The 56254-nt window shown below is 72.4% G+C and carries 56 protein-coding genes (1 of these 56 cut by a window edge); 39 read left to right on the forward strand and 17 right to left on the reverse strand.

The features are described 5' to 3' along the window. Positions 1–1347, forward strand: a 1347-nt coding sequence (locus VLJ82_RS15595; protein WP_408664283.1) for an NAD-glutamate dehydrogenase domain-containing protein, incomplete at its 5' end; no start/stop codon positions are given. 64 nt (positions 1348–1411) lie between these two features. On the opposite strand, the gene VLJ82_RS15600 is transcribed toward VLJ82_RS15595, so the two are convergent. From VLJ82_RS15600 to VLJ82_RS15610, 3 genes are all read right to left on the reverse strand, one after another. Further along, positions 1412–1819, reverse strand: a complete 408-nt coding sequence (locus VLJ82_RS15600; RefSeq protein WP_408664284.1) for an ATP-binding protein — start codon at positions 1817–1819, stop codon at positions 1412–1414. Positions 1820–1959: 140 nt separating this feature from the next. After that, positions 1960–2910 (reverse strand): glycerophosphodiester phosphodiesterase, encoded by a 951-nt coding sequence (locus VLJ82_RS15605; protein WP_408664285.1) that lies wholly within the window; start codon positions 2908–2910, stop codon positions 1960–1962. Between the two features lie 140 nt (positions 2911–3050). Then, on the reverse strand, positions 3051–3932 hold the full coding sequence (locus tag VLJ82_RS15610) for a DNA-formamidopyrimidine glycosylase family protein (RefSeq protein WP_408664286.1): 882 nt from the start codon (positions 3930–3932) through the stop codon (positions 3051–3053). 34 nt (positions 3933–3966) lie between these two features. On the opposite strand from VLJ82_RS15610, the gene VLJ82_RS15615 reads away from it, so the two are divergent. Further along, positions 3967–4671, forward strand: coding sequence for an ankyrin repeat domain-containing protein (locus tag VLJ82_RS15615; protein ID WP_408664287.1), 705 nt, complete (start codon positions 3967–3969; stop codon positions 4669–4671). A gap of 33 nt (positions 4672–4704) precedes the next feature. Next, positions 4705–5304 (forward strand): YdcF family protein, encoded by a 600-nt coding sequence (locus VLJ82_RS15620; protein ID WP_408664288.1) that lies wholly within the window; start codon positions 4705–4707, stop codon positions 5302–5304. Positions 5305–5314: 10 nt separating this feature from the next. Here the strand turns inward: VLJ82_RS15620 and VLJ82_RS15625 are convergent, their stop codons facing one another. Both VLJ82_RS15625 and VLJ82_RS15630 read right to left on the reverse strand, forming a co-directional pair. Then, the gene (locus VLJ82_RS15625) at positions 5315–5986 is read right to left on the reverse strand and encodes a hypothetical protein (protein ID WP_408664289.1); all 672 of its coding nucleotides are present in this window, start codon (positions 5984–5986) and stop codon (positions 5315–5317) included. An 87-nt stretch (positions 5987–6073) separates the two neighbouring features. Continuing rightward, positions 6074–7198, reverse strand: a complete 1125-nt coding sequence (locus VLJ82_RS15630) for a class I SAM-dependent methyltransferase (RefSeq protein ID WP_408664290.1) — start codon at positions 7196–7198, stop codon at positions 6074–6076. A 122-nt stretch (positions 7199–7320) separates the two neighbouring features. On the opposite strand from VLJ82_RS15630, the gene VLJ82_RS15635 reads away from it, so the two are divergent. From VLJ82_RS15635 to VLJ82_RS15645, 3 genes are read left to right on the forward strand one after another with little or no spacing between them, the layout of a single operon-like run. After that, on the forward strand, positions 7321–7947 hold the full coding sequence (locus VLJ82_RS15635) for an AIM24 family protein (RefSeq protein WP_408664291.1): 627 nt from the start codon (positions 7321–7323) through the stop codon (positions 7945–7947). Further along, entirely contained in the window at positions 7944–8624 is a 681-nt protein-coding gene (locus VLJ82_RS15640) for an AIM24 family protein (protein ID WP_408664292.1), read from the forward strand. Before VLJ82_RS15635 ends, VLJ82_RS15640 begins: the two co-directional genes overlap by 4 nt. Next, complete coding sequence (locus VLJ82_RS15645; RefSeq protein ID WP_408664293.1) at positions 8621–9379, forward strand: AIM24 family protein; 759 nt, start codon at positions 8621–8623, stop codon at positions 9377–9379. Before VLJ82_RS15640 ends, VLJ82_RS15645 begins: the two co-directional genes overlap by 4 nt. 42 nt (positions 9380–9421) lie before the next feature. Here VLJ82_RS15645 and VLJ82_RS15650 read toward each other — a convergent pair whose 3' ends face one another. Next, the gene (locus VLJ82_RS15650; RefSeq protein WP_408664294.1) at positions 9422–10021 is read right to left on the reverse strand and encodes a short chain dehydrogenase; all 600 of its coding nucleotides are present in this window, start codon (positions 10019–10021) and stop codon (positions 9422–9424) included. 42 nt (positions 10022–10063) lie between these two features. Next, positions 10064–10726: a peptide-methionine (S)-S-oxide reductase MsrA gene (gene msrA, locus VLJ82_RS15655; protein WP_408664295.1), complete on the reverse strand. Its 663-nt coding sequence runs from the start codon at positions 10724–10726 to the stop codon at positions 10064–10066. Positions 10727–10807: 81 nt separating this feature from the next. Between msrA and VLJ82_RS15660 the strand changes: the two genes are divergently transcribed. Continuing rightward, positions 10808–11065: a DUF6191 domain-containing protein gene (locus VLJ82_RS15660; protein WP_408664296.1), complete on the forward strand. Its 258-nt coding sequence runs from the start codon at positions 10808–10810 to the stop codon at positions 11063–11065. A gap of 216 nt (positions 11066–11281) precedes the next feature. Here the strand turns inward: VLJ82_RS15660 and VLJ82_RS15665 are convergent, their stop codons facing one another. The 3 genes from VLJ82_RS15665 to VLJ82_RS15675 all read right to left on the reverse strand — a co-directional run bounded on the left by VLJ82_RS15665 (position 11282) and on the right by VLJ82_RS15675 (position 16056). Next, complete coding sequence (locus tag VLJ82_RS15665; protein WP_408664297.1) at positions 11282–12952, reverse strand: acyl-CoA dehydrogenase family protein; 1671 nt, start codon at positions 12950–12952, stop codon at positions 11282–11284. Positions 12953–13146: 194 nt separating this feature from the next. Beyond that, positions 13147–14655 carry a trypsin-like peptidase domain-containing protein gene (locus VLJ82_RS15670; RefSeq protein WP_408664298.1) on the reverse strand — a complete coding sequence of 503 codons (1509 nt, stop codon included), beginning with the start codon at positions 14653–14655 and terminating at the stop codon, positions 13147–13149. A gap of 72 nt (positions 14656–14727) precedes the next feature. Next, positions 14728–16056, reverse strand: a complete 1329-nt coding sequence (locus tag VLJ82_RS15675; RefSeq protein WP_408664299.1) for a GGDEF domain-containing protein — start codon at positions 16054–16056, stop codon at positions 14728–14730. Between the two features lie 379 nt (positions 16057–16435). Here VLJ82_RS15675 and VLJ82_RS15680 point away from each other — a divergent pair, with 379 nt between their 5' ends. Both VLJ82_RS15680 and VLJ82_RS15685 read left to right on the forward strand, forming a co-directional pair. Continuing rightward, complete coding sequence (locus VLJ82_RS15680) at positions 16436–17296, forward strand: alpha/beta fold hydrolase (protein ID WP_408664300.1); 861 nt, start codon at positions 16436–16438, stop codon at positions 17294–17296. Positions 17297–17450: 154 nt separating this feature from the next. Continuing rightward, entirely contained in the window at positions 17451–17720 is a 270-nt protein-coding gene (locus VLJ82_RS15685) for a hypothetical protein (RefSeq protein WP_408664301.1), read from the forward strand. Positions 17721–17789: 69 nt separating this feature from the next. Here the strand turns inward: VLJ82_RS15685 and dnaN are convergent, their stop codons facing one another. Both dnaN and VLJ82_RS15695 read right to left on the reverse strand, forming a co-directional pair. Next, entirely contained in the window at positions 17790–18923 is a 1134-nt protein-coding gene (gene dnaN / locus VLJ82_RS15690; protein ID WP_408664302.1) for a DNA polymerase III subunit beta, read from the reverse strand. A 145-nt stretch (positions 18924–19068) separates the two neighbouring features. After that, positions 19069–20475, reverse strand: a complete 1407-nt coding sequence (locus tag VLJ82_RS15695; protein ID WP_408664303.1) for an APC family permease — start codon at positions 20473–20475, stop codon at positions 19069–19071. Positions 20476–20765: 290 nt separating this feature from the next. Here VLJ82_RS15695 and VLJ82_RS15700 point away from each other — a divergent pair, with 290 nt between their 5' ends. After that, positions 20766–22226 carry a cation:proton antiporter gene (locus VLJ82_RS15700; protein WP_408664304.1) on the forward strand — a complete coding sequence of 487 codons (1461 nt, stop codon included), beginning with the start codon at positions 20766–20768 and terminating at the stop codon, positions 22224–22226. 35 nt (positions 22227–22261) lie between these two features. On the opposite strand, the gene VLJ82_RS15705 is transcribed toward VLJ82_RS15700, so the two are convergent. Continuing rightward, positions 22262–22651 carry a DUF805 domain-containing protein gene (locus tag VLJ82_RS15705; RefSeq protein WP_408664305.1) on the reverse strand — a complete coding sequence of 130 codons (390 nt, stop codon included), beginning with the start codon at positions 22649–22651 and terminating at the stop codon, positions 22262–22264. Between the two features lie 322 nt (positions 22652–22973). Between VLJ82_RS15705 and VLJ82_RS15710 the strand changes: the two genes are divergently transcribed. The 13 genes from VLJ82_RS15710 (at position 22974) to VLJ82_RS15770 (ending at position 35920) form a co-directional block, all read left to right on the forward strand. Then, positions 22974–23759 carry a TauD/TfdA family dioxygenase gene (locus VLJ82_RS15710; RefSeq protein ID WP_408664306.1) on the forward strand — a complete coding sequence of 262 codons (786 nt, stop codon included), beginning with the start codon at positions 22974–22976 and terminating at the stop codon, positions 23757–23759. A 41-nt stretch (positions 23760–23800) separates the two neighbouring features. Further along, positions 23801–24727: an LLM class flavin-dependent oxidoreductase gene (locus VLJ82_RS15715; RefSeq protein WP_408664307.1), complete on the forward strand. Its 927-nt coding sequence runs from the start codon at positions 23801–23803 to the stop codon at positions 24725–24727. Beyond that, a complete protein-coding gene (locus tag VLJ82_RS15720) occupies positions 24721–25560 on the forward strand; it encodes a TauD/TfdA dioxygenase family protein (RefSeq protein ID WP_408664308.1) in 840 nt (279 codons plus the stop codon). Before VLJ82_RS15715 ends, VLJ82_RS15720 begins: the two co-directional genes overlap by 7 nt. Further along, positions 25557–26174: a VOC family protein gene (locus VLJ82_RS15725; RefSeq protein ID WP_408664309.1), complete on the forward strand. Its 618-nt coding sequence runs from the start codon at positions 25557–25559 to the stop codon at positions 26172–26174. The genes VLJ82_RS15720 and VLJ82_RS15725 overlap by 4 nt, the downstream gene beginning before the upstream one ends. Beyond that, a complete protein-coding gene (locus tag VLJ82_RS15730) occupies positions 26171–26848 on the forward strand; it encodes a histidine phosphatase family protein (protein ID WP_408664310.1) in 678 nt (225 codons plus the stop codon). The genes VLJ82_RS15725 and VLJ82_RS15730 overlap by 4 nt, the downstream gene beginning before the upstream one ends. Beyond that, on the forward strand, positions 26845–28167 hold the full coding sequence (locus tag VLJ82_RS15735; RefSeq protein ID WP_408664311.1) for a condensation domain-containing protein: 1323 nt from the start codon (positions 26845–26847) through the stop codon (positions 28165–28167). The genes VLJ82_RS15730 and VLJ82_RS15735 overlap by 4 nt, the downstream gene beginning before the upstream one ends. Continuing rightward, positions 28157–28417 (forward strand): acyl carrier protein, encoded by a 261-nt coding sequence (locus VLJ82_RS15740; RefSeq protein WP_408664312.1) that lies wholly within the window; start codon positions 28157–28159, stop codon positions 28415–28417. The genes VLJ82_RS15735 and VLJ82_RS15740 overlap by 11 nt, the downstream gene beginning before the upstream one ends. Then, on the forward strand, positions 28414–29985 hold the full coding sequence (locus VLJ82_RS15745; protein ID WP_408664313.1) for an AMP-binding protein: 1572 nt from the start codon (positions 28414–28416) through the stop codon (positions 29983–29985). The genes VLJ82_RS15740 and VLJ82_RS15745 overlap by 4 nt, the downstream gene beginning before the upstream one ends. Beyond that, positions 29973–31253 (forward strand): MFS transporter, encoded by a 1281-nt coding sequence (locus VLJ82_RS15750; protein ID WP_408664314.1) that lies wholly within the window; start codon positions 29973–29975, stop codon positions 31251–31253. Before VLJ82_RS15745 ends, VLJ82_RS15750 begins: the two co-directional genes overlap by 13 nt. Further along, positions 31250–32575, forward strand: coding sequence for an ATP-grasp domain-containing protein (locus VLJ82_RS15755; protein ID WP_408664315.1), 1326 nt, complete (start codon positions 31250–31252; stop codon positions 32573–32575). The genes VLJ82_RS15750 and VLJ82_RS15755 overlap by 4 nt, the downstream gene beginning before the upstream one ends. Before the next feature lie 235 nt (positions 32576–32810). After that, positions 32811–33971, forward strand: a complete 1161-nt coding sequence (locus VLJ82_RS15760; RefSeq protein WP_408664316.1) for an LLM class flavin-dependent oxidoreductase — start codon at positions 32811–32813, stop codon at positions 33969–33971. A 60-nt stretch (positions 33972–34031) separates the two neighbouring features. After that, a complete protein-coding gene (locus VLJ82_RS15765; RefSeq protein WP_408664317.1) occupies positions 34032–35237 on the forward strand; it encodes an amidohydrolase family protein in 1206 nt (401 codons plus the stop codon). Then, on the forward strand, positions 35234–35920 hold the full coding sequence (locus tag VLJ82_RS15770) for a class II aldolase/adducin family protein (RefSeq protein ID WP_408664318.1): 687 nt from the start codon (positions 35234–35236) through the stop codon (positions 35918–35920). Before VLJ82_RS15765 ends, VLJ82_RS15770 begins: the two co-directional genes overlap by 4 nt. 41 nt (positions 35921–35961) lie before the next feature. On the opposite strand, the gene VLJ82_RS15775 is transcribed toward VLJ82_RS15770, so the two are convergent. Beyond that, on the reverse strand, positions 35962–36834 hold the full coding sequence (locus tag VLJ82_RS15775; protein ID WP_408664319.1) for an SMP-30/gluconolactonase/LRE family protein: 873 nt from the start codon (positions 36832–36834) through the stop codon (positions 35962–35964). Between the two features lie 89 nt (positions 36835–36923). Here VLJ82_RS15775 and VLJ82_RS15780 point away from each other — a divergent pair, with 89 nt between their 5' ends. Genes VLJ82_RS15780 through VLJ82_RS15850 form a run of 15 tightly spaced genes read left to right on the forward strand, consistent with a single transcriptional unit; the run spans position 36924 to position 50679 of the window. Then, a complete protein-coding gene (locus VLJ82_RS15780) occupies positions 36924–37193 on the forward strand; it encodes an acyl carrier protein (protein ID WP_408664320.1) in 270 nt (89 codons plus the stop codon). Continuing rightward, a complete protein-coding gene (locus VLJ82_RS15785; protein ID WP_408664321.1) occupies positions 37190–37432 on the forward strand; it encodes an acyl carrier protein in 243 nt (80 codons plus the stop codon). The genes VLJ82_RS15780 and VLJ82_RS15785 overlap by 4 nt, the downstream gene beginning before the upstream one ends. After that, positions 37429–38574, forward strand: coding sequence for a beta-ketoacyl-[acyl-carrier-protein] synthase family protein (locus VLJ82_RS15790; RefSeq protein WP_408664322.1), 1146 nt, complete (start codon positions 37429–37431; stop codon positions 38572–38574). The genes VLJ82_RS15785 and VLJ82_RS15790 overlap by 4 nt, the downstream gene beginning before the upstream one ends. A 5-nt stretch (positions 38575–38579) precedes the next feature. Further along, positions 38580–39293 carry a hypothetical protein gene (locus VLJ82_RS15795; RefSeq protein WP_408664323.1) on the forward strand — a complete coding sequence of 238 codons (714 nt, stop codon included), beginning with the start codon at positions 38580–38582 and terminating at the stop codon, positions 39291–39293. Beyond that, positions 39290–40084: a 2-amino-3,7-dideoxy-D-threo-hept-6-ulosonate synthase gene (locus VLJ82_RS15800; RefSeq protein WP_408664324.1), complete on the forward strand. Its 795-nt coding sequence runs from the start codon at positions 39290–39292 to the stop codon at positions 40082–40084. Before VLJ82_RS15795 ends, VLJ82_RS15800 begins: the two co-directional genes overlap by 4 nt. A gap of 40 nt (positions 40085–40124) precedes the next feature. After that, positions 40125–41261 (forward strand): 3-dehydroquinate synthase II family protein, encoded by a 1137-nt coding sequence (locus VLJ82_RS15805; protein ID WP_408664325.1) that lies wholly within the window; start codon positions 40125–40127, stop codon positions 41259–41261. Continuing rightward, the gene (locus VLJ82_RS15810) at positions 41258–42622 is read left to right on the forward strand and encodes a class I adenylate-forming enzyme family protein (RefSeq protein ID WP_408664326.1); all 1365 of its coding nucleotides are present in this window, start codon (positions 41258–41260) and stop codon (positions 42620–42622) included. Before VLJ82_RS15805 ends, VLJ82_RS15810 begins: the two co-directional genes overlap by 4 nt. After that, on the forward strand, positions 42619–43809 hold the full coding sequence (locus tag VLJ82_RS15815; RefSeq protein ID WP_408664327.1) for a bifunctional NADH-specific enoyl-ACP reductase/trans-2-enoyl-CoA reductase: 1191 nt from the start codon (positions 42619–42621) through the stop codon (positions 43807–43809). Before VLJ82_RS15810 ends, VLJ82_RS15815 begins: the two co-directional genes overlap by 4 nt. Next, positions 43803–45251, forward strand: coding sequence for an FAD-binding oxidoreductase (locus tag VLJ82_RS15820; protein WP_408664328.1), 1449 nt, complete (start codon positions 43803–43805; stop codon positions 45249–45251). The genes VLJ82_RS15815 and VLJ82_RS15820 overlap by 7 nt, the downstream gene beginning before the upstream one ends. Continuing rightward, the gene (locus VLJ82_RS15825) at positions 45248–46078 is read left to right on the forward strand and encodes a PhzF family phenazine biosynthesis protein (RefSeq protein WP_408664329.1); all 831 of its coding nucleotides are present in this window, start codon (positions 45248–45250) and stop codon (positions 46076–46078) included. The genes VLJ82_RS15820 and VLJ82_RS15825 overlap by 4 nt, the downstream gene beginning before the upstream one ends. After that, positions 46075–47196: an acyl-CoA dehydrogenase family protein gene (locus tag VLJ82_RS15830; protein ID WP_408664330.1), complete on the forward strand. Its 1122-nt coding sequence runs from the start codon at positions 46075–46077 to the stop codon at positions 47194–47196. Before VLJ82_RS15825 ends, VLJ82_RS15830 begins: the two co-directional genes overlap by 4 nt. A 37-nt stretch (positions 47197–47233) precedes the next feature. Further along, positions 47234–48007, forward strand: a complete 774-nt coding sequence (locus VLJ82_RS15835; RefSeq protein WP_408664331.1) for a PIG-L deacetylase family protein — start codon at positions 47234–47236, stop codon at positions 48005–48007. Between the two features lie 37 nt (positions 48008–48044). Then, entirely contained in the window at positions 48045–48248 is a 204-nt protein-coding gene (locus tag VLJ82_RS15840) for a hypothetical protein (protein ID WP_408664347.1), read from the forward strand. After that, positions 48245–49507: a DNA cytosine methyltransferase gene (locus VLJ82_RS15845; protein ID WP_408664332.1), complete on the forward strand. Its 1263-nt coding sequence runs from the start codon at positions 48245–48247 to the stop codon at positions 49505–49507. Before VLJ82_RS15840 ends, VLJ82_RS15845 begins: the two co-directional genes overlap by 4 nt. After that, complete coding sequence (locus VLJ82_RS15850) at positions 49504–50679, forward strand: DNA cytosine methyltransferase (protein ID WP_408664333.1); 1176 nt, start codon at positions 49504–49506, stop codon at positions 50677–50679. The genes VLJ82_RS15845 and VLJ82_RS15850 overlap by 4 nt, the downstream gene beginning before the upstream one ends. Here VLJ82_RS15850 and VLJ82_RS15855 read toward each other — a convergent pair. The 3 genes from VLJ82_RS15855 to VLJ82_RS15865 form a co-directional block, all read right to left on the reverse strand. After that, a complete protein-coding gene (locus VLJ82_RS15855; RefSeq protein ID WP_408664334.1) occupies positions 50676–51149 on the reverse strand; it encodes a hypothetical protein in 474 nt (157 codons plus the stop codon). The genes VLJ82_RS15850 and VLJ82_RS15855 overlap by 4 nt on opposite strands. A gap of 964 nt (positions 51150–52113) precedes the next feature. Further along, positions 52114–53799 carry a hypothetical protein gene (locus tag VLJ82_RS15860; RefSeq protein WP_408664335.1) on the reverse strand — a complete coding sequence of 562 codons (1686 nt, stop codon included), beginning with the start codon at positions 53797–53799 and terminating at the stop codon, positions 52114–52116. Between the two features lie 197 nt (positions 53800–53996). After that, complete coding sequence (locus VLJ82_RS15865; RefSeq protein ID WP_408664336.1) at positions 53997–54455, reverse strand: very short patch repair endonuclease; 459 nt, start codon at positions 54453–54455, stop codon at positions 53997–53999. A gap of 350 nt (positions 54456–54805) precedes the next feature. On the opposite strand from VLJ82_RS15865, the gene uvrA reads away from it, so the two are divergent. After that, positions 54806–56254 carry the 5' portion of an excinuclease ABC subunit UvrA gene (gene uvrA, locus VLJ82_RS15870; protein WP_408664337.1) on the forward strand. The gene runs 993 nt beyond the window's last position, so only the first 1449 of its 2442 coding nucleotides appear in the window; the start codon lies at positions 54806–54808; its stop codon lies beyond the right edge, outside the window.

Genomic DNA, 56254 nt, shown 5'->3' on the forward strand with positions numbered 1-56254 from the left:
GTGGACACCTCCGACCACGAGGTGAACATCAAGATCCTGCTCGACCACGCCGTCCAGGCCGGCGAGCTGGACATGGCGCACCGCAACCAGCTGCTCGCCTCGGTCACCGACGAGGTGGCGGCACTCGTGCTGCGCGACAACTACGAGCAGAACGTGCTGCTGGGCGTCGCCCGGCACGGTGCCCGGGCGTTGCTGTCGGTGCACCGGCGGCTGATCCGCGAGCTGGAGAAGGCCGGCAAGCTGCACCGGGACCTGGAGTTCCTGCCCACCGACAAGGAGCTGGCCGCCCGGGAGGCCGAGGGCAGCGGGCTGAGCTCGCCGGAGCTGGCGGTGCTGGCCGCCTACGTCAAGATCGTGCTGGCCGAGCGGCTGGGCTCCTCGACGCTGCCGGACGAGCCGTGGTTCGGCCGGGTGCTGAGCAGCTACTTCCCGCGCCCGATCGCCGAGCGGTTCGCCGACAAGCTGGCCGAGCACCCGCTGCACCGCCAGATCATCACCACCTTCGTGGTCAACGACCTGGTCAACCGGGGCGGCACCACGTTCGTGTACCGGGCCATGGAGGAGACCTCGGCCGACCCGGCGCAGATCGCCCGGGCCTACACGGTGGTGCGCAAGGTGTTCGGCCTGGAGGAGATCTGGGCCGACCTGGAGGCGCTGGACAACCAGGTGCCGGCCAACGCCCAGCACATCGGCTACCGCGAGGTGCGCCGGACGATGGACCGCGCGGTGCGCTGGCTGGTCGACGTCCGGTTCCCGATCAGCGACGTGACCGCCGAGATCGAGCGGTTCGGCCCGACCGTGGCGGAGCTGCGGCCCAAGGTGCCCCAGCTGCTGCGCGGCCGGGAACGGGAGAGCCTCTACGCCGAGGTGGACCGGCTGGTCGGGCACGGCCTGCCGCGCGAGCTGGCGCTGGAGATCACCTGCCTGCTGCGGGCGTTCCTGCTGCTGGACGTGGTCGAGATCGCGGTCGCCAACGACCGGCCGGCCGCCGAGGTGGCCGACCTGCACTTCGCGCTGTCGGAGCGCCTGAGCGTCGACGACATCCTCACCGCGGTCACCCGGCTGCCCCGCGACGACCGGTGGTCGGCGCTGGCCCGGGCGGCGATCCGGCACGACGTCTACGCCGCGTTGGCCGCGATCACCGCCTCGGTGCTCAAGGACACCGACTCCTCGCTGCTGGCCACCGAGCGGCTGGACGCCTGGGCCGAGCAGAACCCGGAGCGGGTGGAACGGGCCCGGACCACCTTTGCCGAGGCGCTGTCGCGGGACCCGGTGGACCTGGCGACCCTGTCGGTGGCGCTGCGGGTGATGCGCGGCCTGCCGACCACGGCCGCCCGGTCGTCCTGACGCTGCTGGTTGTTAGCTGGCGCGGTTCAGCCGGGGCTGTTCGGCTGGTCTGTCAGCCCTGTGGTCAGCTGGCCTGGGGCATCCGGGTGCGTGCCCACACGGTGGTGGCGCCGTCCTCGGCGGCCACTCCCCAGGTGTCGGCGAGGGCGGCCACGATCCTCAAGCCGCGACCGGACGGGTCCTGGGCGCCGGCCGAGCGGGCGGCGATCCGGCGGCCGGTGGCCGGCGTGCTCGAACCGCCGTCGGTCACCGAGACCGAGTAGCCGTCCCGGTCCACCACCCAGCGCACCGCCAGCTGCCCGGACGGCAGCGGCGCGGCGTGCCGGACGGCGTTGCCGACCAGTTCGCTGACGATCAGGGCTGCGTCGTGGGCCGGCTCACCGGCCACCCCGGCCGCTCCGAAGGCGACCAGCACGCTGCGCCGGGCGAGGGCGGCGCTGCTTGGGGTGTGCCGGAGCCACAGCGTGGTCATCGGTTCCTCCCCGGCGCCGGGCAGCGTGCTGGGTGCTGCTGCGATGCCAGGTATGTACCCGTCCGTGACTGGTGTTAAACCTTGCTTGCGCAATTACTTTGTGCGCAGGCCCGGTTACCCGCCGCGATTGGCGGGGTTTGTCAGCCGCCGGTCCGGGACTCCCGCAGCTGGGTCAGCACCGCAGCCGGCCGGTTGGTGATGATCGCGTCCACCCCCAGGTCGCGGACCAGCCCGACGTCGTCCGGGGAGTCCACCGTCCAGCAGAACACCCGGTTGCCGGCGTGGTGGGCCCGCTTGACGTAGTCCGGGTCGGTGCGCAGCAGCCGGATGCCGGGGCCGCCGATCCGCACCCCGGTGGGCAGCCCGCCGTCGCGGCGCAGCGGCGTCCAGCGCTCCATCAGCAGGGTCAGCGGCACCGACGGGGCCAGCTGCCGGATCCGGCGCAGCGCCGTGGGGGCGAAGCTCATGATGGTCACCGGGTGCCCGGCGTCCCAGCCGTCGCCGCCCGGGCCGGGCCGGCCGCCGACCACCGTCCCCTCAGGGTCAGCCCAGCCGAACCGGCGCAGCAGCTGGACCAGCTCCTTCTCCACCAGCCCGCCGTACCGGGTCGGGTGCTTGGTCTCGACCAGCAGCCGGATCGGCCGGCCGGCGTCGGCGACCACGCCGAGCAGCGTCTCCAGGGTCAGCACGGTGGTGCCGCCCGGGGTCTCGCGGTCCGGCGCGACACCGGCCAGGTATGGCGAGGGCGAGTAGGGCGAGTCGGTGACCAGCTCGTCGGCCGAGTGCGGCAGCTCGGTGTGCCAGGAGGCGAAGTCCAGCTCCTGCAGGCCGGCCAGGTCCAGCTCGCTGACGATGCCGCTGCCGTTGGAGGTGCGGTTGACGGTGCGGTCGTGCACGCACACCAGGTGGCCGTCGCGGGTCAGCCGGACGTCGCACTCCAGCCCGTCGGCGCCGGTGGCGATGGCGGCGAGGTAGGCGGGCAGGGTGTGTTCGGCGACCTCGCCGGAGGCGCCGCGATGGGCGATCACCAGCGGGTCGGGGTTGGGCTCCAGCACCGGACGGGTCCGGTTCCGCGAGAGCGGTCGTGCCATCGGCGGTCTACCGGGACCCGGGTTTCGTCACGGGCTCCAGTGTGCCCCGTCGGACCCTTTGTCGGTATTCCGCAGCGCCGCATCGCGTGCTCACTCGAGCGACGTACTCACCCGGCCGAGGGCTCATCCGGCCGGGGTGCTCACTTGACCAGCCGGGACAGCCGGCGGTCGGCCAGGTTCTTGCCGCCGGTCTGGCAGGTCGGGCAGTACTGCAGCGACTTGTCGGCGAAGGACACCTCGCGCACGGTGTCCCCGCACACCGGGCAGGGCAGGCCGGTACGGGCGTGCACCGCCAGCCCGCTGCGCTTCTCCGACTTCAGGGTGGCGGCCCGCTGGCCCACCGACCGGGTCACCGCGTCGGTCAGGGTCTGGCGCATCGCGGTGTAAAGGGTGCTGACCTGGGGTTCGGTGAGCCGGGCAGCGATCGCGAACGGAGACAGCTTGGCGGCGTGCAGGATCTCGTCGGAGTAGGCGTTGCCGATGCCGGCCAGGATCGACTGGCTGGTCAGCACGCCCTTGATCTGGGCCCGCTCACCAGCCAGCAGGGCGGCGAAGGTGTCCAGGTCGACCTGCAGCGCGTCCGGGCCGAGCCGGGCGATGCCGGGCACGTCGAGCGGGTCGCGGACCAGGTAGACCGCCAGCCGCTTCTGGGTGCCGGCCTCGGTCAGGTCGAAGCCGGCCGCGTCATCGGAGTCCTCGGCCTCCAGGGGCGGGGCCAGGTGCAGCCGGAAGGCCAGCGGCCCGCGGCCGGGCTTGGGCGGCACCGGGGAGAGCCGCTCGCGCCACTGCAGCCAGCCGCCACGGGACAGGTGGGTCACCAGGTGCAGGCCGTCCACCTCGAGGTCGAGGAACTTGCCGTACCGGTTGGCGCCGGTGACGGTGAGGCCGTTGAGCGCGGTCAGCGGCGGGTCGAAGGTCTTGACGGCGCTGAAGGCGGCCACGTCGGAACGGATCACGGTCCGTCCGAACGCGTTCTCGCGCAGGAACGCGGCGAGCGCCTCTACTTCCGGTAGCTCTGGCACGCGGTCAGACTACTGCCGTGCCGGGCGGGGCATCATGGACCGCGTGACCGACGACGGCTCCGAACATGCCGTGATCACCGCGATCCGGGCCGGTGACCTGCCCGGGCTGCGGCAGCTTCTCACCGACCAGCCCGGCCTGGCCACCGCCCGCTTCCGCGGCCGCAGCCTGCTGCACATCGCCACCGACTGGCCCGGGCACCGGCCCGACGTGGCCGCCACCATCGCGATCCTGGTGGCAGCGGGAGCGGATCCGAACAGTCGCTTCGACGGGGAGCACTCCGAGACTCCGCTGCACTGGGCGGCCAGCAACGACGACACCGAGGCCGTCGACGCCCTGCTGGACGCCGGCGCCGACATCGACGCTCCCGGTGCGGTCATCGCGGGCGGTACTCCGATGGCCGACGCCACCGCATTCGGGCAATGGAACGCCGCCCGCCGGCTGGTCGAGCGGGGCGCAGCCACCAACCTCTTCGAAGCAGCCGCCCTCGGCCTGCTGGACCGGGTCGAACACCACCTCGCCGGCCGGCCCACCGCCGAGGACGTCACCAGCAGCTTCTGGGGCGCCTGCCACGGCGGGCAGGTCGGCACCGCGGCCGTGCTCCTGGAATCCGGCGCCGACCTCGACTGGGTCGGCTACGACGGGCTCACCCCGCTCGACGCGGCCCGCCGCGCCGGAGCCGACGACGTCGTCGGATGGCTCCTCCGGCACGGCGCGCGCTCGGCTTCCTCGCAGACCTGAAGCCGGCGGCGTCCCGCTGGTTAGGCTGTGCCGGTGACGGGGGTGGCACGGCGGCGTTCCGGCCGGCGCGGCGGGGGTGCAGCCGTCCGGCGATTCTCGTGGTTGCGCCGGCTGGTGGTGGCGGCGCTCGTCCTGCTGCTGTTCTGGCTGACGGCGTGCTTCCTGCTGGTGGTCCGGCCCAGGATGGACCGGCCGGTGCACAGCGACGCGATCCTGGTGCTCGGCTCACCGACCGTGGACGGCCGGGCGGAAGAGGGGATCCGGCTGGCCGACGCGGGCTACGCCGGCACCCTGGTGATCTCGATCGGCTGGGCCAAGGGCCGGCAGCGGGTGCCGGCCTGCGCCGATGACAACCCGCGCTACCGGGTGATCTGCTTCCAGCCCGACCCGACCACCACCCGCGGCGAGGCCGAGGAGTTCGGCCGGCTGGCCCGGCAGCACAACTGGCACTCGGTGCTGGTGGTCACCTCGGTCTACCACGTGTCCCGGGCCCGGCTGATCGTCGACCGCTGCATGCCGGGCACGGTGCGGATGGTGGCCACCTCCGCCCGGCCGTCGTTGCGGGGCTGGGGCTACCAGTTCTTCTACCAGACCGGCGGCTTCGCCAAGGCCCTGCTGCACCGCTCCTGCTGACCGCCGGCGGTCAGCGCGGCCCGCGGAAGAAGCCCAGGAGGGAGCGGAGCCGACCGCCCCGCCGGTTCCGTCGCCGCCATACCTCGCGCAGCCCGAAGATGCGGTCCTCGATCAGGGCCTCGTCCTTGCCCCTGACCCAGTAGAAGTCCTGAGCAGCCAGGGCGACCTTCAGACCCTCGTCGTCGACGATGCCCCAGTCCTCCTGGTGGGGGGACTCGTGGCGCATGGTCTGCGGGTCTTCGCAGACGTAGACGATCCACCGTCCCTCAGTTTCGGGAGCGACCAGCATGTACATCCCCTCCAGGTCGCCGGAGGTGATGCGGGCCAGCCTGCCGTCCGGCCACCGGCCCCGGTCGGGAACGATCGGTTCGTCACCAGCCATCGACCCGTCCCGTCGGCACGGAGAAGTCGAAGTGTCGAGGCCCAGGACGACCGCCACCCGATCGAGGATGCCCTGCAGCGCCGCGGATTCGGGTTCCGAGGAAAGGACCGATTCGAACTCGGCCAAGCCGTCGCCGCCTACTCGGCCGGCGCTGCTGACCACACCTGCCAAGAGCGCGTCGAGGCTTGCCACGATTGTCTGGTCGTGCGTCATCGGCGGGCCATTGAAGGGAAAGAGTTGTGCCAGCTGATCCCACAGCCGGCCCAACTCATCGAGTTCGTCCTTCCCGAGCTGTCTCATCGCGCTCCTCTCTCCCGCAGGGACGGCACCAGAAATTCGCGGAGTGCGGGAGGGCCCGCGGTCCGGGTGGTCGCCGGCGGCGGTTCCTCAGCGCCGGCTCGACACCGTCACGGTGAACTTCGGGTCGCGCTGCACCGTCCGGGTCGGCCCAACCAGCCGGCCCAGCACGGACGAGTAGCCCAGGTGGCTGTTGAACACCGTCCACAGCTGGCCGCCGGGTGCCAGGGCCCGGGCAGCCGCGGAGAACAGCCGGACGGCCGCACCCGCGTGCACCGCCCCGCCGAGGTGGAACGGCGGGTTGCACACGATCAGCGAAACGCTGCCGGCCGGCACCGCGGCCAGCGCGTCGTCCCGCCGGACGGTGACCAGCCCGGCCACCCCGTTCGCCTCGGCGGTCGCCCGGCAGGACCGGACGGCCGCCGCCGAGGTGTCGCTGGCCAGCACCCGGACGCCCCGCCTGGCCAGCGCCACCGCCAGCACCCCGGTGCCGCAGCCGAGGTCGATCGCGGCGGGAACGGCGGGCAGCTGGTCCAGCACCCCGAGCAGCCGCCGGGTGCCGATGTCGATCCGGGTACCCGCGAACGCCCCGCCGTGCGCGCACACCGTCATGCCGAGGTCGGCATGCCACTCCCGCTTCGGGAACTCCGGCAACGACGCGCCACCCCGCAGCCCGGACGCGGTGATCACCCGGGACTTCTGCCGGGCCAGCCCTGCGGTCACCGTGCCGAACGCCAGCCCCAGCACCTCGTTCACCGCCGGCGTCAGGTACTTCACCCGGCCACCGAGGAACACCTGGACCGCCGGGTCGGCGTGCGCGGCGATCAGGCCCACCCACTCGGCCAGCTCGTCCAGGCCCTTCGGCGCCTGGGCCAGCACCACCCGGGCGCCGGCGACCAGCTCGGCGGCCAGGGCGCAGTCGGCGTAGCTGCCGGCCAGCCCCAGCCGGTCGGCGTTCGCGGCCCGCGCCAGCTCGCCGGTCAGCGCGTCGGTGTGGCAGCGCAGGCCGATGCAGCCGAACCGGCCGGCCGCGCCCAGCGTCAGCGCGCCGTACCGGTCACCGAGCACCACCACCTCGCCCGGGCCGGCGCCTGCCAGCGACCCGGCGGCGGTGTCGAGCAGCAGCCGGTCGGTGGCGTCGACGGCGTGCAGGTTCGGCGCCTCGACGTCCGGGTGCCGGCGCAGCCGGCCGAAGTCGAAGTCGAAGCCGGTCACCCGGCGAGCATGCCAGGTACCGGCCGCCGGCCATTCGCCAGACGGCGGGACTCGCTCGCTGCTAGCCTCCCCGTCCAGGCTGGCCCGCCAACGGGCCCGTCGACAGGCCCGGGGGAGGGTCGATGAGCCAGCTGCGAACCAACGGCCGGCGGGTGCTGGAAGCCGAGTTGCACAACACCAGCGTCCGCGCGATCAGCGGTTCGATGGTGGCCTACGAGGGCCAGGTGCAGTTCAAGAGCGCCGGCTTCGGCGGCGGTGAGGGCGCGCTGGCCGGCCTCAAGCGCCGGGCCACCGGTGAGTCGCTGTCCCTGATGGAGTGCACCGGCTCGGGAGTGGTCTACTTCGCCCTCGACGCCCAGGACGTCACGCTCGTCGAGCTGAACGACGAGACGTTGCAGGTCGAGTCGCGCCAGCTGCTCGCCCTGGTCGGCCAGCTGCGGATGAACGTGAAGTTCGCCGGCGTCCGCGGCGCGGCCACCGGCCAGGGACTGTTCACCACCACGGTGACCGGGACCGGCCAGGTGGCGATCCTGTCCGCCGGCGGCCCGCTGATCGGCCTGGAGGTGTCGCCCCAGTACCCGCTGGTAGTCGACCCGGACGCGTTCGTCGCCGCCCGCGGCCAGCTCAGCCAGTCCTTCGTCACCGACGTCTCCTGGGCCGCGGCCATCGGCGAGGGCAGCGGCGAACCGTTCTCGCTGCGCTGGGACGGCCAGGGCGCGGTCTACATCCAGCCGGCGGAGCGGGTATGACGTTCGAGAAGGTCAACTCCAAGGTGGTCAAGGCCGACCTGGCCACCGGTGGCGACGTGCTGGCCCGCAAGGGCGCGATGCTCTTCTACACCGGCGACGTCCGGTTCGTGCCGCACAGCCCGGGCGGCGCCGGTGGCATGGGGGGCATGGGCGGGGTGGTCGGCATGGCCGGACGCGCCATGGCCGGCGAGCACGAGGTGATGATGGCCGCCACCGGCAACGGCGAGGTGCACTACGGCCGGGCCGGGCTGCACGTCACCGTGGTGGCGCTGCAGGGCGACCGGCTGGTGGTCGAGGCCAGCCGGCTGCTGGCCCACACGGCGAACCTGCAGTCGGCGGTGGTGCCGCTGGCCTCGGGCGGTTCCGGCGGCGGCGGGCTGCGCGGGATGGTCCGTGGCGCGGTCACCGGCCAGGGCATGTTCACCACCCAGCTGTCCGGCCACGGCGCGGCGGTGCTGCTCAGCCACGGCGGCACCATCGAGCTGCCGGTACGTCCCGGCGGCGGCACCTTCGTCGACCCGCAGGCCTACGTCGGGCACCGGGGCAACGTCGAGGTCAAGCTGGCGGCCAAGGTGGGCTGGCGCGACGCGGTGGGACGGGGCGGCGGCGAGGCCATGCAACTCGAGCTGCGCGGCGACGGCGTGGTCTACGTCCAGGCATCGGAGCAGAAGCTGTGACGATCACGGTGCACAACCCGGCCTCGCTGCCCGACAACGACAACGTGCCGGACAACCCCTACGCGTACTCGCTGGAGATCACCAAGCCCTGGTTCCTGACCAAGGGCGCCATGATCGCCTTCTACGGCTCGCTGCAGTTCGTCGCCGTGCGTGGCCGCGGCCTGAGCGGGATCGCCTACCAGATGGTCACCGCGCAGTTCTCCTCACCGCTGTATGCGCAGGACTGGGTGGTGGCCGAGGGGCACGGCAAGCTGGTGCTGGGCGACCGGGGGTATGAGATCAACTCCTACGACCTGGACGAGGGCAACCTCACCATCCGCGCGTCGAACCTGCTGGCGTTCGAGGGCAGCCTGGCGCTGCAGCAGTCGATCGTGCCGGGCTTTTTGACCCTGATCGGGACCGGGAAGTTCCTCGCCTCCTCCTCCGGCGCGGTGATGTTCGCCGAGCCGCCGCTGCGGGTCGATCCCGAGGCGCTGCTGGGCTGGGCGGACTGCCCGAGCCCGAGCCACCGCTACGACGCGGGCTGGATGGTGGGCTTCCTCGGCTCGGCGATGGCGGTGCTGGGCGCCTCGTCCGGCGAGGAGCGCCAGTTCGACTTCACCGGTAGCGGGACGGTGCTCATCCAGTCCAGCGAGGCGGTGCGCTCCGATCGCGACGTCCTGCAGCTGATCGAGAGCCAGCTTCCGCTGGTGGGCCTGCCGGGCCTGCAGCGGCTGCAGCAGTCCATCCAGCAGCGGCTGGCGCAGAACCGGTAGCCCGGCCCGCCCGCAGCTGGCCGGCCGGGGGACTACGGCGGCTCAGTAGCCGACGCGGTAGATCTGGCCGGTCTGCCGGCCGAAGACCGACTTGACGTAGGCGCGGGCCGCCTCGGCGGTCGGGACCGGTTTGTAGCCCGGGAAGTAGTCGCCGTAGGCCTCCCAGGCCTCTTCGAACACGGTGGCGCTGACCGCGTTGATGCGCAGGCCGCGCGGCAGTTCGATGGCGGCGGCGCGGACGAAGGAGTCCAGCGCTCCGTTGACCGTCGCGGCGACTGCGCCGGTGACGATCGGGTCGTAGGCGAGCACCCCGCTGACCAGGGTGAAGCTGCCGCCGTCGGCGAGCCGTCCCAGTCCCTGCTGCACCAGCTCGACCTGGCCGAGCAGCTTGTCGGTCAGGCCTGCCGAGTAGTCGGCCCGGGTGAGCTCGGCCAGCGGTTTGAACGGCGTCACCCCGGCGCTGACCGCGACCGCGTCGATGCTGCCGACCCGGTCGTACAGGGCGGTGATGCTGGCCGGGTCGGTCAGGTCCACCGGGTACTCACCGGAGCGTGAGGCGGTGAGCACCTCGGCCCTGTCCGACAATGCCGCCAGCACCGCGCTGCCCAACGTCCCGGTCGCGCCGATCAGCAAGATCCTCATGATCGGAAAGCCTAACGGCGGCCGGCCGGAGCCGGCGGGCCGTCAGCTGCTCGGGGCGAACAGCCCGACCGGGCAGCTCACGCCGGTGGCCAGCATCGGGCAGTAGCCGTACGGGTTCTTGGCCAGGTACTGCTGGTGGTAGTCCTCGGCGTAGTAGAACTCGCGCAGCGGGGCGATCTCGGTGGTGATCGCGCCGTAGCCGGCCTCGGCCAGCCGCTTGCCGAACGCCACGGCGGCCGCCTCGGCCTGCTCGCGCTGCGCCTCGCTCGTGTAGAGGATCGCCGAGCGGTACTGGCTGCCGACGTCGTTGCCCTGCCGCATGCCCTGGGTCGGGTCGTGGTTTTCGAAGAAGACGCTGAGCAGCTCGGCGTAGCTGATGTCGGCCGGGTCGAAGATCACCCGGACCGCCTCGGCATGCCCAGTCCGTCCGGTGCAGGTCTCCTCGTAGGTCGGGTACGGGGTGAACCCGCCGGCGTAGCCGACCGCGGTCGAGAAGACGTTGTCGTGCTGCCAGAAGTCCTTCTCCGCACCCCAGAAGCAGCCCATCCCGAACACCGCGGTTTCGAGGCCGTCCCGCTCGAACGGCTCGCGAATCCGGCGGCCGGTCACGTAGTGCGTCTCGGGGATGCTGAACAGGTAGTCCGCGCGGCCGGGCAGGGCGTTCTCGGCGGTCACCAGCTGGGGCTTCGGGCGCAGGATGCTCATGCCTAAAGGCTACGTCGGGTCCGCAACCTGCGGGCAGTCCCGATCGGGGCACAGTGCCCATTCGGCGCGTAGGCTGGCGGCATGACCGAGTGGGGAATCGACACGCTCTTCAATCCGGGCAAGCGCCACATGGATGAGGAGAAGCGCCGGCTGCAGTCCACCCGCGAGGAGGTGGGCGACGCCTCCGGCGGCCGCCGGGTCGACTTCGACGCGGGCACCGTGCGGATCTCCCGGCCTGCTACCAAGACACCCGCCGCCGACGAGACGGCTGACGACGAGCTGCCCGAGGACGAGACCGCCGAGGAGCCGGAGAAGGCCTCAGGACCCGCTGACGACTGAGGCAGCCGGACGCGCTGCCGGCCCCGGGTCGGCCGACGCCGGGTCGGTGGGCAGGCACAACGCGGCCAGCACGAGCAGGATCAGCACGAGGCACAAACGCTGTGCGGTGCTCTGAAAACCGAACATTCCGTGTTACTCCCTGTCATCCGTGACGTCACGCACCGTAATCAATAGCTCACGCGAACTTCACGGATTCGGCCAACCGTAACCGATCCGTTATGTCGAGTTACGGGCTGATTGAGCGGTGTAGTCCAGCACCGCCACACAGCCGGCGCGGCCCAGCCCGGCACCGGCATGCCCGCCGTACCCGCCCTCGGCCGCCAGCCGGCTGGCCAGGAACGCCTCCGCCACCGCGCTGCTGCCGGGATCGGCACCGGGCCGGTTCGCGGCCCGGACCAGCAGCCCGGCCTGCAGGGTGCGGGCCAGCAGGCCGGCCAGCTCCCGGGCGGACCGGGCATCGGCGTCCGGGTCGGCGCCCAGCGCCGCCAGTTGCCTGGCCAGCCGGTCGGTGGCGGCGTCCAGTCGGGGGTCGGCGCCGGCGGTCAGCGCCAGCTCGTCCTGCAGGGCCTGCACCGCCTCCGGCTCCCGGGTGGCGGTCCGCACCACGTCCAGCGCGAGAACGTTGCCCGACCCCTCCCAGATGGAGTTCAGCGGCGACTCCCGGAAGTAGCGCGGCAGCGGCGACTCCTCCACGTAGCCGGCACCGCCCAGGCACTCCAGCGCCTCGCCCACCACCGTCGGGGTGCGCTTGCACACCCAATACTTGGCCGCGGCCACCGCCAGCCGCAGCAGCGGCAGCTCGGCGGAGTCCACCGCCGAGGCCAGCCGGAGGAACAGCGCCGTGGCGGCCTGCACCTCCACGGCGAGGTCGGCCGTCACCTCCTGCATCAGCGGCTGGTCGGCCAGCCGGGCGCCGAAGGCGTCCCGGCCGCCGACGTGGTGCAGCGCCTGGGTCAGCGCGGCCCGCTGCAGCGCCGCCGAACCGATTACGCAGTCCAGCCGGGTCATGGTCACCATCTTCAGGATGGTGTGCACCCCGCGGCCCTCGTCCCCTACCAGCCAGCCGGTGGTGCCGTCGAACTCCACCTCGGACGAGGCGTTGGACCGGTTGCCCAGCTTGCTCTTCAACCGCTGCAGCGCGAACGGGTTGCGGCTGCCGTCCGGCAGCACCCGCGGCACCAGGAAGCAGCTCAGGCCCGCCTCGGCCTGGGCCAGCACCAGGAACAGATCGCACATCGGCGCCGAGCAGAACCACTTGTGCCCGGTGATCGCGTAGCTGCCGTCAGAGGTGCGGACCGCCCGGGTGGTGTTGGCCCGCACGTCGGAGCCGCCCTGCTTCTCGGTCATCGCCATGCCGGCCAGCAGCCCGGCCTTGTCGGCCGGGGCGCGCAGGCCGGGGTCGTAGTCCAGGCTGGTCAGACCGTCTCTGTAGACGGCCGACAGCTCCCGGCTGTGCCGCAGCGTCGGCAGCGCCGCGTAGGTCATCGAGATCGGGCAGCCGTGCCCCTGCTCCAGCTGCGCCCAGACGTAGAAGCCGGCGGCCCGGGCCAGGTGGGGGTTCGGGCCGGCGGTGACCCACGGGGCGGCATGCAGCCCGGCGCCGACCGCGACCCGCATCAGCTCGTGCCAGGCCGGGTGGAACTCCACCTCGTCGATCCGGTGGCCGTACCGGTCGTGGCTGCGCAGCACCGGCGGGTACTCGTTCGCCAGCCGGGCCCACTCCTGCGCCTCGGCGGTGCCCGCCAGCCGGCCGAGCTCGCTGAGCCCGGCCAGCCGGCCGGCGTTCACACCGGCCGCGGCCAGCGCGGCGGTCAGCGCCCGGTCGGAGTCGAAGAGGTTGACCCCGGCCCAGGGCTCGGGGACGTTGAAGACCTGATGGGTGGCCACGGCCGCGATGTTACCGGCCGGTAGCCCCGCGGTCACGGTGGTCCTTGCTCCCAGGCCAGCCCTGGGCTGCCCCCGAATTGGTCGCAGCCGGGTCGCGACCTACCTGCCGCGACCCGGCTGCTGGGGATCGGTGCCCGGGCCCGGCCGGCCTGGGTTCTGATCAGGCGGACCGGGGGCGGGTACCGGTGCTGGCTCTAACTGCTGGAGGAACCCAGCGTCACGTTCACCTCGCTGGACTTGCCCCCGCGCAGGTAGGTGAGGGAGGCCTGCTGGCCGGGGGCGTGGTTGCGGATCGCCGCGATCAACGAGTCGGACGTGGTCACCCGCTGGCCGTCGATCGAGGTGACGACGTCGCCCACCTTCAGCCCGGCCTTGGCCGCCGCCCCGCCGGCGGTGATCGAGCGCAGCGCCACCCCGGCCTGGGAGGAGGTGCTGCTCTGGTTGCCGCCCACCTCGACGCCGAGCACCGCGTGGGTGGCCTTGCCGGTGGCGATCAGCTCGCTGGCGATCCGGCTGGCCTCGTCGGCCGGGATCGCGAAGCCGATGCCGATGTTGCCGGACTGCTGCGGCTGGCCCGGGATCTGCAGGCCGCCGCCGGAGTTGTCGGTGGCGATGGCGGCGTTGATGCCGACCACCGAGCCGTTCAGGTCGACCAGCGGGCCGCCGGAGTTGCCGGGGTTGATCGCGGCGTCGGTCTGGACCGCTTCGAACACCGCCTGGTCCTGGTCGCCGGCGCGCACCGGCCGGGCCAGGTTGCTGACGATGCCGCTGGTCACGGTGTCCGACAGTCCCAGCGGAGCGCCTACCGCGACCACTGCCTGCCCGACGCTCAGCGAGCTGGACTTGGCGAAGGTGGCCGCGGTCAGGCCGGTCAGGTCCACCTTGATCACTGCCAGGTCGTCGGAGGTGTCCCGGCCGACGATCTTGGCCGCGGCGGTCCGCCCGTCGGCCAGCGTCACCCGCAGTTGTCCGCTGCCGCTGCCGATCGAGACCACGTGGTCGTTGGTGAGGATGTAGCCGTCCTGCCGGATCACCACGCCCGAGCCGGTGCCCGACTCCTGCGCCCCGCTCACCTCGATGGTCACCACGCTGGGGCGGATCTTGGCCGCCGCCGCGGCGATGGTGCCGTCCAGCTTGGCGGCCGGTGCCCCGGTGTCGTTGGTGATCCGCAGGCCGGTGTTGACCGCCCGGTCGTCATGCTCGCTCACCGCGACCAGCCCGCCGCCGACGCCGCCGCCGAGCAGGGCGGCCAGCAGCGCGGTGGCCAGCAGCGTCCGGCCGCGCGGGCGGGAGCCGCGGCCCCCGGAACCGGCCCGGTCATCGGCCGGCGGCACCTGGTCGTCGGTCGGCGGCAGCTGCTGGGTGTGCTGGTAGCCCGGGTAGCCCGCGCCCTGGTAACCGGATTGGGCCGGGTAGCCCTGGGTGGCCGGGTAGCCCTGCGACGCCGGGTAGCCCTGCGGCGCCGGGTAGGCCTGCCCCGGGTACGCCTGCTGACCCGGGTAGCTCTGCTGGCCCGGGTACGTCCCGCGCGGCTCGTCGCCGGTGCCGTAGGAGCTGCCGGCACCGTAGGAGCCGTACGAAGCCGGGTGCGGTGCGGCCCCCGGCGCCGGCGGGTAGTAGCCGCCGTAGTTCCCGGTGTCGGAGCCGGCCCGCGTCGAATCCTCGCCGGGCTGGGACGGCGGCGGGTATTCGTTCGAGGTCATGCGAACACTGTGCGTGGCAACGCTGTGCGGTAGCTGTGAGGGGTTGCAGGTTGCGATGTGGACTGCCGCCGGTCAGCGCGGGTGCTTGATCTCGGCAGCGATCTCGGCGACCACGCCGGCCGGGCCCGGCAGCCCGACCCGGTCGCGGCCGGACCGCTTGGCGGTGTAGAGCGCGCCGTCGGCCTGCTCCATCAGCTCGGTGAGGGTTTGCCCGTGCTGCGGGTAGGCGGCCATGCCGATCGAGGCGGTCAGCGAGATCCTGGTGTCGCCGCCACCGACCACCAGGCCCCGGATCCGGGCCAGCACCCGCTCGGCCACCTGGCCGGCCGCCTCGGCTCCGAGGTCGTCGAGGAACACCACGAACTCCTCGCCGCCGAACCGGGCGACGGCGTCGTAGCCGCGCAGCTCGCGTTTGAGCGCGTCCCCGATGGCCCGCAGCGCCGCGTCGCCGGCCAGGTGCCCGGCGGTGTCGTTGACCCGCTTGAAGTGGTCGAGGTCGATCAGCAGCACCGCGCACAGCGAACCGTCCCGCTGGGCACGCACCAGCTCGCGCTGGGACAGCTCCTGCCAGGCCGCGGCGTTGAGCAGCCCGGTCTTGGAGTCGGTGGTGGCGGCGACCTCCAGCTGGGACACCAGCGAGCTGCGCTGCAGCAGCACCAGCAGGATCAGCACGGTCGGGGTGAACCAGACCAGCCGCAGGCTGGTCTCGGCGATCATCACCCCGAGCACCAGGGTGGCGGCCTCCAGCCCGAGCTCCTGCTTGGCCGGCGTCAGGTCGGCGAGCGGCGCCCCGGTGGCGAGGTGGACGGCCGCCACCACCAGCGAGGTGTTGACCAGGAAGAAGGCCAGCGCGGCCGCCGTGATCGCCATCGCGGTCCGGCCCCCGGAGGGCAGCGCGATGATGTCCGGCTGGAGGTCGGTGATCACCAGCTTGGCCGCCAGGGTGGCCAGCACCACGGTCGCGCCGGTGTAGGTGAGCCGGTAGGCGACCGCCTTCTGCTGCCGGCGGCGCATGGCCGCGACCAGGAACAGCCCGCACACCAGGGTGGCGCTGTAGCCGATCGGCAGGATCAGCACGCCGGCGAACGCCCACACCGAGTGCAGGCCGATCAGCACCGCGTTGCCGACCAGGAAGCGGCGCATCCGCTGCATCCGGTACGTGATCTCGGAGTAGGCGACGGCCAGCACCAGCAGCAACAGCAGCCGGGACGTCGCCACCGCCGTCAGGCACTCGCGGTAGCTGACCACGAGGCTGACCAGCACGGCGAGCACGGTGACCAGCTCCACGCAGACGATCACCGCCACCGCCTTGGGCGGAATCGTCCACAACCGCCAGCCGCGCACCGCACGCAGCCGCTCGCGTGCCAGGCCGGGGGCCGGGTCGAGGCTGTGGGCGGTCATGACGTCGATCGAACTCCGAACGTTCCCGGGCGAATGCCGGGGTCAGAGGGGGGATGGCGGGTGAGTTGTCGATACGCGCGGCTCAGTGCTGGAAGTATGCCGCAAGACTGCGGCTCAGTGTTACCGCACTGTCACTATCGGCTACCCATGACATAGCCGTTCCGTCTAGCCCTCGACCACAATGGCTGGCGAGTTCCAGCACTCGCGGTGGGCGGCGCTGCGCCTACGAGCGCGCGGCGCGACATGGCCCGGGTGACCCGCGTGATCCCAGCTGAACCAACAGCTGACAAGGAGGTGGCTTCATGCTGCACATTGAATGGCCGTAGTCCCACCCCAACGCTCTGCCCCCGCTCCGTCCCCGACCTCCGGAAAGGCACCGATGACCGATCTGCTCCAGGTGAGCGCCAGCGACGGTATACAACTCGCCGTGTACCGGGCCGGCGACCCGGCCGCGCCTCCCGTCGTGGCGATCCACGGCTACCCCGACAACGCCGGAGTCTGGGAGCCGGTGGTGGCCCTGCTGCGGGAGAGGTTCTACGTGGTCAGCTACGACGTGCGCGGCGCCGGCCGGTCCGGGACCCCGGCCGGCCGCGCCGGCTACCGGCTCGACCAGCTGGAGGCCGACCTCGACGCGGTGCTGCAGGCGGTCAGCCCGGACCGCCCGGTGCACCTGCTGGCCCACGACTGGGGCTCCATCCAGGGCTGGCAGTGCGTCACCGGCAGCCGGCTGCGTGGCCGGATCGCCAGCTACACCTCGATCTCCGGCCCGGGGCTGGGGATGTCGGCCCGCTGGCTGCGTTCCAAGCTGCGCCCGTCCGGCCGGGACCTGGCGACGGTGGCCCGACAGCTCGGCCGGTCCTCCTACCTGGTGCTCTTCCAGGTGCCGGGACTGGCCGAGCTGGGCTGGCGCAGCGGGCTGCTGGACCGGCTGATGGGCAAACCCAGCCGCTCGGACCCGGACGAGCTCGCCGACCGGCTGCACGGCCTGCAGCTGTACCGGGCGAACCGGCGGCCGCCGGCCGGGGCGCCGGCTGCCGTCGACATCCCGGTGCAGGTGCTGGCGCCGTCCGGCGACCGGTACGTGGGCGTGGCGCTGCAGGCCGAGGCGCCGGCGCCCTACGTCCGCGACCTGCGGGTGCGCACGGTGCCGGGCGGCCACTGGATCATGCGCCGGCATCCGGAGGTGGTGGCGCAGGCCTGTGCCGAGCTGGTGGACGAGGTGGAGGCCGCCACCGGCTGAGCCGCAGGTGGCTGGGCCCGGCTGGGCCCCGGGTGGCTGGGCCCGGCTGAGTTCCGCCCGGCTGGGCTCGGCCGACTCGGGACAACGCCGCGCCGAGTGGGTAGGTTGGGAGTAACGCCGACGCTGTGCAGGACCAGGTGCAGGAGGTTGTGACATGACCGATCCGATCTCACCCAGCCCGACGGTGCCGCCGATCGACCCCGGCCCCACCGTGCCGCCGATCGCGCCGGAACCGACCCCGACGCAGCCGGATCCGGTCGGGCCGACCCCGACCCCACCGTCACCGCCCGGGCCCGGTCCGCAGCCGGGACCGCCGGCGCCCACCCCGCCGTCGCCAGACCCCGGTCCGGGAGTGCCCGGTCCCGGCGTGCCCGGCCCGGGGCCGGATCCGGCAGGCCCGGTGGGCCCGTCCCCGACCGGCTGAGCCAGCTGGCCGGCCGGCCGAACTGACCGACCCGGCTGAACCAGCTGGCCGGCCGAACAGCCGGCCGGCTCAGCCCTCCGGCATCCGCACCGACATCACGACGTAGCGGAAGCCGGGGAGGACCTCGCCGTTCTCGTCGGCCGGCAGCATCAGCACCGGCTTGTGCGTGGAGACGAAGGACAGCACCACGTTGGGGGAGCCGACCGCGCCCAGGCCGTCCAACATGAACTGCGGGTTGATGGCGATCTTGAGGTCCTCGCCCTCGATCTGGGCCTCGATGGCCTCCCGGGCCCGAGCCGAACCCAGCCCGCCGGCCTCGATCACCAGCTCGCCGGACGACAGCTGCAACCGCAGCGGGTTGCCCCGGTCGGTGACCAGCGCGATGCGGTGCACCACGTCGGTCAGGTCCTTGGTGGCCAGCGTGAGCCTGCTGTTGTGGCTGGTCGGGAAGATCGCCCGGACGTTCGGGTAGGGCCCGGACATGATGCGCGAGGTGGTCTGGCGCGACTGGGATCCCAGCCCGACCAGCGCCTGGTCACCGGGCACCGGGTCCAGGTGCAGCTGCACGTCACCGCCGCCGGCGCCCAGCGCCCGCGCGGTGTCCGACAGCGCCTTGGCCGGGATCAGCGCGCTCATCTCGACGTCCGGGCGCTCGGGCTGCCAGTCCAGCTCGGTCATCGCCAGCCGGTAGCGGTCGGTGGCCGACATGGTGATCCGGTCGCCGGCCATCTCGACCTGCACGCCGGTGAGCATCGGCAGGGTCTCGTCCCGGCCGGCGGCGATGCTGACCCGGTTGACCGCGGTGGCGAACTCGGCGGCCTTGATGGTGCCGGCCAGCTCCGGCATCGGGGGCAGCCGCGGGTAGTCCTCCAGCGGCAGGGTGGGCAGCGTGAACTGGGCGCCGCCGCAGGTCAGCTCGACGCTGTCGCCGACCAGCTCGACGTCCACCGGCTTGGCCGGTAGCGCCTTGGTGATCTCGGCCAGCAGCCGGCCGGCCACCACTGCCGAGCCCTCCTCGCTCAGGGAGATGTCCAGGTCGCAGCGGGTCGAGACCTCGTAGTCGAAGCCGGACAGCTGCAGCTGGCCGTCGCGGGCCTGCAGCAGCAGGCCGGCCAGCACCGGCACCGGCAGCCGGGTCGGGATGCTGCGCGCGGTCCAGGCAACCGCCTCGGCAAACTCCTGCCGCTGTAGTCGAAACTTCATCCCCGGCCTCCTCGGCACCTAGCGCACACCCGGCACGCGGCACCTCCGAGCGCCGCGTCAGGGCATGGTAGTCCCCGGCGGGCGTCACCGAGCGCGGAGGATCAGCCTCGGATCGGTCGCGGTGGCGGCTCGGGTTCCGCCCGGCTCACTCGGGGTCGGCGGCCGAGGTCCCGACCGCCGGAACGGGCTCCGGCCAGTCCGTGGGCCCGTCGGGATCCGGCCCGCCAGCCAGCTGGGCGGCGGGCTGCCCCGGCTCGGCGGCGGCTGGTTCGGCAACCGGTCCGGCAGCCGCCGGTTCGGGCGTGGCCCGCAGCCGGGATCCGCTGGTCCGGGTGTAGAGGATGGCGGCCAGCGCCAGGCCGATCGGCACGGCGAGGTAGAAGCCGGAGAACAGCAGCACCACCCCCATGGCGAGAGCGGCGAGGATCGCGCCCCACCAGATCGGCCGGCCGACCGGGGACAGCCGGACGCCGGCGACCAGGCCGGCCACCGTCACCACCAGCAGCATCGCCGAGGTGGCCAGGATGATGTCGCCGAGGCTGGCGCCGAGCAGCCAGGCGACGATGGTCACCGCGGTGGCGCAGCCGGCGATCACGGCGAGGCTGCGGCGGGGCGTCTCGCCGACCTCGTGGCCCTTGGCCAGCCACGCCGGCAGCGCGCCGTCCCGGGCCAGCGCCGCGCCCAGCCGGGAGGTGCCGGCCAGGTAGGAGTTCAGCGAGCCGAAGGTGAGCACCGCCGCCAGCGTCGCGGTGACGGCCGAGGCGGCGTCGCCGAAGCTCAGGGTGAGCAGTTCGCTGAGCGGCACCTTGGTGTCGGCCAGCCGTGGGCCGAGCACCAGCACGCAGGTCAGGGCCAGCCCGACGTAGAGCATGCCGATCACGATCAGGGTCAGCGCGGTCACCCGGCGCAGGTCCTTCTGCGGGTTGCGGAACTCCCCGGACAGGTGGGTGACCGCCTCCCAGCCGGCGAAGGAGAAGAACAGCAGGCTGGCCGCCCGGCCGACCGCGGGATAGCCGTGCGGGGTGAACGGGTGCAGGTTGTCGGAGTTCGCGTCGCGCAGCGCCGCCAGGCAGGCGACCAGCAACAGCACCGCCAGCAGGCCCACCAGCACCAGCTGGATGCGGGCCGAGACCCGAAGCCCCAGCGCGTTGGTGGCGAACGCGGCGGCCAGCAGCAGCGCGGTGGCGGTGACCGCGGTGCGCTGGCCGCCGTCCAGGGCGTCGGCGATGTAGAGGCCGCCGACGTAGGCGGTAGCCGGCCCGCCGACCGGCCAGGCGAAGTAGAACCAGTAGCCCACCACGGCCGACGCCCGCCGGCCGAAGGCCTTGTAGACGAAGGTGGCGATGCCGCCGCCGTCCGGGTAGCGGGAGCCGAGCGCGGCGAAGGTGCCGGCCACCGGCACGCACAGCAGGAGCAGCAGGCCCCAGGCGAGCACCGAGGCGGGCCCGGCCACTTCGGCGGCCAGCGCCGGCAGCGCCAGCAGGCCGGCGCCGAGGATCGCCCCGACGTAGATTGCGGTGCCCTGCGCCAGGCCCAGTCGTTGAGTGCTCACGAATTCTCCCCGCTCGCTGCTCCGGCTCGGCAGTTGCGCCGTATTGTGTCCTCCCGCCCGGCCTGCCGAACACCCCTTGGCCCACATTCGTGCAGACACCGCCAAGTTTTTGTGCAGACACCACAAAAGCCCGACGCCGGACGGGCTACCGGCGCGGCACCGGCTACCGGTGCGGTATTGGTTACCGGCGCGGTGCTGGCTACCGGCGCGGCACTAGGATTACTTCCGGTGTGCCGGGAAGCCTGGTCGGCAGCGAAACCCTGCTGTCCCGACGACGTCTCCGGAGCGCCATGGCCGACACCTATTCCTTCGCGCGGCTGGTGCTGCTGGTGGCGGCGGCCGGCCTGCTGGCGCTGCTGTCCAACCGGTTGACCGAGCGCATCCGGGTGCCGGCGCCGCTGCTGGTGCTGGTGGCGGCGTCCGTGGCGGTCGCGGTGGTTCCCGGCCTGCACCACCCGCCGGAGCGGCTGACCGAGCAGCTGGTCACCCTGGCCCTGGTCGCCATCCTGTTCGACGGTGGCCTGCACCTGGGCTGGTCGAGGTTCCGGGCCGCGGCTGGGCCGGTCGCCGCAGTCGGGGTGCTGGGCACCTTTCTCACCGCCGCGGCCGCCGCGGCCTTCCTGCACTGGGCGGTCGGGCTGGACTGGTTCGCCGCGCTGCTGGTCGCCACCGCGATCTCGCCGACCGACCCGGCGGTGGTGTTCTCGGTGCTGGGCCGGCGCGAGGTGACCGGCCGCAGCGGCACCATCCTGGAGGGCGAGTCCGGCGCCAACGACCCGGTCGGCATCGCGCTGATGGCGAGCCTGATCGCCGCCGGCGGCGTCAGCACGGCGGCGGCCAGCCGGGTCGCCGGCGAGTTCGTGCTGCAGATGGGCGTCGGGGCGGCGGTGGGCATCGTCGGCGGCCGGGCGCTGCTGTGGTTCCTGCGGGCCGTCCCGCTGCCCAGCGAGGGGCTTTACCCGTTGCGGGCGGCCTTCGGCGCGCTGGTGCTGTTCGGCGTGGCGGGGCTGGCGCACGGCTCCGGCTTCCTCGCGGTCTTCGTGGCCGGCATCCTGCTGGGCGACGAGCGGGCGCCGTACAAGCGCGAGATCGAGCGGTTCCACTCGGCGCTGGCCAGCCTCGGCGAGATCGTGGCGTTCGTGGTCCTCGGCCTCGCGCTGGACCTGGCGGTGCTGACCCGGGCGGACGTGCTGGTCCCCGGCCTGGCCGGCTTCGCGGTGCTGACCCTGCTGATCCGGCCGGTGCTGGTCGGGCTTTGCCTGGCGCCGGTCCGGTTGACCGGCCGGGAACGCGGCTTCGTGCTGTTCGCCGGGCTCAAGGGCGCGGTGCCGATCCTGCTGGCCGGCTTCGTGCTGGCCGCGCACGTCCCGGACGCCGAGCGGCTCTACGGCATCGTGGTGGTCGTGGTGCTGCTGTCGGTGCTGCTGCAGGGCGGCTTGGTGCCCACGGTGGCCCGGCTGCTGCGGCTGCCGATGCGCGAGGTGGCGCCCGAGCCGTGGGCGGTCGGGGTGCGGTTGCGCGACGAGCCGGACGGGGTGCACCGGTTCACCGTGGCGGCCGGCGCACCGGCCGCCGGGCACCGGATCGACGAGCTGGACACGTTGCCCGACGACGCCTGGATCAGCCTGGTGGTGCGCGCCGACCGGCTGCTGCCGGTGCGCGGCGACAGCACGCTGCAGGCTGGGGACGAGGTGCTGGTGCTGGCCGACCCCGGTCTGCACGCGCAGTTGGCGGCTACCTTCGGCAGCTGACCGGAGGCCGGCCGCTGGAGATAAGGCGCCGTAGGTCAGGAGCCGTAGCTGGCGGGGTAGGCCGGGTCCGCGCCGACCGCCTTGGGTGAGGGGCCGTAGTCGTTGGTGCCCGGCTGGCTGTCCTGCACCTCGAAGACCAGCAGCACGATCGCCCCGAGGAACGGGACGAGGCCGATCAGGATCCACCAGCCGGACCGGCCGGTGTCGTGCAGCCGGCGCACGGTCACCGCCAGCGACGGCAGCAGCAGCGCCAGCCCCACCAGCAGGCCCAGGACCTGGTTGCCGAGCGCGGCGTCGATGATGCCCGCGACGATGTAGAGGATTCCCGCGAACAGCGCGAACCACCAGAACTCCGAGCGCCGGGCCCGGCCGGAGAAGACGACGTACTTGCTCAAGACGCTGCGAACCGCATCCGCGAAACTCATCTGCATCCCCCTGCTGCTCAGAGCCGTGGCCGGAGAAACCCTCCGAGCCGGACGCGATCATGGCAGCAACCTCCGACCGCGGCAATCCGCCGCGCAGGGCCCCGGCTGCCCCGCTCCCGGTGCGCCGGGCCGGCGGGACCCGGGGCGGCCGGCCCGGTGAAATGAGCCCGTACGGCTGCCCGGGCCCGCTCCGATTTTCAAGCAGCCTTTTACCTTTCTCGGCGACTCATGACTGCAAACATTGCTGATTCCCGGGCCGGACTGTTGCATGCCCAGCGGTATCTGGCTAGGGTCGCTAACGCCGGTAACGGGAGGTGAACCCATGACCGCGACCCAGCTGAATGCTTCGATCGGCACCAGTATCCGTACCAACTGCATGATAGTTTTGCCTTATCGCGACGGCATAGCCGACGACATCGCCGACCTCCTGGAGATCTACGGAGCGGTGAAGTTGACCGGCATGACAGATGCCGACCAGCTCGGCCCATTGGCCGAACGGCTGGGCGAGATCTTTCTGCCGATATTGCAGGACAATGATCAGGCCACCCCCGCCTCACGCGATTCTCAGATTTACGAAGTCCGTGTCAAGAACAACGGTGAAGGTGAACTCGACCGTTACTCGGAAACCATTCTGTCGAGCGTCAAGGACGATTTCGCCCTGCACACCGACGGCTACAACCAGCCCCGGCCACCGAAGTACATGCTGCTGCTGCGCACCGACGACTCCGCGGAGCTGCCGGCCAGCTACCTCGCCGACGCGGCCGGCCTGCTGGACCGGCTGACCGAGGAGGAGCTGGAGCTGCTGGCCCGGCCGATCTACCCGACCGCGGAGGGGAACGTGGCGGCCCTGACGGTCGTCGACGGCCGGCCCAGGGTGCGCTGGAACGCCGAGCTGGTGCAGCGCTGGATGCGTCGCTCCGACAGCGACCCGGTGGCCGTCGAGCGCGCCGTCGAGATACTCGGCCGGCACCTGGCCGATGCCCTGCTGGTCGAGCACCTGCATCAGGACGAGTGCCTGATCCTCGACAACGACCGCTGGTTGCACGGCCGCTCGGCACTGCAGCCGGACAGCGTCCGGGTGCTGATGCGGGCCTGGGTCGCCCGCTGACCCGAACCCGCTGATCCCCACCGCACCACTCGGGAGCCGTTTTGTCTTTGTTCGGCAAGCACATCGTCTTCGGCGTGCACACCGGCCTGCAGGACACCACGGTCGCCGAGCTGACCTCGCTGTGGTCGGACCTCGACCAGGCCGGCTACGGCTGGCTGTCGGTGTGGGACCACTTCTACAGCGCCGAGCGCTCGACCAAGTCGATGTGCCTGGAGTCGGTCGCCATGCACGCCCTGCTGGCCGCCACCACCCGGCACGCCCGCTGCGGTGCCCTGGTCTACAACGTCGGCTACCGGCACCCGGCCGTACTGGCCAACGCCATCGCCACCATCGACCACATCTCCGGCGGCCGGGCCACCCTGGGCCTGGGCTGCGGCTGGCACGAGCTGGAGCACCGGGCCTACGGCTTCGGCTTCGACCCGCCGGGCCGGCGGCTGGACCGGCTGGCCGAGGCGGTGGTGTGCATCCGCTCGCTGCTCACCCGGCCGAGCACCGACTTCGCCGGCGAGTACTACACCCTGACCGACGCCCGCTGCGATCCCAAGCCGGTCCAGCCGCGGCTGCCGATAATCATCGGCGGCGCCGGCCCGCGCCGCACCCTGCGGCTGGTCGCCGAGCATTCCGACGCGCTCAACATCGGCTTCGTCTCGCCGGCCGAGTACCGGGCGAAGCTGGCCGTCCTGCACGAGCACTGCGCCGCGGTGGGCCGGGCACCGGAGTCGATCCTGGCCGGCGTGAACCTCGGGCTGCAGCTGGAGGGCAGCTCCACCAGCCAGGCCAGCTACGCCGACATGCCGTTCGAGGTCGCGCACGGGATCCTGCGAGGAAAGGTGCACGAGGTGGTCGATCAGATAGCGGAGTACCTGGAGGTGGGCGTGCGGCAGGTCAACTTCGCCGTCCGGGCGCCGTTCCCGCGGCAGTCGCTGCTGGAGCTGGCCGAGGCGCTGGAACTGGAGCCGGCATGCTGACCGAGGCCGCGCCGATCTCGCTGCGGCCCTACGGCGGCACCGTGGGTGCCCGGCTGGACGGCATCCGGCTGGCCGACGTGCCGGCCGGCAGCGACGCCGCCCGCGCGATCAACGAGGCGCTGTGGCGCTACGGCCTGCTGGTGGTGGGCGAGCAGTTCCTGACCCCGCCGGAGCTGGTGTCGGTGACCAGGCTCTTCGGGGAGCCGATGGTGCACCCGCTGGTCCCGCACCATCCCGACCACCCCGAGGTCATCGTCATCGACTCCACCGAGCGGGCCGGTCGCGGCCGTACCGACTTCTGGCACGCCGACGCCACCTTCTCACCGACCCCGCCGGAGGTCACCCTGCTGCAGTCGCAGGTGATCCCGCCGGCCGGTGGCGACACCATGTTCGCCAACCAGGTGCTCGCCCTGCAGCGGCTCTCGCCGGGCCTGCGCCGGCTGCTGGCCGGCCTGCGGGCGGTGCACTCCTCCGACGAGCTGGCCACCGCGGTGGGCCGGCCGGCCAGCGACATCAAGACCGTCAGCCACCCGGCGGTGCGCCGGCACGACCGGACCGGGGTGGCCGCGCTGTACGTCAACTCCGGTTTCACCCGGCACTTCGAGGACATGACGGTGGCCGAGTCCCAGCCGCTGCTGCGCTACCTCTACGAGGTGGCCTCGGCACCGGAGATCAGCTGCCGGCACTCCTGGACGGTCGGCGACCTGTTGATCTGGGACAACCGGGTGGTGCAGCACTACGCGGTGCCCGACTACTCCGACGCGCACCGCCGGATGATCCGCACCGTGGTGACCGGCAGCGTGCCGGAGCCGGCGAGAGGAGAGGACCTGTGAGCAACGATCCGCTGGTGCTGCGCGGTATCGACCACATCGCGCTGGGCACCGACGACATGGCGGCCAGCCTGCGCTTCTACGTCGGGGTGCTCGGCTTCTCGCTGGTCAACGCGATGCGCACCCCGCCGGGCGCCGACGAGAGCGGCGACCTGGTCGAGGTGGCCGACCGCACCACCCGGACGGACTTCCGGCGGCCACCGGGGGCGCCGCCGTTCACCGGCATCCGGCACTACAACATCGGCATCGGCAACGACACCCTGCTCGGGCTGTTCGAGTACCCCAAGGGCACCCCGGCCGCCGACCGGGACTGCGTGGGGGCGCTGCAGCACATCGCCTTCCACGCCTCCAAGGCCGAGTTCGACCGGGTCACCTCGGTGCTCGACGCGGCCGGGATCTCCTACCTGGGCCCGTTCTCGCTGCCGGACGGCCACACCACCATCAACGTCTTCGACCCCAACGGCGTGCGGCTGGAGGTGGTCACCGACGTGGACAACCCCGACTACAGCTCGGTCGGATTCGTGGCGATGACCGAGGAGGAGATCCGCGCCGAGCTGCTCACCCTGGTTCCGGAGGACGAGGCCGAGCAGCTGCTGCGAAACCACCGGCCGGCATGAGGCTGGTGCTGCTGCAGGTGGGCGACGCGCCACCGGGCAGCTGGCCGCTGGTGGCCGGCCGGGCCGACCCGCCGCTGAGCGAGGCCGGCCGGCAGCAGGCCGCGGCAGCCGCCGGCCGGTTGGCCGGACTGGGCGTCGAGGCCGTCTTCCGGGCCCCGTCCCGGCGCGCCGCCGAGACTGCGGCGGCACTGGCCGAGGCGTGCGGGCGCACCCCGGTGGTGCTGGACGGCCTGGCCGAGATCGGCCACGGCGGCCACGAGGGCCGCAACTTCCACGACCTGGCCCGCGACCGGGATCCGGTGTTCGAGGAGTTCCGGCGCAGCCGGTCCTGGGACGCCTTCGCCGACGGCGAGGGCGACGCCGCCTTCCGGCAGCGCTGCTGGGCCGCCCTGGAGCAGGCGCTGGACGGCGCCGGGCCGGACTCGGTGCGGGTGGTGATCTCGCACGGCGGCGTGTTGAACTCGATCGCCAGCCAGGCGCTGCGGTTACCGCGCAGCATGTTCTACATGCCCCGCGGTGGTTCGCTGACCTGCCTGGTGTTCTCGGCCACCGACCCGGTGTGCCTGGTGCTCAACGACTGCGCGCACCTGCCCACCGACCCGCTGGCCGACCCGGCCGACCCGCTGCTGGCCCGGGCCGATGTCGACTGCGCCGTCGGGACGGGACCGCGGTGACCGAACCCACCTACAACCAGCTGCACCGACTGCTCAAGGACGACGACGACCGCCGGCACGGCCGCGAGCCGAAGCGGCACCACACGGTGGCGGCGTACCAGGTCAGCGGCCCGGTCGACGACGGCGCGCTGCACGAGGCGTGGCTGGCGGTGCAGCAGGACTACCCGGTGCTGCGCACCCGGTTCGAGCGGTCGGAGGCCGGCTGGCGCTGGCTCACCGACGAGCTGACCCCGCCGGCCGGGCTGCGGCGCGACCGGGCGGCCGACCTGGCCGGCGCCCACCAGCTGGCCCAGCAGTGGGCCGACCGCAGGTTCGACCTGGCCGCCGAGCCGCTGGCCCGGCTAGTGCTGATCGAGGTCGACGACGACACCCGGGTGCTGGTGCTGGTGGCCGAGCACCTGGTGTGCGACGGCTGGTCCACCCTGTGCCTGGTCGGCCGGTTGTCCGAGATCTATGCCGAGCTGTGCGGCCGGGGCACCCGCAGCCCGCTGGACTGCGAGAGCTACCTCGACCAGGCCCGCTACGAGCAGGCCCAGATCGCCGCCCTGGACGTCGAGGACGTCGCCCGGCTGCACGAGCAGGTGCTGCCGGCGCTGCCGGTTCCGCAGCCGGCCGAGGTGGACCACCTGCGGTGCGCCACGGTCCGGCTCAGCTACGACCGGGCCCGGCTGGCGGCCGCCGCCCGCCGGGAGCTGGGGCCGTTCGGCGCGTCCGCGCTGGTGCACGCCGCCGCCCAGCACGGCCTGGCGGCCGCCTTTCCGCCCGGCCCGCCGGCCACCCTGCTCACCATGGCGATCCGGCACCGCCGGCCGGCTCGGGCGGCGGTGGGCTGGTACGTCAACAAGGTGCCGGTGGCGACCGTACCGGCGGGCGGGCCGGCGCTCGAGTCACCCGCGGCGTTCGGGCACCGGCTGGCCAAGGCGCTGGACCGGCACCCGGTGCCGTGGACCTGGCTGCTGGCCACCGCCCGGCCGGAGGCGTTCGGCCGGCACGCCAGCTGCCCGTACGCAGGCTTCAACGCGATGGCCGAGGTCAGCCGCCGGGTGGCCAGGGCCGCCACCGAGCGGCCGATCGGCCGGTTGCGCAAGCTCGGCATCGACACCGGCTTCTGGGACGCCGCGCTGATGGTCTCGGTGGACAGCACCGACACCGAAGTGGCGGTGCTGGTGGAGGCCAAGCAAGACTTCGTTCCGTCCCCGGCGCTGGCCGGGTTCGCCGACCGGCTCGACGCGGCCCTGCGGTCCTGGATCGGGCCGCTGGCCTCGGCCGCCGGGCCGGCCGGTGCCGCGGAGAACGGAAGGAGCGCCCATGGTGGCTGACGAGCTGGTGTTGCAACGGTGCCGGGACGCGGTTGCCGATCCGGGCCTGGACTGGGCCCAGGACCTCTACGACGCCGGGCTGGACTCGATCGGGCTGCTGGAGCTGTCCGAGGCGCTGTCCGCCGACGCCGGCACCGAGGTGCTGGTCAGCGAGCTGTTCAACTGCACCACGCCGGCCGAGGTGGCCGCGCTGCTGCGACAGCAGGATCCGGCGGCGCGGCAGCAGGATCCGGCGGCGTCCAGGCCATGAGCGAGCTGCTGGCGGCGCTGCGGGAGGTGGCGGCCGCCCGGGAGCGGCACGTCGCGGTCCGCGATGCCAGCCGGCAGTGGACCTACCGCGAGCTCGCCGGGCAGGCGGGCTCGGTGGCGGCTGCGCTGCAGGCGTCCGGCGTCCGGGCCGGTGACCGGGTGCTGCTGTCGATGCGGCCGGACGGACCCGGCATCGCGGCGATGTGGGGCTGCTGGCTGGCCGGGGCGTCGTTCGTGCCGATCGAGCAGCGGGCCCCGCAGCCGCGCAACCTGCGGATCGCGGAGCTGACCGGTGCCCGGGTGGTGCTGGCCGACCGGCCGGTGCAGCTGCCCGGCCTGGTCACGGTGCCGGGGACGGCGACACCCGACCCGGGAACCGCTGAGCCCGCCCCGGCGGCCGGTGCCGATCCCGGCTACGTGCTGTTCACCAGCGGCTCGACCGGCACCCCCAACGGCGTGGCGGTGGCCGGCGGGGCGCTGCTGGCGCACTGCCGGGCGGTGATCGAGTTCGAGGGACTGGATCCCGAGCTGGTGGTGAGCCAGTTCCACGAGCTGACCTTCGACCCGCCGCAGCAGTACCTGTGGAGCGGGGTGCTGGCCGGCGCGACGGTGGTGGCCAAGCCCGCCGGCACGCTGCCGCCGCACCGGTTCGCCGGCTTCCTGGCCGAGCAGCAGGTGCACTCGGTCGGGGTGGCCACCCGCTACCTGGCGATCCTGGCCGGTGCCGGCGTGCTCGAGACCGACCCGCCGCCGGCCTTGCGGGCGCTCAGCGTCGGCGGCGAGGCGCTGCCGGTCGGCCTCGCCCAGCGCTTCCAGCGCAGCCGCTGGGCCGGCGTGCAGCTGATCAACTACTACGGCCCGACCGAAGGGGTGGTGGCCGCCACCGGCTACCGGCTGCCACCCGGCTGGACCCCGCACCCGGCGGCCCGGTCGGTGCCGGTCGGCGAGCCGCTGGGCACCCGGCGGATCGAGCTGCGGCCGGCCGGCGACCAGCCCGGCCAGCCGGAGGCCGGTGAGCTGGTGGTGGTCGGCCAGCCCCGGGCGCTGGGCTACCTCGGCACCCCGGACGGCCACCGGTTCAGCGGCAGCGGCGACCGGGCGGAGCTGCGCACCGGCGACCTCGCGGTGTACCGGCCCGGCCAGGGGTACGAGATCCTCGGCCGGCTGGACGACCAGGTGAAGGTGGCCGGGTACCGCATCGACCTCGGCGAGGTCGAGCACGCGCTGCGCACCGTGCCCGGAGTCGCCGACCTGGCGGTGGTGGCGCTGCGGGTGGAGTTCGACACCAGCCTGGGCGCCTGCCTGGTCGCCGAGGCCGGCGCGGACGCCGGGCAGGTGCTGGCCGCGGTCCGGCAGCGGGCCGCCGGCCTGCTGCCCTACCAGCGGCCGAGCCGGTACCTGCTGGCCGACGCGCTGCCGCTGACCGGCAACGGCAAGGCCGACCGGACCCGGCTGGCCGCCCAGCTGGCGGCCAGCCCGGCGGCGCCGGAGTCCGCCGGAGGGTCGGCCGGGGCTGCCGTCCCGGCGCCGTTGGCGGAGGCCGCCGGTGAGGCGCGATGGGCGGGCTGACCGCGAACCAGCACGCTGCCGACCCGGTGGCCCTGCCGCCGCGCCGGTTCGCCCTGACCTACCTGACCATGACCGCCACCGATTCGTTCGGCAGCGGCCTGTTCAAGACCCTGGCCGTGCTGTTCTGGTCGCGCTACGCGCACCTCAGCCTGCCCACGGTGGGCATCGGGCTGACGCTGGGCGGGCTGGTCGCGATGGCGGCGCTACTGCCGCTGGGCCGGCTGGGCGACCGGGTCGGGCACCGGCGGATGGTGATCGCGCTCAACCTGGTGGTGGGCGCGGTGGTGGCCTGCTTCCCGCTGGTGCGCCAGCCGGCGCTGTTCTTCGCGGTGGTCGCGGTGGCGTCCGCGGCCGAGGCCGCCCTGGGCCCGCTGCGCCGTTCCTACGTCGGCCGGCAGCTGAGCCCGCCGGTCCGCCGCCGGTTCAACGCCCGCAACCGGGCCACCTTCAACGCCGGCTTCGGCTGCGGTGCGGCGCTGGCCGGGGTCGGCCTGGCCACCGGCAGCAACCGGGTGCTGGTGCTGCTGGTGCTGGGCAACGCCGCCTCCTTCGGAATCGCCGCCGTCGCGATGTACCTGCTGCCACCGGACCGGGCGCCGGACCAGCCGGCCGCCGGCACTGCCGAGGTGCGCAGCGTGCTCGGCCATCCCCGGCTGATCGGCTCCGGGGCGCTGATCGGCCTGCTGGCGCTGTCGGAGGAGGCGCTGGAGATCGGGGTGCCGGTCTGGATCGCGACCACTCACCGGGTGCCGGTGACCATGATCAGCGTGGCGCTGGTGGTCAACACCGTGTTCGTCGTGCTGTTCCAGGTGCCGCTGGCGCGCCGGCTGGAGTCGTTGCCGACCCTGCGCAGCTTCCGGCTGGCCGGCTGCCTGCTGCTGCTGGCCTTCGCGCTGATGGCACCGGCCTGGCTGCTGCCCCGGCCGGCCGCGATCGCGGTGCTGGTGGTGTTCGTGCTGCTGCTGAGCACCTCCGAGGTGATCGCGGCCACCGTGGACTGGGACGTCTCCTACCGCACCGCCCGGGCCGGCCGGGAGTCCGAGAGCCAGGCCGCGTTCTCGCTGGGCACCAACAGCCATCGCGCCGTCGGCGGCGTGCTGTTCGCCGGGGCGCTGGCCGCGGGCCCGGCCGGCTGGCTGGTGGCGTGCGCGGCGCCGGCGCTGGTGCTGGCGGCCAGCTCCTACCGCGGGGTGCGCCGGCTGGCGGGCATAGACGGGATAGCCGGCGAACCGGCCGCCGGGCCTGCAGCGGGCGGGGCGGCGTCGTGAAGGTGCTGGTGGGCTACGACGGCGGCTCGGTCGGCCCGATGGAGATCGCGGCCGGGCTGCGCGGGCTGGCCGAGCCGGTCTTCCTGGTGCCGGCGGAGCTGCGGCAGACCCGGTTGGGCCAGATGGTGGCCGCGCTCGCCGAGACGGTGGCCTTCGCCGGCGGCACCGACCCGGCCGGCGATGCCCTGCTGGAGCCGGCCAAGCTCGACCGGCTGGCCGGCATCGAGGGGCTGGCCGGGGCGCTCACCTTCTCCGAGAAGCTGCTGCCGGCGCTGTCGCAGGTCACCACCCGGCTGGGCCTGCCCGGGCACGCTGCCGAGACCATCCGGCTGCTCACCGACAAGTACGCCCAGCGCCGCGCGCTGCGCGACAGCGGGGTCGACCCGGTGCGCTGCCAGCTGCTGGACTCGCCGGCGGCGCTGGACCCGGCGGTCGAGCAGGTGGGCTTTCCCGCCGTGCTCAAGCCGGTCCGGGGCCGCGGCAGCCGCAACACCTACCTGGTCGCCGACCGCGGCCGGCTCGCCGAGCTGGTGCACCAGCTGCTGGTACCGGCGCAGCCGGGGCAGCCGCCGGCCGAGCAGGCGCTGCTGCTGGAGGAGTACCTGCCCGGCGACCCGTCCTGCCCGCAGGGCGACTACGTCGCGGTGGAGAGCGTGGTCTGCGACGGCGTGGTCGAACACCTCGCCGTCACCGGCAAGTTCCCGCAGCTGAGCGGCTTCCGGGAGGTCGGCGACTTCTGGCCGGCCGGACTGGCCGGGCCGGTGTCCGACCGGGTCGAGCGTCTGGTGTCCGGCGCCCTGGGCGCGCTGGGGGTGCGGACCGGCATCTGCCACACCGAGGTCAAGCTCACCCCGGCCGGGCCGCGCATCATCGAGGTGAACGGGCGGCTGGGTGGCGAGGTCAGCGACCTGGCCCGGGCGGCCTACGGCCTGGACGTCAGCACGCTGGCCGCCCGGATCGCGCTGGGCCTGCCGGTGTCGCTGCCGGCGCGCGAGCTGCCGGCCGTGGTCTACACCGCGACCGCGATCGCGCCGTTGCCGGCGGTGCGGTTGCGGGCGGTGCGGGGCGCCGACCGGATCCGGCAGCAGCCGGGGGTGTTCAGCTACCGCCGCTACCGCGAGGTGGGCAGCACCACCCGCACCGCCGAGGCGGCCTGCACGCTCGACGTGCTGACCGGGCAGGCCCGCAGTCATGCGGAACTGACTGCAGCCGTCCGAGAAGCCACCAGCACGCTGAGCTACGAATTTGACATGTCCGACGGCACGATAGCCACTTTCACGGGATGGCAGTTGACGCTCGGCAGCCCATCCGGTTCTTGCTAATACCTTTGCCGTATCGAGATCCTATCGAGGGCGATGTTTCGCCACTGTGAGAACAGCTAGAACGATTAAGGGGAAACCTTTCGAAGGGTTGACACGACCTCATCGGCTGGGCACGATCGGTCGCGACCGACCAGCCAACCGAAAGGCGGCTGCCAATGACTGCAATTTTCCGCTCATCACAGCTTGGTAAAAACCGAATGAGCTGGGACGGACTGGTAATTCAATGACTGCAGCTATGCGATTCGGCACGATCCTGTTCCCGCTGCATCCGGTGGGCCAGAGCCCTACCGTGGCGCTGGAGAAGGACCTCGAACTGCTGGAGTGGATGGACCGCTGGAACTACGCCGAGGCCTGGGTGGGCGAGCACCACTCCGGCGGCTTCGAGCTGATCGGCGCGCCCGAGGTGTTCGTCGCGATCGCCGCCGAGCGCACCAAGCACCTGCGGCTCGGCACCGGGGTCACCTCGCTGCCCTACCACCATCCTTTCACCGTGGTGGAAAGGATGATCCTGCTCGACCACCTGACCCGGGGCCGGGTGATGTTCGGCGTCGGTCCCGGCCAGCTGGTCTCGGACGCGAAGATGCTCGGCATCGACACCACCCAGCAGCGCCGGATGATGGCCGAGGGCCTGGACGCCATCATCGAGTTGCTCAAGGGCGACCCGGTGAGCGTGAAGACCGACTGGTTCACCCTGGACGAGGCGCGGATTCACCTGCCTCCCTACACCCGGCCGCACATGGAGATGGCGGTCGCGGCCAGCGTGTCCCCGGCCGGGCCGCGGGCCGCCGGCCGGCACGGCCTGGGCCTGCTCTCGATCGCCGCCTGGCATCCGGACGGGTTCGGAAAGCTCCGCGACCACTGGGAGATCATGGAGGAGACGGCGGCGGCCAACAACACCACCGTCAGCCGCGCCGACTGGCGGATGATGGGCCCGGTGCACCTGGCACGCACCGAGCGGCAGGCCCGGGACAACGTCAAGCACGGGTTGGAGCGGGTCTTCGGCTACCTCAGCCACATCATTCCGCTGCCCACCCTGAACGCGACCGACTTCGACGACCTGATCGACCAGATCAACGGCCTGGGCGGCGGGGTGATCGGAACGCCGCAGATGGCGGTGGACTCGATCGGCCGGCTGGCCGAGCAGTCCGGCGGGTTCGGCTGCTACCTGCTGCAGGGTGCCGAGCTCGCCAACCGCCCGGCGACGCTGGAGAGCTACCAGCTGTTCGCCGAGGAGGTGGCACCGCACTTCCAGGGCCAGGCCCAGCCGCTGCTGGACTCCCACCGCTGGCTGCTCGACGCACCCTCGGCCACCCCCGGCGTGACGCGCTGGGTGGCCGAGACCACCGAGGCGATCAAGCTCGAGATCGACGACTACGCCTCGGCACGACGCTCCTGACATCCGTCGCCGCCGGCAGAACCAGCATTGCCGTCTGCCCGACGAGAAAGGTTCCGCGCTGTGCTTGTGCTGGCTGCTGCCCGGATGTTCGACGGCGAGGCGATGCTGCCGTTGCGGTCCCCTGCGCTGCAGGTGGCCGACGACGGCCGGATCGCCGGGGTCGTCGAGCGTTCGGAGCTGGCCGCCGACCAGCCGGTAGTGGACCTCGGACCGGTAACGCTGCTGCCGGGCCTGCTGGACACCCACACCCACCTGTGCTTCGACGCCTCGGCGAGTCCGGTCGAGGCGCTGGCGGAGCAGTCCGACGACCAGCTGGCGGACTGGATCGATCAGCGGGCCGGGCAGGCCCTGGCGGCCGGCATCACCACGCTGCGCGACCTCGGTGACCGCGACTTCGCCACCCTGGCCGCCGCCCGGCGCTACCGCACCGAGCCCGCAGCCCGGCCGCACCTGGTGTGCGCGGGCCCGCCGCTGACCACCGCCACCGGCCACTGCCACTTCCTCGGCGGGGCGCTGCCCGACCCGGACGCAGCCCCGGAGGCGGTGCGGCGCTGGGCCGAGCGTGGCGTCGACCTGATCAAGGTGATGGTCACCGGCGGCACCATGACGCCGGGCAGCGACGGGCTCGACCTGCAGTTCGACGAGCCGCAGCTGCGCGAGCTGGTGCGCCAGGCACACCGGCTGGGCCTGCAGGTCACCGCGCACGCCCACGCCGCCAGCGGCATCCGCGCGGCGGTCCGGGCCGGCGTCGACGGCCTGGAGCACGCCAAGTTCTGGGTGCCGGCCGGCCTGGAGCCGGACTGGCAGGTGATCGACCAGATCGCCGAGCGCGGCATCGCGGTCTGCCCGACGCTGGGTGCGTTGCCCGGCGCCCCGCCGCCACCACCGGCGGTGGCGGCCCGGGCCGAGCAGGCCCTGGCGCTGGTGGGACAGCTGGCCGCTCGCGGCGTCGTGCTGGTCGCCGGCTCGGACGCCGGCATCAGCCCGGCCAAGCCGCACGACGTGCTGCCGCACGCCATCGTGGCGATGGCCGGCTGCGGCATGGGGAACCTCGCCGCGCTGCGCTCGGCCACCAGCGTCGCGGCTGAGGCCTGCCGGTTGCCGGGCAAGGGCCGGTTGCGGCCGGGATGCGACGCTGACCTGCTCGCCGTCGACGGCGATCCGGTGGCGGACCTGACCGCGCTGCTGCGGCCCCGCGCGGTCTACCGGGCGGGCAGCCTGGCCTGGTCGGCCGAGCCGGCCGTGCCGGACGGAGCGTTGGTATGACCCGCCCCGAGCAGCTGACCCCCACCCCGACCGGCCCGGTTCCGGCCGGTCCGGTTCCGTCGTCCGCGGCCGAGGCGCGCCAGCAGATCCTGCTGGTCGCCGGCCAGCTCGCCGAGCGCGGCCTGCTGTCGGCCAGCGGGCACGGCAACATCAGCTGCCGGCTGCCGGGCGCCGACGAGGTCTGCTACACCGCCACCTCGGACCTGCGCACCCTGACCGAGGACCGGATCGCCCGGCTGGGCCTGGACGGCGAAGTGCGGTCGGGACAACTCACCGAGCTCGCCCTCGGCGGGGCGCGGATGCACCTGGCCGTCTACGCCGCCCGTCCCGCGGCCGGCAGCGTGGTGCACAGCCACGCCCCGTTCGCCACCGCCTACGCCGTCGCCGGCCGGCCGATCGGCTGTTGGGCCGAGCCGCTGGCGATCTTCGGCATGCCGGCCGGGGTGCCGGTGCTGCCCTACGCCGAGCGCGGCAGCGAGCAGGCCCAGCGGCTGATCAGCCAGGCGGCACAGGAGGAGTCGGTATCGGCGGTGCTGCTCGGCGGGCACGGGGTGCTGGCCTTCGGCGCCACCCCGGCGGCCGCCCTGCACGTGCTGACCCTGGTGGAGGAGGCGGCCCAGCTCGGAATCCGGGCGGCCGGCCTCGGCGGTGCCCAGCTGCTGCCGGCGGAGGCCCGGCAATGACCCCCACGGCGACCGTCCCCATCACAATGACCCCCACGGCCTCAGCCGGCGAACGGCGTTACCGGCAGCCCTCTCACCCCGGGCCGGTAGCGGAACACCCGGCCGGCGTCGGGCTGCTCGGCCCGCTCGGCCTCGGACAGCTCGATGGCCGCGGTGGTGATGAACAGCTCGTCCAGCCCCGGGCCGCCGAAGGCACAGCTGGTCACGTTGCGCACCGGCAGCCGCAGCACCCCGTCCAGCGTGCCGTCCGGCGCGAACCGCCGCACGCTGCCGCCGCCGAAGGTGGCCACCCACAGGTAGCCCTCGGCGTCCACGGTCAGCCCGTCCGGCGCGCCCTGGTCGGGCTCCAGCGCGCACAGCACCCGCTGGCCGCTGGCCGTCGCGGAGTCCACGTCGTAGTCGAAGGCGTACACGCACTGCGCGCCGCTGTCGGCGAAGTACATCCGGCTGCCGTCCGGGCTCCAGCCCAGGCCGTTGGAGATGGTGGTGCCGGTCAGCACCACCGAAACCTGCCAGTCTGGATCGACCCGGTACAGCGCGGCGGCGCCGGGCCGGTCGGTGCCGGCCATGCTGCCCACGTACAGCCGGCCGGCCGGGTCGCACTTGGCGTCGTTGAGCCGGTTGCCGGGCACCCCGGTCTCGACCGCGCACCGGCGGCCGAGGTTGCCCTGCAGGTCGGCGGCCACCAGGTGGCCGGTCAGCGCCAGCACCAGGCCGCCGCCGGCCCGGGGCACCGCCGCGGCGACCAGCTCGCCGACCTCGACGGTGTCGGTGCGGTCGGTGCCGTACTGCCAGCGGTGCACCCGGCCGCCGACGATGTCGACGAAGCTCAGGCACTGCGCGGCCGCGTCCCAGTTGGGCCCCTCGCCGAGCTCGGCGGCCGGCGTCCCGGCCAGTGGTTCGGCGTGGTCCACCTTCGGCCCCTTCCTTCGCTGCCCCGCCACTGTAGTGGCGCCCCGTCCCCGCGACGGCACTGCCTGCGCGCCACGGAAAGGAACCACACGTGAGTGAGCGGACCCGCGCCTTCCTGCTGGAGGTACTCGCCGACGACCTCAACCTCGACCTGACCGAGGCGCAGCTGCGCGACGAGCTGCCGCTCGGCTCGGCGGGGCTGGGCATGGAGTCGCTGAACTTCGTGGAGTTGGCGATGCAGGCCGAGCGGCGGCTGGGCGTGCCGGTGCCCGATGCCGACCTGGACCGGATCGCCTCGTTCACGGTGGGCGAGCTGGTCGAGCACCTGGACCAGCGGCTGCGCGAGCGGGAGGACGCGTGAGCCCGGACGAGCTGCGCGAGCTGCTGCTGTCGAACTCCGCGGTGGGGCTGGCGCCCGACATCGGCCTGTCCGACTGCTTCGTGCTCGACTCGCTCGCCCTGACCTGGGTGCTGTACCAGGTGCAGGAGAGCTACGGCCTGGAGCCGGATCCGGACGACGAGCGGATCTCCGGGCTGACCTCGATCGAGCGGATGGCCGGCTACCTCGACCAGCTGCGGCCAGGCGGGGTGCGGACATGACCGGTCCTCCGCAGCGGCCGCGGGTCGCGGTCACCGGCTTCGGCGTGTTCAGCTGCTTCGGCTGGGGCGCCGAGGCGTTGCGGCGGTCGGTGTTCGAAGGCACGCCGGGCTTCCGGCCGGTCGGCCGGTTCGACCCCGCGCCGTACCGGGTGGACCGGGCCGCGCACGCCGAGCAGAACCCGACGCTGGCCGAGGCACTGGCCACCGCGGCCGCCGAGGCGCTGCGCCAGGCCGGCCTGGCGGACCCGCACCGGGCGGCGGTGCTGCTCGGCACCCAGGGCGACTGGACCGGGCTGACCGGGTTCTGGCGGCACGGCGGCCCGGCGCCGGCCACCGCGGTGGCCGGCGCGCACGCCCCGCTGCTGGCCGCCGCGCTGGGCATCGAAGAGGGCCGGCGCCGGGTGTTCAACAACGGCTGCGTGGCCTCGGCCGCCGCGCTCGGGCACGGCCTGGCGCTGCTGGCCGACCACCGGGAGGACCTGGTGCTGGCCGGCGGCGGGTACCTGGTGGAGGAGGAGTTCTACGCCAAGTTCGACTCCGGCCGGGCCTTCACCCCCGAGCCGGTGATGCGCCCGTTCAGCCGGGACCGGGCCGGCCTGCTGCTCGGCGACGGGGTGGCGGTGCTGGCGCTGGAACGCGAGGCCGATGCCCTGGCCCGCGGCGTGCAACCGCTGGCGATCCTGGCCGCGGTGGGCATGGCCGCCGACTCCTACCACGTCTGCCGGCCGCATCCGTCCGGTGCCGGCCTGAGCCGGGCGATCGGGCAGGCACTGGCCCGCTCGGGCGTGCCGGCGGCCGAGATCGGCTACGTCAACGCGCACGGCACCGCCACCAAGGCCAACGACAGCGCCGAGACCGCGGCGCTGCGGGCGGTGTTCGGCGACCGGCTGCCGCCGGTGAGCTCGACCAAGAGCTGCACCGGCCACACCTTGGAGGGCTCCGGCGCGCTGGAGGCCGTTCTCTCGCTGATCGCGCTGCGCGACGGCCGGTTGCCGCCGACCGCCGGCTTCACCGAGCCGGACCCGGACTGCCCCGACGACTGCGTGCCCAATGAGCCGCGCGACCAGCCGCTGCGTGCGGTGCTCAGCAGCTCCTCGGCGTTCGGCGGCGCCAACGCCGCCCTGATCCTGGCGGCGGCCTGATGCGGGTGCGGCACTCTCATGCGGTCGGGCCGTGGGGCCAGAGCCCCGACCTGCCCGGCTGGCTGGCGGCCGGCGACTTCGGCCCGGACCAGCCGGCCACCCCGGAGCTGCCCAACCTGATCGGCTTCGCCAAGTCCCCGTTCCTCAACCTCACCCGGCACACCATGGCCGAGTGCCTGGCCGGCTGGCACCCGGGCGGCGACCAGCCGGCGGCGCTGGGCATCGTGCTGGCCTCGGTACTCGGCGACCTGACCAGTGCCGACCAGGCCAGCCGGTCGGTGGCGGCGGGCGAGGTACCGGTGCCGATGCTGTTCTACCAGTCGGTGCCGGTCTCGGTGCTGGGCCGGCTGAGCATCGAGTTCCCGCTGTCCGGACCGCTGATCTGCTTGTCCGGCGGGCCGGAACTGTGCGAGAGCGCGCTGGAGTGCGCCGAGTCGATGCTGGCCGACGACGGTCTGGAGGCCGTGCTGGTCGGCTACACCGAGGCGGGCCAGGACCGCTGGCGCCCGGCGGCGGCGCGCACCCTGGCCGAGCTCTGGGGGCAGCCGGTGGTGCCGGACTGGGACTGCGCGGTCAGCCTGCTGCTCGAACCGGGCCCACCGGCCACGGCAGCCCCGGCCGAGCCGGCCGGCCGGGACCAGCTGCCGGCCCCGCTCCGCGACTTCCTCGGCATGGCAGAGCAATCGCAGATCAGCGAACAGGTAGGTGCGTCCACATGAATCCCGGAAAGCAACGACGGCTGAACCGACTGTGCCGCAACGGCGACCGCAGGTACCTGTTCATACCGATGGACCACTCGGTCTCCGACGGACCGCCCCAGCTGATCAACCGGTTCGAGGGGGTGGGCCTGGCCGCGGCGCTCGGCGGCGCGGACGCGCTGATCGTGCACAAGGGGCGGCTGCCGGGGCTGGCGGCCGATCCGGAGCTGCGCGGCTGCGGCCTGGTGATGCACCTGTCGGCCAGCACCGTGCACGGCCCCGACCCGGACGCCAAGGTGCTGGTCGGCACCGTCGCCGAGGCGGTCCGGCAGGGCGCGGACGCGGTCAGCGTGCACGTCAACGTCGGGGCGCGCTCGGAACCGGACCAGCTGCAGGCGCTCGGCACGGTGGCAGCCCACTGCGAGGAGCTGGGGATTCCGCTGCTTGCCATGGTGTACCTGCGCGGTCCGCAGGTGGTGGACTCCTACGACGCGGCCGAGCTCGCCCACGTGGTGAGCATCGCCATCGACCTGGGCGCCGACCTGGTCAAGACCTCGATGCCGCGCCCGCTGAGCGGGGTGTCCCGGCTGGTCGAGGCGGCCGGCGGCCGGCTGATCCTGTCCGGCGGCTCGGCGGAGGAGGAACCGGCCGAGTTTCTCGGCAAGGCGGAGTACGCGATGCGGGCCGGCACCGCGGGCCTGGCGGTCGGGCGCCGGGTCTGGACCGCGGGAGAACCGGCCGCCGTGGTGCGCCGGCTGGCCGAGATCGTGCACGCCGGCGTGCCGGCGCTGGCCGAGCCGGCCGCGGTGTGACCACCCGAACTTCGTGCAACTGAAAGGGGAAACTTCCGCCGTGACGCAGGCCTGGTTGGATCTGAGGAAGACGCCGGACGGCAGCTACGACGCGGTCCGGCAGGCCGGGGTGCACGCCCGAGTGGCGGCCGTGGTCGATGCCGACCCGGCCCGGATGGGCGAGCTGCCGCCGACCGTGCTCGGCGTCTACGCCGGCCCCGAGACCGAGCGGTGGTACGAGCGCTGGGACGAGGCGGCCGGGCTGCCGGACCCGGCCGAGTTCGGCGCCGGGGCGCTGCTGCTGCCGGTCCGCACGCCGGCCGAACTGGACCGGCTGGCAGCCGGCGGGGACGGCCTGGTCGCGGCCATCGACGTGGTGGACGAGGCCAGCCTGGCGCTGGCCTGCCGGTCGGCCAGCAGCCGGCCGCGCACCGTGGTGAGCTTCGCCGACCCGACCAAGATCCCGCTGGAGATCGTGATCGCGGCGGCCGACAAGAGCAGCGGCGAGCTGGTCTGCTCGGTGTCCAGCCCGGAGGAGGCGGCGATCGTGCTGGGCGTCCTGGAGAAGGGCAGCGAGGCGATCCTGTACACCGTCGGGCAGGTCGGCGAGGTCGCGGACTACCAGGCGGTGCTGCAGCCGGGCCTGGAACCGCTGAAGCTGTCGGTGCTCACCGTCGACTCGATCGCCCACGTCGGCATGGGCGACCGGGTCTGCGTGGACACCTGCACCCATCTGGAACCGGACGAGGGCATCCTGGTCGGCTCGTTCGCGCACGGTTTCGTGCTGTGCTGCAGCGAGACCCACCCGCTGCCCTACATGCCGACCCGGCCGTTCCGGGTCAACGCCGGGGCGCTGCACTCCTACGTGCTGCGGGCCGACAACCGCACCAACTACCTGTCCGAGCTGCGCTCGGGGATGCCGGTGCTGGCGGTGCGCGCGGACGGCTCGGTGCGCACCGTGGTGGTGGGCCGCACCAAGCTGGAACGCCGGCCGCTGCTGCAGATCACCGCGCACGGCCCGTCCGGCGAGCAGGTCTGCCTGACCGTCCAGGACGACTGGCACGTCCGGGTGCTGGGGCCGGGGGCGGCGGTGCGCAACGTGACCGAGCTGACCCGGGGCACCGAGCTGCTCGGCTACCTGGCCGTCGACCGGCGGCACGTCGGGTTCCCGGTGGAGGAGTTCTGTTCCGAGCAATGAGCCCGACAACCAGCTTCGTGGCCGGCCTGCTGGCCGGTGCCGACCGGGCGCCGGCGGTGCTGACCGCCGACGTGACGGTCAGCCGGGCGGAGCTGCGCGCCGAGGTGGCCGGCCACCGCGACCGGCTGCGCGAGTGCGGCGTGCGGCCCGGCGACACGGTGGCCCTGCAGGTGGCGCCGAGCGTCAGCTACCTGGCCCTGGTGCTGGCCACCCTGGCGCTGGACGCCCGCGCGCTGCTGCTGCACGCCGGCCTCACCGACGCCGAGTACGCCCAGGTGCTGGACCGGTTGCGCCCGGCGGTGGCGGTGCGGGCGCCGGAGCGCTCGGCGATCGCCCGGTTCGTGCCCGTCCGGCCGCTGGACTGGGCGGTGCTGCCGGCGCCGGCCGCCGCCGAGCCCGGCGCGGCGGTGATCCAGCTGTCGTCCGGCTCCACCGGGACGCCGAAGGTGATCCGGCGCACCGAGTCCTCGATCCGCGCCGAGCTGGCGGCGATCGGCGAGCTGCCGGACTGGGTGCCGGCCGGCGGCCGGCTGCTCACCCTGAACTCGCTGGTGCACAGCTTCGGCCTGATCGGCGCGGTGCTGCACTGCCTGCGGGTGGGTGCGGCGGTGCTGCTGCCGGACTCGGCGCAGCCCCGCGAGCTGGCCCGGGCGGTCGCGGCCGGGCGGCCGCAGGCGATCACCGGGGTGCCGGCGCACTTCGAGCTGCTCACCGCGCTGCCGGCCGGGACGCTGGCCGGGGTGCGGACCTGCGTGTCGGGCGGCCAGCTGATCCGCCCCACCGCCCACCAGGCCTTCGTCGCCCGGCACGGCTGCCCGCTCGGGCAGGCGTACGGCATGACCGAGGTGGGGCTGATCGCGGCCGACTTCGGCGGCGGGCTGGCGCCGGCGATGGGGCCGCCGCTGCCGTCGCTGGAGGTGCGCATCGTGGCCGGCGAGGTCGCGGTGCGGCTCGCCGAGTCGCCCTACCTGGCCGGGGACGCCGGCCGGTGGCGGGACGGCTGGCTCTACACCGGCGACCGCGGCGAGCTGCACGACGGCGTGCTGGAGATCGGCGGGCGGACCGACTCGATGCTGGCGGTGGGCGGGCTGAAGGTGGACTTGGTCGAGGTCGAGGAGGTGCTGGCGGCCCATCCGCGGGTGCGGGCGGCGGTGGTGGTCGGCACCAGGGAGTCCATCGAGGCCTTCGTCGAGGCCGACTCGGCCGGCGCGGCGGAGCTGCACGACTGGTGCCGGCAGCGGTTGAGCGGCCACAAGCGGCCGCGGCGGATCGTGGTGACCGGCGAGCTGCCCCGCACCAGCAACGGAAAGCTGGTGCGGGCTGCCGATGTGCTGGCTGCGGTGAACGAGGGCCCGGCGTGATCGTCGAGGAGTACTTCCGCGGCGCGCGGGCCGCGTACGCGCATCCCGCCGGCTGCCAGCGGCAGCTGCGGGACTGGATCGACCGGGTACGGACCGGGCCACGGCTGGGCGACCCGCAACGGGTGCTGGTGGTCGGCTCCGGCGGCGGGCTGGGACTGGCGGCCCGGGTGGCCAGCGCGTTCGGTCGCGGCTCGGCCACCGTCGGGGTCAGCCCGGAGCGACCGGGCGCGGCGAACCGGCCCGGCACCGCCGGCTGGTACCGGTGCCTGGCCTTCGAGCGGGCGGCGGCCGAGGCCGGCCTGGCCTCGGCCACCCTGGTCGGCGACGGCTTCGCCGACACCGTCAAGCAGGCGGCCGCCGACCTGGTGGCCGAGCGGCTCGGCCAGCTCGACCTGCTGGTCTACAGCGTGGCCGCACCGCGCCGGCACGACCCGCGCACCGGCCGGCTGCACGCCTCGGCGATCAAGGCGATCGGCGAGCCGGTGACCGGCCTGGACTACGACCTGGCTGCCGACGCGGTGGTGCGCAGGACCATGCCGGTGGCCGGCGAGGAGGAGATCGCCGACACGGTGAAGGTGATGGGTGGCGAGGACTTCGCCTGGTGGGTGGCAGCACTGCGCGAGCGCGGCCTGCTGGCGACCGGGGTGCGCTGCCTGACGCTGTCCTACGTGGGGGTGCCGCAGCTGGCCGCCACCTACCGCGGCGGCACCCTCGGCCGGGCCAAGCAGGACCTGGAGGACCGCACCCGCGCGCTGGACGCCGAGCTGCGGGCGGCCGGACTGGGCAGTGCCGAGGTCGCGGTGCCGCGCGCCCTGGTGACCCAGGCCAGCACCGCGATCCCGCTGAACACGCTCTACACCATGTTGCTGCTGCAGGTGCTGGCCGAGTGCTCGGTGGCCGAGGACGTGCTCGACCAGGGCGTCCGGCTGGTCGCCGGCTCCCCGGCGCCGCTGGACCCCGAGGGCCGCCGGCGGCTGGACGGCCAGGAGCAGCGGCCGGACGTCCAGGCCGAGATCTGGCGGCGCTGGCAGCTGGTGGCCGACGGGCCTGCAGGAAGGCTCACACCGGCTGTCGAGCGGTACCGGCGGCTGGTGCGCCAGCTGTACGGCTTCGGCGTCGACGGGGTGGACTACCGGGCCGAGGTGGACCCGGCCGAGCACTGCGACCGGCTGGTGCCGGCGTGCTAGCCGACGGCACCTACCTGGCGCGCGGTACCGAGGCGGCGGCGGCGCTGCGCGGCGGGCCGCGGCCGTTCCGGGGCGAGCTGGTGCTGCCGGACGATCCCGGCTACGAGCGGGTCCGCGAGATCTGGAATGCCGCCATCACCCGCCGGCCGGCGCTGATCGCCCGCTGCCGGGACGCCGGTGACGTCGCCGCCGCCGTCCGGGTGGCCCGTGAGGTCGGGCTGGACTTCTCGGTCCGCGGCGGCGGTCACAACATCGCCGGCACCTCGCTGACCGACGGCGGCCTGACCGTCGACATGTCACTGATGGACCGCGTCGAGATGGACCAGGACACCGGCACCGCGCGGGTGCAGCTGGGCCTCACCTGGGGCCAGCTGGACCGGGCCACCCACCCGGCGGGGCTGGCCACCCCCGGCGGCATCGTGTCGGGCACCGGGGTGGCCGGCCTGGCACTCGGCGGCGGGTTCGGGTGGCTCTCGCGCCGGTACGGCTGGACCTGCGACAACATCCGGTCCGCCGAGCTGGTCGGCTATGACGGGGCGCTGCTGCGCGCCGACCCGCAGACCGACAGCGAGCTGTTCTGGGCGCTGCGCGGCGGCGGCGGGAACTTCGGGGTGGTCACCTCGCTCACCCTGCAGCTGCACCCGGTGCGGCACGTCTACGCCGGCTACCTGGTCTACCCGCTCGCCGACGCCCCGGCGATGCTGGCCCACTGCCAGCAGGTGATGGCCGAGGCCGACGACGCCGCCTGCCTGGTGATCGGGATCGGGCCGCCGCCGGACAGTCCCGACCTGCCGGCCGGGCTGGCCGGCACCCGGGTGTTCCGGATCGGGCTGTGCCACAGCGGCAGTGCCGAGGCGGGGGAGCGGCTGGCCCGGGTCCTCGCCGGGCACCGGCGACCCGCGTTCAGCAAGCTGTCGATGATGCCGTACCCGGTGTTGCAGGCGATGCTGGACGCCGGCGGCGTCCGGGGCCTGGGCCACTACGCCAAGTCGCACTTCCTGCGGCCGCTGGACGCCGCGGCGATCGACACCCTGCTGGAGCAGGCCGGCCGGGCGCCGGCCGCCCGGTGCCGGGTGGTGCTGCACACCTGCGGCGGCCAGCCCAGCCGGCCCGGCCATCCGGACACCGCGTTCGGGCACCGGGAGGCCGCCTACAACCTGCAGATCGACGCGACCTGGGGGCTGGCCGAGGACCCGGCCGGCTACATAGCCTGGGCCCGGCAGATGTGGTCGGCGATGCTGCCGTTCAGCGACGGCGGGGTGTACGTCAACTTCCTCGGGCCGGACGCCGACTCGCGTGACCTGGTCCGGGCGTACGGGCTGGACCGGCTGCACAGGCTGCAGGCGGTGAAGGCGGCCTACGACCCGGAGAACTTCTTCCGGTCCAACCAGAACATCCGGCCGGGCACTCCGGTGCCGGCCGGCGGAGAGGGGAGCCGATGACGGCGGTGCTGCAGCGCCTGCCGGTGACGCTGGTGGACGCCTTCGCGCGGCGGGCCGGGGAGGGCAACCGGGCCGCGGTGCTGCTGATGGCCGACCAGCCTGCCGGACTTTCCGACGACCAGCTGGCGGCGCTGGCCCGCGAGCTGGCCGAGCCGGTCACCGTGTTCGTCTGGCCGACCGGGCCCGACCGGGCCCGGTTGCGCTGGTTCGCCCCGTCTGGCGAGCTGCCGTCCTGCGGGCACGGCACGCTGGCCGCGGCGCACCTGCTGGTGTCGGGGCCGGACTCATCCGGGCCCGGGCAGATCAGCTTCGACACCCCGCTCGGGGTGTTGCGTGCCGACCGGGCCGGCGGTGACCCGCGGATCAGCATGCCGCTGGTGCCGACCCGGCCGTGGCAGCCGGACGGCGTAGATCTGGCTGGTCTGCTCGGCGTGCCGGTGCTGGAGGCGCGCCGGTCCGACCGGCACGGGCTGGTCCGGGTCCCGGACGCGGCGGCGGTGCGGGCGGTCCGGCCGGACCTGGCGGCGCTGGCCGCGGCGCTGGACACCGTGGGACTGGCGGTGACGGCACCCGGCGAGCCGCCCTACGACATCGTCTCGCGCTGGTTCGTGGCCCGGCACGGGCTGGAGGACCAGGCCACCGGCACCGCGCACTGCCTGCTGGCCGGCTACTGGGCCGAGCGGCTGGGCCGCGACCGGCTGAGCGCCCGGCAGGCATCGGCCAACGGGGCCGACCTCACCCTGCAGGTCCAAGGGAACGAGGTGCTGCTGGCCGGCGGCGCGGTCACCGTCGGGCAGCGCGGTGTCGAACCGGGGTGGTCCCGGTGAGCGCCGTGCAGCCGGTGCCGGCGCTGGCCACGGTGGCCGAGCGGGGTGCCGCGGAGGCGACCGAGTCCGAGCGCCGCGGCCGGCTGTCGGACGAGCTGGTCGCCGAGCTGGCCGCGGCGGGGGTGTTCGGCGCCTGCCTGCCGCGCTCGCTGGGCGGCAGCGAGCTGCCGCCCCGGCAGGTGCTGGAGGTCATCGAGACGCTGGCCCGGGCCGACGGCGCGCTCGGCTGGTCGGCGATGATCGCGGCCACCAGCGGGTGCGTGGCCGGGCACCTGGACCCGGCGGCCGCCGCGGTGGTGTACCGGCCGGACGGGCTGGTGATCGGCCCGTTCGCCCCGCTCGGCCGGGCCACCGACCGGCCGGGCGGCTGGACGGTCAACGGCCGCTGGCCGTACGCCAGCATGTGCGAGTCGGCGAGCTGGATCATGGCCGGCACCGTGCTGCCGGGCGGTGAGCGGCGGCTGATGTTCGCCCCGGCGGAGCAGTACACCATCCTGCCGACCTGGCAGGTGCTCGGCCTGTGCGCCACCGGCAGCCACGACGTCGAGCTGCACGACGCGCCGGTGGCCACCGAGTACTCGGTGCCTTTGAGCTTCGACCGGCCGCGCCAGGACGGGCCGCTGTACGCCTTCCCGGTGTTCGGGCTGCTGTCGGCGGGCATCGCGACGGTGTCGCTGGGCATCGCCGAGGGCGCGATCGGCTACCTGAGCGAGCTCGCCAACGCCAAGACACCGACCTACTCGGTGCGCAAGCTCGCCGAACGGCCGGCGGTGCAGCGCGCGGTGGCCCAGTGCGGCGCCCAGCTGCGGGCGGCCCGCGGCTTGCTGGCCGAGGCGGTGGAGCAGGCCTGGACGCAGGCGTGCGAGCGCCGCGCGGTGGACCTGGACGCCCGGCTGGCGATCCGGGTGGCCGCGGTGGAGGCCACCTCGGCGGCGGTGGCCACGGTGAGCGAGATGTACCGGGCCGGCGGCGGCACCTCGATCTACGCCCGGGATCCGGCGCAGCGCCGGCTCCGGGACGTCTACACCGCCGCCCAGCACGCCATGGTCAGCCCGGCGATCCTGGAGGTCGCCGGCCGGCACCGGCTGGGCCTGCGGGTGGACGAGGCCCAGATTTGAGCCCGAATGTAAGCCCAGCCGTGAACCCGGCCCGGCGGTGACCGCGGGTCCGGCCGCCCCGCCGCTGGTCTGGCTGCCCGAGGACGCCGCCGAGCCACCCGGGCTGGCCGGCGTGCGGCAGGTGCTGTGCGTGTTCGCCCATCCCGACGACGTGGACTTCGCCGCCGCCGGCACGGTGGCCGCGCTGACCGCGCGGGGCGTCCGGGTGACCTACTGCCTGGTCACCGACGGGCAGCAGGGCGGCTACGACCCGGCAGTGAGCCGGACCGAGATGGCGGCGGTCCGGCGGCGCGAGCAGGCGGCCGCGGCGCGGGCGGTCGGGGTGAGCGAGCTGACCTTCCTCGGCCGGGCGGACGGCTCGCTGCAGCCGGATCTGCCGCTGCGCCGGGCGATCACCGAGGTGCTGCGCACCGTCCGGCCGGATCTGGTGCTGACCCACAACCCGGTGCGCAACCTCGAACGCATCTACTCCTCGCACCCGGATCACCTGGCCTGCGGCGAGGCGACGCTGGCGGCGATCTATCCGGACGCCCGCAACCGGTTCTGCTATCCCGACCTGGGGCTGGAGCCGTGGGAGGTGCCGCGGGCGTTGCTGATCGGCAATGACGCGCCGAACTACTACGTGGACGTGACGGCCCGGCTGGCACAGAAGCGGACCGCGCTGCTGGCACACGAGTCGCAGCGGCCGGGCATCGGCGCCGAGGCCGACGTCGACGGGTTCCTGGCCGGCATGCTGCGCCCGAACGCGCGCGCCGCGGGGCTGCCCGACGGGCGGTCGGCCGAGGCGTTCCGGCTGATCGCCACGTCCTGACCGAAGGCTCGCACAGCCGGCTTGAGAGGATCGGCCGGTGCGCAGGTCTGACGATGCGGTGATCTCGGTGCGCGGCGCCCGGGTGCACAACCTGCGCGACGTCGACGTCGACATCCCGCGGGACGCGCTGGTGGTGGTGACCGGGGTGTCCGGCTCGGGCAAGTCGTCGCCGCTCACGGCGATGGCCTTGCGCGTCACAACACGATTGTGTCGTACCCGAATCCTAGACTCCCAAACGTGACCAACTCGATTGCCCGTCTGCCCGAACTCGATGTCGCTGTGGTCGAAAGCTACCGGGTGTCGGGGACGATGATCGAGCGGTCGGTGCGTCTTCGGAGCGGAGCGGTGGTGTGCACGCAAGAACAAGCGCGTCCGAGCGCTCCGCAGGACGCGCCCGCGAACCGATTCGTAGATGCGTGGCTCCGCAGAGAAACTGCGCCGACGGTGGTCGCGGAGCCGCTCACTATCGCCGATCTGTTCAGCGGTTGCGGCGGTCTGTCGCTCGGCGCCCAAGAAGCTGCCCGAGCCGTGGGCAGACGTGCAGTGCACGTGCTGGCTGTTGACAACAACCAGTCGGCCCTTGGCGTCTACAGCGCGAACTTTCCCGAGGCCCAAACGAACGACGGCGACATCAACGGACTTGTCGACGGCGCGCTTGGTGCGCGCCCGACGCGATTAGAAAAGCGACTGCAGGACCAGCTCGCTGGCTTGGACCTTGCAATCGGCGGCCCTCCTTGCCAGGGACACAGCGACCTGAATAATCACACCCGCCGGGAAGACCCGAAGAACCAGCTCTACCTGCGCATGGTGCGGTTCGTGGAGGTAGTGCGCCCAAAGCGGGTGCTGATAGAGAACGTCCCTGGCGTCGCGTACGACCGATCAGGTGTCACCGCCGTTGCCGAGCAGGTACTCAGGGGGCTCGGATATACCGTCGACACAGGGGTCGTCAGAGCGTCTGACGTAGGGGCCGCACAAGCGCGTCGTCGGCACCTGCTGCTGGCGACACGCGGTGAGCAGGGCGTCTCCATCGGCGACATTGCGATGGGCTTCGGCGCGCCGCCCCGGCCTGTACTGGACGCGATTGACGACCTGGATGTCGAGCCCAACCGTGGCGTCTTCGGATCTCCAGCAACGCATTCCCGCACTAACCAGAACCGCATCCAGTACCTTTTTGATCATGGCCTGTACGAGCTTCCGGACGAGCAGCGCCCCGAGTGTCATCGGTTGAAAAAACACAGCTACCGCGCGGTCTACGGACGCATGTACCCAGATCGTCCTGCGCCGACCATCACTGCCGGGTTCGGCAGCACCGGTCAGGGTCGGTTCGTGCACCCGCTTCGGCCTCGAACGCTCACTCCTCATGAAGCAGCCCGCCTCCAGGGGTTCCCCGACTGGTTTTCCTTCGAGACCGTAGAGGGCCGTCGTGCTCTCCAAGAGATGATCGGCAACGCAGTACCCACGCGGCTTGCGTATGCGGCGATCGTGAGCCTGCTGCGATGACGGCTGAGGTCCGGGTGGTGGGCCTGTTCGCGGGCATCGGCGGCATTGAGCTGGGATTGCGCCGTGCCGGGCTAGAAGCCGTTCACTTGAACGAAATCGATGAGCGAGCCCGGGCTGTGCTGGCTGACCAATTCTCGGGCGTTGAGTTGTCAACCGATGTCCGAGCGATGACGAAGCTACCAGCGTCTGACGTGGTTACGGCGGGGTTTCCTTGTACGGACATCAGCCAGGCAGGAAGAAAGACCGGAATCTCAGGTTCACAGTCAGGTTTAGTGAATGAGGTGTTCCGCCTCCTCGAGTCGGCGCGTCGGCCGCCACGATGGCTGGTCTTGGAAAACGTGAGCTACATGCTCCGGCTGGATAAGGGCCGCGCCATGCAGCACATCATTCGTTCCCTGGAAGCATTGGGATACCGCTGGGCGTATCGCGTAGTGGACGCTCGATCGTTCGGGCTGCCACAGCGTCGGCAGCGTGTCATCGTTGTCGCTTCTCGTATCGAAGACCCGCGGACGGTGCTTTTCGCCGACGACGCGACAGTCGAATTCAACGACACGATCGGGCCCGTCGACGATCGCCACGCCTACGGCTTCTACTGGACCGAGGGTTTGCGTGGGCTCGGGTGGGCGCGCGACGCCGTACCGACCATCAAGGGGGGCTCGGCGCTCGGCATTCCATCCCCGCCCGCCATTTGGTTTCCGGACACCGGAGACGTTGGCACGCCGCAGGTCGAAGATGGCGAGCGGCTACAAGGCTTCCCACCGGGATGGACCCTTCCTGCGGTCGCTGCCGGAGCCCGGGTCGGGGTGCGCTGGAAGCAGATTGGCAACGCAGTATGCGTTCCCATGAGCGAATGGGTTGGGCGGAGGCTGATCGATCCTGGCGAGCCGGTTGACCGGGACTGGACGATGCAATTTACAGGCGCGCGGTGGCCAACCGCCGCGTTCGGCGGGAACGGCAAGATCTTCTGTGCGCAGGTCTCTACAACTCCGTCTGCGACCGACTACAGCTTGCGTAAATTCTTGGCCCTCCCGGTTAAGCCACTATCTGAGAAGGCGACCAGAGGTTTTCTCTCTCGCGCCGTAACGGGCAATCTGCGGTTCTCAGATGGGTTCCTGCACAGTCTCAGAGCGCATTTGGACGTCATGCGGGACTTGGGCGGTAGAGCGCCTTAGTCGTCGGCTTCCGGTTGGGTCAGCGCGGTGGCGATCGACTTCGTGAACGCATCGTCATTCTCGCCTGGAACCAGGCGGGCGCCGACGATTCTTGCCGCGGCATCATGCAACTTCGGCGGGGTAGCAGTCGTCGCCAAGACGACGCCTTTCAGGCTGACCACTGCACTCGTGCCGTCACCAGAAACCGTACGGAGGCCCCACAGGTACTTACTGCCTGCTTCGGCTGCCGCGCTCGCGTTCATCACCTCGCTGGACCGTCGCTTGGCGTCGACGACGCTCATCCGTACCGTGCCGGCGACTTCACAGGCTAATAGCAAGTCCGGACGGAGGTCACTGCTGACTGATCTGACGCCTACCGGAATCGCGCCCCCGAAACGAGTTGCCTGGCGACCGATGCGTGCCTGTGCAAGGGCTGTCAGGGTGGTGCCATCGCTGGAGACCCACTTGACGAGCCATTCGGCATCCTCCACAGGTTGCGGTCCCAGGACCCGCGTGTAGCCCGCAAGGCCGTCAATGACGCGTATGCAGCGCACGGCGGCCCATGCCTCGTAAAGCCGCCACAAGTAGCAGAGAGGAGCTAGCGGCCGGCGGTTGTGACTAGCCGTCGGCTGAAGCGCCATTAAGGCTGCTTGAAACGCCTCATACGCCTGTCTGAGGGGTACGGGCCACCCCGAGAGAGGTGCATCTATCATGAGGGGGTTGCCGGTTGCCTGTTGGGCTACCTGGAGAAATGGTCGCAAGAGAGCCGACCTGTCCCGATGGCCGAGGTGATCGGCCACGAGGCCGACTTCCTGGGCGAGGCGCATTGATGCCTGCTGAAGGAGGCGTGCCGTCCAAGGCGACGCGCCATGCACCCGGCGAAGAGTCTTTACCGGAAGACATCGGCCGTCTCTGGTCTGGAAGCCCGTGATGTTCTTGGTGGCTCGGTCGGTGCCACGAAGATCTTCTCGGCCACCGGGTAGTTCAACCGCGCGCCAGGCGGAGGTGGGGGTTGCCTCTTGCGGCCAGCGGGAAAGGAGCGCTCGGGCCGCTGCGTGGGCACGGTCGAGAAGCTCCGGAAGCAACGTCGTCTCTCCGCTGGCCTGTCCGTGCAATAGCCGACCTTGCGTTGCGACACCGGACGGCAGTGGGACGCCCGAAGTAAGCACCTCTTGCCACATTTCTTGTACAGACTGCAGCGAGAGCGGGGCGGGTGGAGGGATGGCGAGGTGCTCGACCTGCAGCCGATCGTCTGCGAAGTGAACCAGGGGAAGGTCGCCGGTGATCGGGTCTGCGACGGACGAGGATAGGTCCGGGCCGTAAAGCAATTCCTCATTCGTGTGGCTGCTGACTACGACTCCGCTCGGCGTCAGCAGTGGTGCGGTGGGCAGGTCGAGGAAGACATCACGCCACTTGTCGCGGAATCTGACTCTCACGGACGATCGTCTACCGCAATCACGAGAGCGCTGTCCAGAAGTCGACGGTGTCGCTGAACAGCGCGTCGGTTATGGACGCTGAGAGCCGCGAGACGCGCGGTGCCAGGAGGCCGCCGACGGTGTTCATGTCGGCCGATGCCCCCTCGAGGCTTGCGGCGGACAGTGCGCGTACAGCCGTGGTGAAGGCGTGGGCGGGAAGCTGCGGCAGGACGACATGCAGCAGAGCATTCTCGGCGGCTCTCCGCGCCGCATCGGCCGAATCCTGATTTCCGTCAGCGAGCTTGACGTAATACGCCATGTAGTTGAGAGCGCGGTCGATGTCGCGGCGGCTTGGGACCAGTTGCCTGCTTCCTTCGGCTGACTTGAGCACGGTGGAAAACGCTTCTACCAGGCTGCGAAGCGCGGCATCACTGAGTTCGCGGCGTGCGGCTGTGGGGTCTCCTACCGCGACACCGATGTGGTCACCTACCAGGGTGGCCACTGGATCACCACCAGAAAGGCGTTCCACCTCTTGATTCACATTGAAAGCTGCGTCGGGCTCCAGAAGCACCACGGAGGCACGCGCGGCGACCTTGCGGGCTGGGGCAGGGCTGTTTGCGTCAACGTTGATGGTGCCGAAAATGCGCGGCCACGGGCCGAACAGCAATTCTGGCGGAAGCGTCAGCGCGTCCTCAATGTCTGCAACCCCTTCGCGTTGGGCGTGTAATTGCCAGCGTAAATATGGTGTCGCCGGGCGACTGAGGCCGTGCATGACTGGTGACAGGTAGCCTTCAATTGTAGATAGGTTGATCTCTTCGACCAAGAGCACTGGGACTGGCGCTGTTAGCGCAGTATTCTCATTGGACAGGGCCGCAGCGCAAAGCTCGTGCAAGTCTATGAGCATCTCAGTGCTTGGCGTCTGTGCAAAGCTGGTGGATAGTGCGGAGAAGTAACCCACCATGTCTTCTGGTGTCTGCCATCCTCTTCCAGCTTCCAGCACGATGGAGTTATCCGGGCCAGTGATAAATGCACTCATAAGACGTGCGAGTGTGCTCTTTCCTGTACCGCTAGGTCCTGCGAACAGAACCATTTGACTCGACAAGACGGCTGCCAACGTGTCGACCGCCGTGGTGGCGTCGAGGGAGACGCCGTTGGCTGTCGCAAGGGCACGCAGTTGATCTGATAGCGACCCTAGCCCCTGGACCGACGTGGGCCGTGCTGTAGCTGCTGATGCGAAGATGCCCTCATCGGGGCGGTGGACCTCAGCGACGGGAGCCGACTCGCTTCCAGCCGGGACTGGATAAATCTTGTCGCTCGAGACCAACGGAAAGTGGCCGGCGATTTGAGCAGCAAGGCCGACGCCTTCCCGTTCGACGATCTCAGTGACTCGCCAGGTGGAGTCGACCTGCTCTGCAACGGCGACAGTTTTGACGTTCGGGAATCGAGCTATCCGATCTTTAGCGACACGCCGAAACTGCTCAACCGTATATGGCTTGTGGATGAAGACCAGGTACAGGGCTATGTTCTTGTCGTTGCTCTCAGTGAGGACGTTAGCCGCTCGCCCGGAATTCCTCGCCTGTTTGCATCTGGTCTGGCCTTCCTCCCCGAGTTCGGTCTTCAATTCATCTTTGAGGAGCTTGTCGACCGAGTCCCAGTGGTAGCCGGTTTTACCCACGGCGATAATGCGGTCAGCGGCATCGCTAACCGCGCGCTCGAAGGTGGTCACGGAGGGGAGAGGCTGGGGGAGTGTCACGTCGTCATCCTGCAGCATGTGTTCGACCCGCGCACGGAAAGACTCGAACTCGCCGGACTGCTACTACAACGCTTCTGATCGCTTGGAAGATCTCAAGGTGGTCATATTCGCGCTCGAGCTGGCGACCGCGTTGAGAATGGCCATCTGCCTCTTGAGAGCACGGACCCAGGTCAGCGCCGCTTGGAGTAACCCTCGGCGCGGCGTTGTTGTACGACCGCCGCCACCCTTCGAGCAGCCTCCTCGGGTGACTCGTGCTCCCAGACTGTGACCGGTAGCCAGCCTGCTGCCCGAAGAGCAGTGTCCGCGGTCTCATCTCGCCGCCGGTTGGACGCCAATTTGTCCGCCCACCACTCCGCATTCGACTTGGGAGCTGTTCCGTGCTCGGGACATGCATGCCAGAAGCACCCGCGCACCTCGACAGCTACCTTCACTGCGGGGAAGACGATGTCTGCCACGCGCCGCAGGCTTGGTATAGGCCGTCGGTGGACGTAGAACCGTTGACCTTGACGGTGCAACGCGGATCTGAGTGCGAGTTCGGGACGGGTGTTGCGCTGGCGTTGCCGGGACAGCCGAGCGGATACTGCTTCGGACGCTGGGAGCGGCGGCTTTACCGATCGACGTTCGGGCACCGTGCTACCCCCTCCATGAACCGCGCGCCCACGAAGTGTGACCCGTTGGAGCGGCGCTGCGCGAAATCAGCCTGTTCATGCCAAGAGCGCTTGACCCTGAGTGCGGCATCTCAGAGTGATCAGCTTATGTGAGCCCGCTCAGGGCTGATGGTGATGCAGCGTACTTCCGCATCTGTGCTTACTCCCGCATGCATACCTTCGGGTGCGGTACATAGCCTTTGGCTATATTATGTGAGGTAACTCCATAATGTTTCCGATTGGGCGGGCCGATGCTCAATCCGCCGAGGCGTTCCGGCTGATCGCCACGTCCTGACCGAAAGCTCGCACAGCCGGCTTGAGAGGATCGGCCGGTGCGCAGGGCTGACGACGCGGTGATCTCGGTGCGCGGCGCCCGGGTGCACAACCTGCGCGACGTCGACGTCGACATCCCGCGGGACGCGCTGGTGGTGGTGACCGGGGTGTCCGGCTCGGGCAAGTCGTCGCTGGCGTTCGGCACCGTGTTCGCCGAGGCGCAGGCCCGCTACCTGGAGTCGGTGGCCCCGTACGCGCGCCGGCTGATCGACCAGCTCGCGGTGCCCGACGTCCGCGAGATCACCGGGCTGCCGCCGGCCGTGGCGCTGCAGCAGGCGCGTGGCGCGCCGCAGTCGCGCTCGACGGTCGGCACCGTCACGGCGCTGTCCAACTCGCTGCGGATGCTGTTCTCCCGGGCCGGCGACTACCCGGCCGGGGCGACCCGGTTGGACTCGGACGCCTTCTCGCCCAACACCCCCGCGGGAGCGTGCCCGAACTGCCACGGGCTGGGCCGGGTGCACGAGGCCACCGAGGCATCGCTGGTGCCGGACCCCGGCCTGTCCATCCGGGACCGGGCGGTGGCGGCCTGGCCGGGTGCCTGGCAGGGCAAGAACTACCGCGACATCCTGGCCACCCTGGGCTACGACATCGACCGGCCGTGGCGCGAGCTACCGCAGGCCGACCGGGACTGGATCCTGTTCACCGACGAGACGCCGGTGGTCACCGTGCACGCCGAGCGGGAGGCACACCGGATCCAGCGGCCGTACCAGGGCACGTACCAGAGCGCCCGGCGCTACGTGCTGCACACCCTGGCCACCACGCAGAGCGCGTCGCTGCGCCGCAAGGCCCTGCAACACGTCGAGGTACGGCCGTGCCCGGTGTGCGGCGGTGCCGGGCTGCGGCCCGAGGCGCTGGCCGTCACGGTCGCCGGGTCCACCATCGCCGAGCTCACCGGGTTGCCGCTGGCGGTACTGGCCGACCGGCTGGGCAAGGTGGCGGCCGGCGAGGTGGCGCGCGGCGTCGTGGCGGACCTGCTGGCCCGGATCGAGGTGCTGGCCGAGCTGGGGCTGGGGTACCTGGCGATGAACCGGGCCACCCCGACGCTGTCGTCCGGCGAGCTGCAACGGCTGCGGCTGGCGACGGCGCTGCGGTCGAGCCTGTTCGGGGTGGTCTATGTGCTGGACGAGCCGTCGGCGGGGCTGCACCCCGACGACACCCGCACCCTGCTGGCGGTGCTGGACCGGTTGCGGGCGGCGGGCAACTCGCTGCTGGTCGTCGAGCACGAGCTGGACGTGATCCGGCACGCCGACTGGCTGGTCGACGTCGGGCCGGGCGCCGGGGTCCATGGCGGCCGGGTGCTCTACAGCGGCCCGCCGGCCGGGGTGGCGCAGGCGGCGGACTCGGTGACGGCTCAGTACCTGCTGGAGCCGCCGCGGCCGGTCCGCCGCGGCCGGGTAGCCGCCGGGCGGCTCGAACTGCGCGGGGTGCGGCACCACAACCTCGCCGGG

Origin of the sequence: Jatrophihabitans sp., assembly GCF_035474675.1 — a bacterium.
Taxonomy (GTDB): domain Bacteria; phylum Actinomycetota; class Actinomycetes; order Mycobacteriales; family Jatrophihabitantaceae; genus Jatrophihabitans_A.

What these genes read in the sequence shown, in the direction of transcription:
- VLJ82_RS15600 (WP_408664284.1), bottom strand. Translation starts at nt 1,819, where the DNA reads ATGACCACGCTGTGGCTCCGGCACACCCCAAGCAGCGCCGCCCTCGCC.
- VLJ82_RS15605 (WP_408664285.1), bottom strand. Translation starts at nt 2,910, where the DNA reads ATGGCACGACCGCTCTCGCGGAACCGGACCCGTCCGGTGCTGGAGCCC.
- VLJ82_RS15615 (WP_408664287.1), top strand. Translation starts at nt 3,967, where the DNA reads ATGGACCGCGTGACCGACGACGGCTCCGAACATGCCGTGATCACCGCG.
- VLJ82_RS15625 (WP_408664289.1), bottom strand. Translation starts at nt 5,986, where the DNA reads ATGAGACAGCTCGGGAAGGACGAACTCGATGAGTTGGGCCGGCTGTGG.
- VLJ82_RS15635 (WP_408664291.1), top strand. Translation starts at nt 7,321, where the DNA reads ATGAGCCAGCTGCGAACCAACGGCCGGCGGGTGCTGGAAGCCGAGTTG.
- VLJ82_RS15640 (WP_408664292.1), top strand. Translation starts at nt 7,944, where the DNA reads ATGACGTTCGAGAAGGTCAACTCCAAGGTGGTCAAGGCCGACCTGGCC.
- VLJ82_RS15650 (WP_408664294.1), bottom strand. Translation starts at nt 10,021, where the DNA reads ATGAGGATCTTGCTGATCGGCGCGACCGGGACGTTGGGCAGCGCGGTG.
- msrA (WP_408664295.1), bottom strand. Translation starts at nt 10,726, where the DNA reads ATGAGCATCCTGCGCCCGAAGCCCCAGCTGGTGACCGCCGAGAACGCC.
- VLJ82_RS15660 (WP_408664296.1), top strand. Translation starts at nt 10,808, where the DNA reads ATGACCGAGTGGGGAATCGACACGCTCTTCAATCCGGGCAAGCGCCAC.
- VLJ82_RS15670 (WP_408664298.1), bottom strand. Translation starts at nt 14,655, where the DNA reads ATGACCTCGAACGAATACCCGCCGCCGTCCCAGCCCGGCGAGGATTCG.
- VLJ82_RS15675 (WP_408664299.1), bottom strand. Translation starts at nt 16,056, where the DNA reads ATGACCGCCCACAGCCTCGACCCGGCCCCCGGCCTGGCACGCGAGCGG.
- VLJ82_RS15680 (WP_408664300.1), top strand. Translation starts at nt 16,436, where the DNA reads ATGACCGATCTGCTCCAGGTGAGCGCCAGCGACGGTATACAACTCGCC.
- VLJ82_RS15685 (WP_408664301.1), top strand. Translation starts at nt 17,451, where the DNA reads ATGACCGATCCGATCTCACCCAGCCCGACGGTGCCGCCGATCGACCCC.
- dnaN (WP_408664302.1), bottom strand. Translation starts at nt 18,923, where the DNA reads ATGAAGTTTCGACTACAGCGGCAGGAGTTTGCCGAGGCGGTTGCCTGG.
- VLJ82_RS15700 (WP_408664304.1), top strand. Translation starts at nt 20,766, where the DNA reads ATGGCCGACACCTATTCCTTCGCGCGGCTGGTGCTGCTGGTGGCGGCG.
- VLJ82_RS15705 (WP_408664305.1), bottom strand. Translation starts at nt 22,651, where the DNA reads ATGAGTTTCGCGGATGCGGTTCGCAGCGTCTTGAGCAAGTACGTCGTC.
- VLJ82_RS15710 (WP_408664306.1), top strand. Translation starts at nt 22,974, where the DNA reads ATGACCGCGACCCAGCTGAATGCTTCGATCGGCACCAGTATCCGTACC.
- VLJ82_RS15720 (WP_408664308.1), top strand. Translation starts at nt 24,721, where the DNA reads ATGCTGACCGAGGCCGCGCCGATCTCGCTGCGGCCCTACGGCGGCACC.
- VLJ82_RS15730 (WP_408664310.1), top strand. Translation starts at nt 26,171, where the DNA reads ATGAGGCTGGTGCTGCTGCAGGTGGGCGACGCGCCACCGGGCAGCTGG.
- VLJ82_RS15740 (WP_408664312.1), top strand. Translation starts at nt 28,157, where the DNA reads ATGGTGGCTGACGAGCTGGTGTTGCAACGGTGCCGGGACGCGGTTGCC.
- VLJ82_RS15745 (WP_408664313.1), top strand. Translation starts at nt 28,414, where the DNA reads ATGAGCGAGCTGCTGGCGGCGCTGCGGGAGGTGGCGGCCGCCCGGGAG.
- VLJ82_RS15750 (WP_408664314.1), top strand. Translation starts at nt 29,973, where the DNA reads ATGGGCGGGCTGACCGCGAACCAGCACGCTGCCGACCCGGTGGCCCTG.
- VLJ82_RS15760 (WP_408664316.1), top strand. Translation starts at nt 32,811, where the DNA reads ATGCGATTCGGCACGATCCTGTTCCCGCTGCATCCGGTGGGCCAGAGC.
- VLJ82_RS15770 (WP_408664318.1), top strand. Translation starts at nt 35,234, where the DNA reads ATGACCCGCCCCGAGCAGCTGACCCCCACCCCGACCGGCCCGGTTCCG.
- VLJ82_RS15790 (WP_408664322.1), top strand. Translation starts at nt 37,429, where the DNA reads ATGACCGGTCCTCCGCAGCGGCCGCGGGTCGCGGTCACCGGCTTCGGC.
- VLJ82_RS15800 (WP_408664324.1), top strand. Translation starts at nt 39,290, where the DNA reads ATGAATCCCGGAAAGCAACGACGGCTGAACCGACTGTGCCGCAACGGC.
- VLJ82_RS15810 (WP_408664326.1), top strand. Translation starts at nt 41,258, where the DNA reads ATGAGCCCGACAACCAGCTTCGTGGCCGGCCTGCTGGCCGGTGCCGAC.
- VLJ82_RS15825 (WP_408664329.1), top strand. Translation starts at nt 45,248, where the DNA reads ATGACGGCGGTGCTGCAGCGCCTGCCGGTGACGCTGGTGGACGCCTTC.
- VLJ82_RS15850 (WP_408664333.1), top strand. Translation starts at nt 49,504, where the DNA reads ATGACGGCTGAGGTCCGGGTGGTGGGCCTGTTCGCGGGCATCGGCGGC.